This is a genomic window from Wolbachia endosymbiont of Litomosoides brasiliensis (assembly GCF_013366805.1).
In the GTDB taxonomy this organism is placed as follows: Bacteria; Pseudomonadota; Alphaproteobacteria; order Rickettsiales; family Anaplasmataceae; genus Wolbachia.
Genome location: NZ_WQMO01000005.1, coordinates 1 through 57,503 on the forward strand (window position 1 = coordinate 1; position 57,503 = coordinate 57,503).

Annotated in this window: 48 protein-coding genes and 8 pseudogenes; 30 read left to right on the top strand and 26 right to left on the bottom strand. The window is 34.6% G+C overall.

The annotated features are described in order from the left end of the window. Positions 1–858: 858 nt before the first annotated feature. Both GO684_RS05520 and GO684_RS01610 read right to left on the bottom strand, forming a co-directional pair. Positions 859–987, bottom strand: coding sequence for a hypothetical protein (locus tag GO684_RS05520; RefSeq protein WP_255419641.1), 129 nt, complete (start codon positions 985–987; stop codon positions 859–861). Between the two features lie 62 nt (positions 988–1,049). Beyond that, complete coding sequence (locus tag GO684_RS01610) at positions 1,050–1,694, bottom strand: alpha/beta hydrolase (protein ID WP_175938418.1); 645 nt, start codon at positions 1,692–1,694, stop codon at positions 1,050–1,052. 148 nt (positions 1,695–1,842) lie between these two features. Here GO684_RS01610 and GO684_RS01615 point away from each other — a divergent pair, with 148 nt between their 5' ends. Both GO684_RS01615 and GO684_RS01620 read left to right on the top strand, forming a co-directional pair. After that, positions 1,843–2,148, top strand: coding sequence for an NADH dehydrogenase ubiquinone Fe-S protein 4 (locus tag GO684_RS01615; RefSeq protein WP_175938342.1), 306 nt, complete (start codon positions 1,843–1,845; stop codon positions 2,146–2,148). A 390-nt stretch (positions 2,149–2,538) separates the two neighbouring features. After that, positions 2,539–2,691 (top strand): hypothetical protein, encoded by a 153-nt coding sequence (locus GO684_RS01620; RefSeq protein WP_175938344.1) that lies wholly within the window; start codon positions 2,539–2,541, stop codon positions 2,689–2,691. 554 nt (positions 2,692–3,245) lie between these two features. On the opposite strand, the gene GO684_RS01625 is transcribed toward GO684_RS01620, so the two are convergent. From GO684_RS01625 to GO684_RS01635, 3 genes are read right to left on the bottom strand one after another with little or no spacing between them, the layout of a single operon-like run. Beyond that, positions 3,246–3,860, bottom strand: a complete 615-nt coding sequence (locus tag GO684_RS01625; protein WP_175938347.1) for an SCO family protein — start codon at positions 3,858–3,860, stop codon at positions 3,246–3,248. A gap of 48 nt (positions 3,861–3,908) precedes the next feature. Further along, entirely contained in the window at positions 3,909–4,604 is a 696-nt protein-coding gene (gene dnaQ, locus GO684_RS01630; RefSeq protein ID WP_175938348.1) for a DNA polymerase III subunit epsilon, read from the bottom strand. 11 nt (positions 4,605–4,615) lie between these two features. Continuing rightward, positions 4,616–5,272 carry a Tim44/TimA family putative adaptor protein gene (locus GO684_RS01635; protein WP_175938350.1) on the bottom strand — a complete coding sequence of 219 codons (657 nt, stop codon included), beginning with the start codon at positions 5,270–5,272 and terminating at the stop codon, positions 4,616–4,618. A 164-nt stretch (positions 5,273–5,436) separates the two neighbouring features. Here GO684_RS01635 and secB point away from each other — a divergent pair, with 164 nt between their 5' ends. The 3 genes from secB (at position 5,437) to putA (ending at position 11,982) form a co-directional block, all read left to right on the top strand. Then, positions 5,437–5,940 (top strand): protein-export chaperone SecB, encoded by a 504-nt coding sequence (gene secB / locus GO684_RS01640; protein ID WP_175938352.1) that lies wholly within the window; start codon positions 5,437–5,439, stop codon positions 5,938–5,940. 157 nt (positions 5,941–6,097) lie between these two features. Then, positions 6,098–8,701, top strand: coding sequence for an aconitate hydratase AcnA (acnA, locus tag GO684_RS01645; RefSeq protein WP_175938354.1), 2,604 nt, complete (start codon positions 6,098–6,100; stop codon positions 8,699–8,701). A 140-nt stretch (positions 8,702–8,841) separates the two neighbouring features. After that, a complete protein-coding gene (gene putA / locus GO684_RS01650; RefSeq protein ID WP_175938356.1) occupies positions 8,842–11,982 on the top strand; it encodes a bifunctional proline dehydrogenase/L-glutamate gamma-semialdehyde dehydrogenase PutA in 3,141 nt (1,046 codons plus the stop codon). 367 nt (positions 11,983–12,349) lie between these two features. Here putA and GO684_RS05970 read toward each other — a convergent pair. Continuing rightward, positions 12,350–13,239, bottom strand: a pseudogene (locus tag GO684_RS05970) (IS630 family transposase). Between the two features lie 936 nt (positions 13,240–14,175). Between GO684_RS05970 and htpG the strand changes: the two are divergent. Further along, positions 14,176–16,074, top strand: coding sequence for a molecular chaperone HtpG (gene htpG / locus GO684_RS01660; RefSeq protein WP_175938360.1), 1,899 nt, complete (start codon positions 14,176–14,178; stop codon positions 16,072–16,074). 668 nt (positions 16,075–16,742) lie between these two features. Continuing rightward, positions 16,743–16,955, top strand: a complete 213-nt coding sequence (locus GO684_RS05975) for a hypothetical protein (protein WP_175938362.1) — start codon at positions 16,743–16,745, stop codon at positions 16,953–16,955. Positions 16,956–17,084: 129 nt separating this feature from the next. On the opposite strand, the pseudogene GO684_RS05980 reads toward GO684_RS05975, so the two are convergent. Further along, positions 17,085–18,017: pseudogene (locus GO684_RS05980) on the bottom strand (IS630 family transposase); the annotation flags it as partial. A gap of 124 nt (positions 18,018–18,141) precedes the next feature. On the opposite strand from GO684_RS05980, the gene GO684_RS01680 reads away from it, so the two are divergent. Together GO684_RS01680 and hemA are read left to right on the top strand one after the other, a co-directional pair. Next, the gene (locus tag GO684_RS01680) at positions 18,142–18,357 is read left to right on the top strand and encodes a TomO hydrophobic C-terminal domain-containing protein (RefSeq protein ID WP_175938368.1); all 216 of its coding nucleotides are present in this window, start codon (positions 18,142–18,144) and stop codon (positions 18,355–18,357) included. Positions 18,358–18,430: 73 nt separating this feature from the next. After that, positions 18,431–19,633, top strand: a complete 1,203-nt coding sequence (gene hemA, locus GO684_RS01685; RefSeq protein ID WP_175938370.1) for a 5-aminolevulinate synthase — start codon at positions 18,431–18,433, stop codon at positions 19,631–19,633. On the opposite strand, the gene GO684_RS01690 is transcribed toward hemA, so the two are convergent. From GO684_RS01690 to GO684_RS01705, 4 genes are all read right to left on the bottom strand, one after another. Further along, complete coding sequence (locus GO684_RS01690; protein ID WP_175938372.1) at positions 19,625–20,323, bottom strand: inositol monophosphatase family protein; 699 nt, start codon at positions 20,321–20,323, stop codon at positions 19,625–19,627. The two genes, hemA and GO684_RS01690, sit on opposite strands and share 9 nt — an antisense overlap. Positions 20,324–20,330: 7 nt before the next feature. Further along, positions 20,331–20,897, bottom strand: coding sequence for an elongation factor P (gene efp / locus GO684_RS01695; protein ID WP_175938374.1), 567 nt, complete (start codon positions 20,895–20,897; stop codon positions 20,331–20,333). Between the two features lie 65 nt (positions 20,898–20,962). Then, positions 20,963–21,469, bottom strand: coding sequence for a ribosome maturation factor RimM (rimM, locus tag GO684_RS01700; protein WP_175938377.1), 507 nt, complete (start codon positions 21,467–21,469; stop codon positions 20,963–20,965). Beyond that, complete coding sequence (locus tag GO684_RS01705) at positions 21,466–22,635, bottom strand: aspartate aminotransferase family protein (protein WP_175938379.1); 1,170 nt, start codon at positions 22,633–22,635, stop codon at positions 21,466–21,468. The genes rimM and GO684_RS01705 overlap by 4 nt, the downstream gene beginning before the upstream one ends. Positions 22,636–22,699: 64 nt before the next feature. Here GO684_RS01705 and GO684_RS01710 point away from each other — a divergent pair, with 64 nt between their 5' ends. From GO684_RS01710 to GO684_RS01725, 4 genes and pseudogenes are all read left to right on the top strand, one after another. Next, the gene (locus GO684_RS01710) at positions 22,700–24,127 is read left to right on the top strand and encodes a sensor histidine kinase (RefSeq protein WP_175938382.1); all 1,428 of its coding nucleotides are present in this window, start codon (positions 22,700–22,702) and stop codon (positions 24,125–24,127) included. Between the two features lie 59 nt (positions 24,128–24,186). Then, positions 24,187–24,660 (top strand): thioredoxin-dependent thiol peroxidase, encoded by a 474-nt coding sequence (bcp, locus tag GO684_RS01715; RefSeq protein WP_175938384.1) that lies wholly within the window; start codon positions 24,187–24,189, stop codon positions 24,658–24,660. 11 nt (positions 24,661–24,671) lie between these two features. Continuing rightward, positions 24,672–25,212: pseudogene (locus tag GO684_RS05735) on the top strand (AAA family ATPase); the annotation flags it as partial. Positions 25,213–25,249: 37 nt separating this feature from the next. Continuing rightward, a complete protein-coding gene (locus tag GO684_RS01725; RefSeq protein ID WP_175938386.1) occupies positions 25,250–25,414 on the top strand; it encodes a hypothetical protein in 165 nt (54 codons plus the stop codon). Between the two features lie 268 nt (positions 25,415–25,682). On the opposite strand, the gene GO684_RS01730 is transcribed toward GO684_RS01725, so the two are convergent. From GO684_RS01730 to GO684_RS01740, 3 genes are all read right to left on the bottom strand, one after another. After that, complete coding sequence (locus GO684_RS01730) at positions 25,683–25,829, bottom strand: hypothetical protein (RefSeq protein ID WP_175938388.1); 147 nt, start codon at positions 25,827–25,829, stop codon at positions 25,683–25,685. Between the two features lie 449 nt (positions 25,830–26,278). Further along, positions 26,279–26,653, bottom strand: a complete 375-nt coding sequence (locus tag GO684_RS01735; RefSeq protein ID WP_369408518.1) for an MlaD family protein — start codon at positions 26,651–26,653, stop codon at positions 26,279–26,281. A gap of 26 nt (positions 26,654–26,679) precedes the next feature. Then, on the bottom strand, positions 26,680–26,994 hold the full coding sequence (locus GO684_RS01740; protein ID WP_175938390.1) for an NADH-ubiquinone oxidoreductase subunit NDUFA12 family protein: 315 nt from the start codon (positions 26,992–26,994) through the stop codon (positions 26,680–26,682). A 64-nt stretch (positions 26,995–27,058) separates the two neighbouring features. Between GO684_RS01740 and GO684_RS01745 the strand changes: the two genes are divergently transcribed. From GO684_RS01745 to GO684_RS01755, 3 genes and pseudogenes are all read left to right on the top strand, one after another. Further along, positions 27,059–28,525 (top strand): proton-conducting transporter transmembrane domain-containing protein, encoded by a 1,467-nt coding sequence (locus tag GO684_RS01745; RefSeq protein ID WP_175938392.1) that lies wholly within the window; start codon positions 27,059–27,061, stop codon positions 28,523–28,525. A 52-nt stretch (positions 28,526–28,577) separates the two neighbouring features. Further along, positions 28,578–29,660 (top strand): rod shape-determining protein RodA, encoded by a 1,083-nt coding sequence (gene rodA / locus GO684_RS01750; RefSeq protein ID WP_175938393.1) that lies wholly within the window; start codon positions 28,578–28,580, stop codon positions 29,658–29,660. Between the two features lie 348 nt (positions 29,661–30,008). Continuing rightward, positions 30,009–30,839: pseudogene (locus GO684_RS01755) on the top strand (IS630 family transposase). A 46-nt stretch (positions 30,840–30,885) separates the two neighbouring features. On the opposite strand, the pseudogene GO684_RS01760 reads toward GO684_RS01755, so the two are convergent. From GO684_RS01760 to GO684_RS01770, 3 genes and pseudogenes are all read right to left on the bottom strand, one after another. Then, positions 30,886–30,993: pseudogene (locus GO684_RS01760) on the bottom strand (PD-(D/E)XK nuclease family transposase); the annotation flags it as partial. A 170-nt stretch (positions 30,994–31,163) separates the two neighbouring features. Next, positions 31,164–31,784 carry a heme ABC exporter ATP-binding protein CcmA gene (ccmA, locus tag GO684_RS01765; RefSeq protein ID WP_175938395.1) on the bottom strand — a complete coding sequence of 207 codons (621 nt, stop codon included), beginning with the start codon at positions 31,782–31,784 and terminating at the stop codon, positions 31,164–31,166. Between the two features lie 3 nt (positions 31,785–31,787). Continuing rightward, on the bottom strand, positions 31,788–32,219 hold the full coding sequence (locus tag GO684_RS01770; RefSeq protein ID WP_175938396.1) for a hypothetical protein: 432 nt from the start codon (positions 32,217–32,219) through the stop codon (positions 31,788–31,790). 200 nt (positions 32,220–32,419) lie between these two features. On the opposite strand from GO684_RS01770, the gene aspS reads away from it, so the two are divergent. The 10 genes and pseudogenes from aspS (at position 32,420) to GO684_RS01820 (ending at position 46,422) form a co-directional block, all read left to right on the top strand. Next, positions 32,420–34,222 (top strand): aspartate--tRNA ligase, encoded by a 1,803-nt coding sequence (gene aspS, locus GO684_RS01775; protein ID WP_175938397.1) that lies wholly within the window; start codon positions 32,420–32,422, stop codon positions 34,220–34,222. Between the two features lie 55 nt (positions 34,223–34,277). Then, the gene (locus tag GO684_RS01780; RefSeq protein WP_175938398.1) at positions 34,278–35,540 is read left to right on the top strand and encodes an MFS transporter; all 1,263 of its coding nucleotides are present in this window, start codon (positions 34,278–34,280) and stop codon (positions 35,538–35,540) included. 187 nt (positions 35,541–35,727) lie between these two features. Beyond that, positions 35,728–36,602: pseudogene (locus GO684_RS01785) on the top strand (transposase). Positions 36,603–36,747: 145 nt separating this feature from the next. Further along, positions 36,748–37,974: a cytochrome b gene (locus GO684_RS01790; protein ID WP_175938399.1), complete on the top strand. Its 1,227-nt coding sequence runs from the start codon at positions 36,748–36,750 to the stop codon at positions 37,972–37,974. Continuing rightward, entirely contained in the window at positions 37,974–38,738 is a 765-nt protein-coding gene (locus GO684_RS01795) for a cytochrome c1 (protein WP_175938400.1), read from the top strand. The genes GO684_RS01790 and GO684_RS01795 overlap by 1 nt, the downstream gene beginning before the upstream one ends. A gap of 85 nt (positions 38,739–38,823) precedes the next feature. Beyond that, positions 38,824–40,761, top strand: coding sequence for an excinuclease ABC subunit UvrB (gene uvrB / locus GO684_RS01800; RefSeq protein ID WP_175938401.1), 1,938 nt, complete (start codon positions 38,824–38,826; stop codon positions 40,759–40,761). 121 nt (positions 40,762–40,882) lie between these two features. Further along, positions 40,883–42,163: a hypothetical protein gene (locus GO684_RS01805; protein ID WP_175938402.1), complete on the top strand. Its 1,281-nt coding sequence runs from the start codon at positions 40,883–40,885 to the stop codon at positions 42,161–42,163. Positions 42,164–42,257: 94 nt separating this feature from the next. Next, positions 42,258–42,482, top strand: a complete 225-nt coding sequence (locus tag GO684_RS01810; RefSeq protein WP_175938403.1) for a hypothetical protein — start codon at positions 42,258–42,260, stop codon at positions 42,480–42,482. A 20-nt stretch (positions 42,483–42,502) separates the two neighbouring features. Next, positions 42,503–44,539, top strand: a complete 2,037-nt coding sequence (locus GO684_RS01815) for a hypothetical protein (protein ID WP_175938404.1) — start codon at positions 42,503–42,505, stop codon at positions 44,537–44,539. Positions 44,540–45,483: 944 nt separating this feature from the next. Then, a pseudogene (locus GO684_RS01820) lies at positions 45,484–46,422 on the top strand (transposase). A 9-nt stretch (positions 46,423–46,431) separates the two neighbouring features. On the opposite strand, the gene GO684_RS01825 reads toward GO684_RS01820, so the two are convergent. After that, on the bottom strand, positions 46,432–46,704 hold the full coding sequence (locus tag GO684_RS01825) for a hypothetical protein (protein ID WP_175938421.1): 273 nt from the start codon (positions 46,702–46,704) through the stop codon (positions 46,432–46,434). A 625-nt stretch (positions 46,705–47,329) separates the two neighbouring features. On the opposite strand from GO684_RS01825, the gene GO684_RS01830 reads away from it, so the two are divergent. Then, positions 47,330–47,797, top strand: coding sequence for a hypothetical protein (locus GO684_RS01830; protein WP_175938405.1), 468 nt, complete (start codon positions 47,330–47,332; stop codon positions 47,795–47,797). A 251-nt stretch (positions 47,798–48,048) separates the two neighbouring features. Beyond that, positions 48,049–49,053, top strand: a pseudogene (locus GO684_RS01835) (IS630 family transposase). Positions 49,054–49,178: 125 nt separating this feature from the next. Here GO684_RS01835 and rpoD read toward each other — a convergent pair. The 8 genes from rpoD to GO684_RS01875 form a co-directional block, all read right to left on the bottom strand. After that, on the bottom strand, positions 49,179–51,128 hold the full coding sequence (gene rpoD, locus GO684_RS01840) for an RNA polymerase sigma factor RpoD (RefSeq protein ID WP_175938423.1): 1,950 nt from the start codon (positions 51,126–51,128) through the stop codon (positions 49,179–49,181). A gap of 122 nt (positions 51,129–51,250) precedes the next feature. Further along, positions 51,251–51,577, bottom strand: coding sequence for a cation:proton antiporter subunit C (locus GO684_RS01845; RefSeq protein WP_175938406.1), 327 nt, complete (start codon positions 51,575–51,577; stop codon positions 51,251–51,253). Next, complete coding sequence (locus GO684_RS01850) at positions 51,577–51,993, bottom strand: Na(+)/H(+) antiporter subunit B (RefSeq protein WP_175938407.1); 417 nt, start codon at positions 51,991–51,993, stop codon at positions 51,577–51,579. Before GO684_RS01850 ends, GO684_RS01845 begins: the two co-directional genes overlap by 1 nt. Continuing rightward, complete coding sequence (locus GO684_RS01855; RefSeq protein WP_175938408.1) at positions 51,986–52,513, bottom strand: DUF4040 domain-containing protein; 528 nt, start codon at positions 52,511–52,513, stop codon at positions 51,986–51,988. The genes GO684_RS01850 and GO684_RS01855 overlap by 8 nt, the downstream gene beginning before the upstream one ends. A 1-nt stretch (position 52,514) precedes the next feature. Continuing rightward, positions 52,515–52,802 carry a monovalent cation/H(+) antiporter subunit G gene (mnhG, locus tag GO684_RS01860; protein ID WP_175938409.1) on the bottom strand — a complete coding sequence of 96 codons (288 nt, stop codon included), beginning with the start codon at positions 52,800–52,802 and terminating at the stop codon, positions 52,515–52,517. A gap of 6 nt (positions 52,803–52,808) precedes the next feature. Continuing rightward, entirely contained in the window at positions 52,809–53,051 is a 243-nt protein-coding gene (locus GO684_RS01865; RefSeq protein ID WP_175938410.1) for a monovalent cation/H+ antiporter complex subunit F, read from the bottom strand. A gap of 31 nt (positions 53,052–53,082) precedes the next feature. Next, a complete protein-coding gene (gene rpoZ, locus GO684_RS01870) occupies positions 53,083–53,511 on the bottom strand; it encodes a DNA-directed RNA polymerase subunit omega (protein WP_175938411.1) in 429 nt (142 codons plus the stop codon). A gap of 63 nt (positions 53,512–53,574) precedes the next feature. Further along, the gene (locus tag GO684_RS01875) at positions 53,575–53,874 is read right to left on the bottom strand and encodes a helix-turn-helix domain-containing protein (RefSeq protein ID WP_175938412.1); all 300 of its coding nucleotides are present in this window, start codon (positions 53,872–53,874) and stop codon (positions 53,575–53,577) included. A 731-nt stretch (positions 53,875–54,605) separates the two neighbouring features. On the opposite strand from GO684_RS01875, the gene purE reads away from it, so the two are divergent. Then, positions 54,606–55,109, top strand: a complete 504-nt coding sequence (purE, locus tag GO684_RS01880) for a 5-(carboxyamino)imidazole ribonucleotide mutase (protein ID WP_175938414.1) — start codon at positions 54,606–54,608, stop codon at positions 55,107–55,109. Positions 55,110–55,113: 4 nt separating this feature from the next. Further along, on the top strand, positions 55,114–57,003 hold the full coding sequence (gene mutL / locus GO684_RS01885) for a DNA mismatch repair endonuclease MutL (RefSeq protein ID WP_175938416.1): 1,890 nt from the start codon (positions 55,114–55,116) through the stop codon (positions 57,001–57,003). Positions 57,004–57,503: the final 500 nt, after the last annotated feature.

Genomic DNA, 57,503 nt, shown 5'->3' on the forward strand with positions numbered 1-57,503 from the left:
TTGCACTTTCTCCAGCATTTCTCTTGCTAATTCCACGACTCTTTCATGCAATAATTTTGATTTCAATACCATTTAAACCTCGCTATTTTATTTACTTCAGCATGGCTTCTTTTCCATTACTGTCTATCTGTTCCCTGTGCAATGGGAATTGGTACCACTAACAATGAGAATTAGTACTATTCGTCTACCAACTATAGAAGACGATAAAAGTGTTAAGATGCTGATGGAAGAAAGCCTTTACTCTTCTCAAGAGTTCATTGATTAAAGAACTAAGCTTCCCAACTCCACCTTAATAGTTAGGATAAACTAGAGAAATACCAAGATCTCTTTTATTTTAACATTACTTACTTTTTTCGAGCCCAAATAAAAACTCTATGCATAATCAAACAGGAAAGGAAATCTCTACTAGCTCTAGAGCACTAACATTTAAAAGCTCAGCTGCATATGCTATCACTTCAGATTACGTAGCAGGCAAATCCTCTACACAATTGTATATTTCACCAAGCTTCACATTTTGCATGGAAGAAAACAGGATATTTGATATGTCTGCAACGTGAATACGAGAAAAAAAATGTCCTTCTGTACATTTCTTGCTTTATTAAACTATAAATCAACTAGCACGTTTCTACTAGGGCCTATATTTCAGCTAAGCGAAAAATGTGTATAGGCAACTTACTATTCAGCCACTTTTTTCAGTCCTAAGGCGGCTTCTTGCTTTCTATAGGTTTTATTTCAGATTTTTCTGTAACCCAGAGTTACCAGCATAACCACATAGACACTAGTGCAGGTAAATAGCCTAAGCTACTTGGTATTTTGAAAGTAATGACCATATCTCTCCAGTACACCATTACCATCTGGTTAACGAAAAACTAAAACGCGCGTTACATCTTGAAACGCATCCTTATTTACCTTGTAGTAATTGAAAAAATTGATGTTATGTATGTCTTCATTTCTTGAAGTACTGCTAATTTTCCAACCTAAACTCATTAACTTTTTTTATAGAAACCCAGCTACATACCCACAACTAAAGCAAAATAAGTGCATAGAAACTATTCTTTGAAATTTTTCTTAATAAATTCTACACCTAATTTTATCCCTTCTTCATTAATAACATGTCCCAGTGCACGAATTGGGTGCCCTTCAACATTTATCCCATTTTCCTTCAGGGCTTTTACCGCCAAATCAAGAGAAGAGAAAGGTACTACGTCATCAGTGTCACCGTGGATAATACACATGTTAGGCCTTGATTTGATCTTAGGCGCAACTCTTAAAGGTGAAAGAAACCTACCAGAATATGCAATAACTGATGCACAACACTGAGAGCGGGTAAGAGCTGCATGTATTGCAAGCATTGCTCCTTGAGAAAATCCAACTAAAGAAAGTTGTGTATCTTTCAAACTAAACTCTTTTAACTTCTTGTCAATAAAATGATTTACTATTGATGCAGCACTCTTTACTCCATTGTATAACACTTCCTCACTACAATCTTCCAAGCTAAACCATTGGTAACCTTCGCCTATTTCTCTTTCAGAAGGAGCATTAGGTGCTATAAAACATGAATTGGGTAAAGACTTACTCATAACTTTAGCAAGATGAATGAAGTTATCGCCACTTGAGCCCCAGCCATGCAAACAAATAACCAAATTTTTCTTACTTCCATCTGTGCAAATCTCTGGACCTTTAAGTTCAATCATTTCTTTTCTTTTTGTATTTATACTCCTATTTAACACTAATTTTTTAATTTGTAAAAACTATATTGATGCAATAGAGAAAGGTAAATCGCACTAATCGCTTGCGCAAGGATTTATTTAGAGATATATTTCAATTTACTTAATAAGAACTATGAACGTTGATGATAAAATAATTTTTAGGATTTATAAACCAACAAGAACTGCAACACAGTCTGGTTTGGGTAATACACGTTTTTGGCACCTAAAAATTGAGCCCGAGTCTTACTATATTGAACCTCTGATGGGATGGGTTGGCTCAAAAAACCCAAAAAAACAGATCGTAATAAAGTTTGATACCCTTGAAAAAGCAGTGTTATATGCAAAAAAGTGCAGCGTAAAATATATAATTGAAATGCCAAAAGATGTTAAGAGACGTCCGAAATCTTACGCGAGTAATTTCACAAAACGATGTCAGTAGCTTATAGAAATGCAAAAAACTACTTAACAAACCTTGCCAGTCACTTTACCATAGAGTAAGGAACGAATATACAATAATGGAAAAAATGCTGTAATTGCAGCAAAAAAACACAGTATAACAGCTGTAGCAAAAGTATATTGCATTTCAAAAAGAACAGCACTAACTACATGGACAAAGCACCTAAAATTTGAAAGAAAAGAAAAATTGTTTACTCTCTCTCAACACCGTAGAAAAACCAAATTGAATTAGAGTCAATTTGAATAAGTTGATTATGGATACAAGAAAACCCCAATATTACCATTAAAGAAATGAGAATAAGAATATAGGAAAATTTGGCTTGAATGTTAGCAAGTCTACAGTACCTTGTTATTACGCCAAGACCAATGTATGATGAACAAGATAAAGGTATACAGGAGAAGAGTTAAAAAACTTAATGAGGCACTATTGGTAAGTATCCTAGCCAATAACAAGAGTTATTTTTCTTTGATGAATCAGTTTAATACATTCGAAAGTTGGATACGGGTGGTTTTAGAAGGGCGTTAGAACACAGGTTAAAGTAAAATTAGGTAGGCAAATTTTTTCTCTACAGTGTAGTTAATTATAGAAATGGAGAGAGTTCTAGCTTATTTGTACCGAATGTCAACACTGATTGTATAAATATATTTCTTTGAACAAATGTTACAATATTTAAGAATGCAAGAAGCTTTCCTTATCATGGATTATGCTAATTTACATAAGTCAAAAAATTTAGGTACTTAAAATATCGAGATTGTATACCTACTACCATACTCATCTAAGCTCAATCCTATTGAGAGTTTTAGTTATATATGAAAACAAAACGTTTTACGTAATAAAGTCTGTAATATAATTACTTTACCTAAGAGCGCTTTGTGCAAATTTATTACCTCTCTTTCTCACCCTGCAATTAAACAACTTTGCAATGTCACCTATTTTAGATATTAATAATGAGAATTGGTACTAATAGCTGAATCTACTGATTTTCTTTAAGCTGAAATTACATAACTCAAAAAAGAAGCCACTAGTTGATCTACAAGAATATTTGATTTGCAAGTGGTGATATTCCAGGCGGAAGGAATCTACAATTCATTTATATATTTTTTAATCTCAGCTGCGATTTTATCCGATTGACTTTCATCTGAATTTAGATCAGCTACAAAGTGTGCAACATACTCTCCCCCAGGACCAATTAGGTACATTATTGAAGAATGATTGATTTCCTCTTCTCCACCAACTTTGCTGGTGTATACTTTATAACTTGCAATTACCTCATCTATTTTTTTTCTTTTACCAGTTAACATTTGTATCCTATGGTCAAATTGCTGCTGAAATTCTTTGAGTCTTTCTTTGCTATCGCGTTCAGGGTCAACTGTTATGAAAAATGTTTGTAGCTTGTCATTGATTTTCTTATCTAGTTTTGCAAGTATTTCTGAAATTATCCCAAGATTCATAGGACAAACTTTTTTACATGAAGAAAACCCAAAGAAAATCATCATATACTTATCTTTAAAATCACTACTGTGTATAACCTGTCCATCTTGATTAATTAAAGAAAAATCTCCGCTTATTTTAACTCCTACGTTGTGAGTCACTGCTGGAGCAAATATGCCTTTTTTAGTGAAATAACAATAACCGAGAAAAACTACTGACAATGCTACTAGTACACTAGATAATAACCTTACAAACCTTATCATTAGAACACCTTCCTTGGATAAAATAAGATTATATCTTTATTAGTTAAATTATTCAATAAGTTCTTTCCAAAGTGGATTGTCAATCCTATCTAACAATTTCCTATGCTCATTAATTTCTTCATTACTTGGTGAATGTTCTCTGCAAGTTAAGTTACACGCTTTATGCTGAATGAATGTAGAGTTGTGATCTTGCTTGCACTCATTGTCAAACAGAAAAGTTTGTAGTCCTCCTGTAAGCTCAACATACACCTTTGCAAGCAATTTAGCATCAGTGAGCGCTCCGTGCAACTTTCTATCCTCTAACGATATATCAAAACGCTTACATAATGCACTTAAAGAAGCAGGTGACCCTATAAACTTTTTTCTTGCAAGCGGCAATGTATCTAGCACTCTATCTGAAGAAATTAACCCAGCGTTCAGCTTGCCTAACTCCATGTTAAGGAACTTAACATCAAATTCAGCGTTGTGAATTATTAAAACATCACCAGATATGAAATCAAGAAATTCAAATGCAACATCTGAAAATAAAGGTTTATCTTCCAAAAATTCTTCACTGATGCCGTGAATTTTAAATGAGTGGTAAGGTATATCTCTTTCCGGATTAAGATACTTATGAAATACTTTGCCTGTTAGAATACGGTTAATTAACTCTACACATCCTATTTCGATAATGCGATGACCGGATTCAATGTCAAGGCCAGTTGTTTCAGTATCAAGTACTATTTCGCGTAATTTATTTTCCACGTTAAATAAAGTTAATCATACTTTCCGCTCATTTTATCATCATCCGCTTTTTTATAGTTTATGGAAGTAAGCAACCAGTTTGGGTTTGATGAAGTAACATTCTTTTTAAATTGCCATATATCCTCAACTTTATTGATAGTGGATGTGCTACCTGATATAATATCCCCCTTGTCGTTCTTAACAAAATTAATTTGCTCTGAAAGGAAATATACTACAATAAATACTACGTTTTTTACCAGTTTTATTTCTAAAATCTTTTGTGAAACGATAGAAACAATTATAGACTCATATACCTCTTTGCGTTGTTTAATCTTCCCTGCAAAGCTGTTATATAAGTCTTTGTCTAAGAGAGGCTTTAATTGAGATAAATTCCCTTGGTTGAAATATTTTATTATTAATTCGAAAGCTAAGCTTGAACCTTCTATAAAATGGGAAATAGAGAAATCTTTGTTTTTTTGTAACACCTGCTCGTAAGTAGCTTTTATCGGATCTTTATCATTGCTATCAATATAATCTTCAATATTCTCTACTACATCTTCCCTAACTTGGCTTATATCTAGTACATTAGTCAGTTTTTTTAAGTTGAGGCTTGTTGATCTTCCGAAAGAATTGTATAAACGTGAAAAAACGAATGCAGCTAGTAAAGCATATATTACGAGCTCTATCATAGTAACTCAACTCCTTAGTATATAAAATACTCACATTATTAGTTGTTAATGAAGATGTGCCTATCCTGTACCACTCTATAATTAGATTTGCTATTAACTTGTAAATGCTCTATTGTACAAGAAAGCATTAAATGTTTCAACTTAATTATAAGGAGACGTAAGAAGTGTCACAACAAAAAATGAGAATTCACAGTCAATATATTAAGGATCTATCACTCGAAAACCCAAATTCACCATTTCTTTCTCCAAAAGAAGTCCCTAATATTGACGTAATGGTTAATATCAATTCAGTGAAACTGAAAGGATCTGAAGGCAAAAAAGGAGGAAGCGAAGAAAAATCTTTCCATGAAATTACTTTGCATATAGAAGCTAAAGCAATGGTAAAAGATGAAAACATAAAAGATGGTATTGCTTTTATTTGTGAAACAAAATATTGTGGTATTTTTTCAATAGAAAACTTTGCAGAGTTGAGCACAGAAGAGGTAAATCGAGCCTTATTTATTGGCGGTCCTACTTTTCTTTTCCCTTTCGCACGAGAATTAATTGCAAGAGTTACAAGCAGTGGTGGATTCCCCCCACTTATGTTAGACCCTATAGATTTTGAAGCTATGTATGAACAGCAATATCGACGACAAGAAAACAATGCTAGTAATGAAAATTTCAACTGATACAACACTATTTTTGTCATTCTAGTGTAAGGGTGGTTAATGCTGCACATTTACTATTTTACTGCAACACAGAGAATTTATACAACCATGTACATGACATCGGAATGACATTATTGTGGGAAATGGATACTTTTCATTCAAATAATGGTTATGTAAGATGAGCAACTCTTTAAATTCAAAAACAACTTTAAACATCAGCGGGAAGTCATATAGCTATTTCAGTCTTAACGCTGCTGGTAAATTTTTAGGAATAGACCTGACCAAATTGCCTTGTTCACTTAAAGTATTGCTTGAAAATTTATTGCGCAATGAAGATGGAGTGAATGTAAAGTTAGATGACATAAAAACACTAGCAAGTTGTGTCAAGAAACACGTCAATCACGAAATTAGCTATAAACCAGCAAGGGTATTAATGCAGGATTTTACAGGAGTTCCTGCCATTGTTGATTTAGCTTCAGTGCGTAGTTATGTAAAAAAAAATGGAGGTGATCCAAGTAAGATCAATCCATCTGTACCTGTTGATCTTGTGATAGATCATTCTGTTCAAGTAGATAGTTATGGAAACACTTCCGCATTTAGTAAAAACATTGAACTCGAAATAAAAAGAAATTTGGAGAGATATCAATTTTTAAAGTGGGGAGAATCATCGTTCACAAATTTTAGAGTAGTGCCACCTGGTACAGGAATTTGTCACCAAGTGAACCTCGAATATTTAGCGCAAGTTATATGCAACAAAAGTGGAGTTGCGTATCCTGACACCTTAGTAGGTACAGACAGCCATACTACAATGGTCAATGGTTTATCGGTTCTTGGTTGGGGCGTTGGTGGGATAGAAGCTGAGTCCGTAATGCTTGGGCAACCAATTAGCATGGTGATTCCAGAGGTAGTAGGATTTAAATTAATGGGAAGGCTTTCAGAGGGAGTAACTGCAACTGATCTAGTGCTAACAATTACAAATATCTTAAGAGCAAAGGGCGTTGTTGGTAAGTTTGTAGAATTTTATGGTGATGCTTTAGATTACCTACCCTTGGCAGATAGGGCAACTATAGCTAACATGGCTCCAGAGTATGGTGCAACCTGTGGATTTTTCCCCATCGATCAGAAAACACTAAATTATTTAAGCTTAACAGGAAGACCAGAAGAGTTAATTAAGTTAGTTGAAGCCTATGCAAAAGAGCAAGGACTGTGGCGCAGCAGCGAAGAATTAGCTTTTTTCAACATATTGGAGCTTGACTTATCAAGCGTGGAGCCAGTGATAGCTGGTCCCAAGAGACCACAAGACAAGATTTCTCTCTCACAAGTAGCAGAGTCCTTTTCTACATCATTTTCAGTTAATGAATCCAAGAAAAATGATAAGCTTCAAAATGAAAGTGTAGTTATCGCCGCGATAACAAGCTGCACCAATACTTCAAATCCAAGTTTAATGATTGCTGCTGGTCTTATAGCACGTAATGCAATAAAACTTGGAATAAAATCAAAACCTTGGGTTAAAACCTCTCTTGCCCCGGGATCACAAGTTGTAACAGAATATTTAGAAAAATCAGGATTACAGAAAGATCTAAATACTCTAGGCTTTAATTTGGTTGGGTACGGTTGTACAACTTGTATTGGAAATACCGGTCCACTTAATAAAGATATAGAGGATAATATTAAAAACAAAAATTTAACCGTTGCTGCGGTTTTATCTGGTAATCGTAATTTTGAAGGCAGAATCCATCCTTTAGTCAAAGCTAATTACTTAGCATCTCCGCCACTTGTTGTTGTGTACGCACTTGCAGGTACTGTGCGAATTGATCTAACAAAAGATTCTATATGCAAAGACAAAAATGGAAATAATATCTATCTCAAAGATATATGGCCAACAAACAATGAAATTGAGGACTACGTTAAAAGTACTGTAACGCGTGAAATGTTCATACAAAAGTATAAGGATGTTTTTTCTGGTGATGAACATTGGCAAAAGATAAAGTGTGAGAGGAGCGAAACCTATAACTGGGATACGAAAAGCACTTACATACAGAATCCTCCTTATTTTAATGATTTATTAACTGGAAATAATGAAGATAATGTAATTAACATAAAAAATGCACGAATATTAGCAATGTTTGGCGATAGTGTAACCACAGACCACATTTCCCCTGCTGGAAATATTGCTTCAAATAGTCCTGCAGGTATATATTTAAAAAATCTTGGAATCGAACCACAGGATTTCAATTCATATGGGTCTCGTCGTGGTAACCACAACGTGATGATGCGTGGGACCTTTGCTAACACCAGAATAAAAAACGAAATGATTAGCAATGAAGGCGGCTATACAAAACATATCCCTTCTCAAGAGACTATGTCAATTTTTGACGCAGCAATGCGCTACAAGAAAGAAGCTGTTCTATTAGTTGTTATTGCAGGAAAAGAATATGGCACGGGTTCAAGCAGAGATTGGGCAGCAAAGGGCACTTTATTGCTAGGAATTAAAGCTGTGATCGCAGAGAGCTTCGAACGCATACACAGGTCAAACTTGGTTGGCATGGGTGTTCTTCCGCTTATATTTCAAAGCGGAGTAACCAGAAAGATATTTGATAGTAGTGAGACCATAAGCATAAAGGGTAAAATAGTGCCAAGTGGAAATCTAGAATGTATCATAAAAAGAAAAGACAATTCAAAGCAATCAATTCAACTAAAGTGCTGTGTACAAACTGCAACTGAGGTGAAATACTTGATGAGCGGTGGGGTGTTAAGTTACATACTTGCACAGTCCTCTTAACTTAGTTAAGTTATCACAGTAAATACTAGGCTTTTTTTAGTAGGTTCTGGCTCTTTGTATAAATAATAATTTATTCTACACGAAGTTATGGTATAATTCTAACTTACATATAGTAAAGGGTGTTTTGTAGATAATTACATATGATCAGCTCTATACAAGAACCTAACGAATTAAGAAAACGTTTACAGGGATTTTATCGTACTGATGAAAAAAGCTATGCACGTTATCTTGTAGAAAAAATAGAGCTTTCTGCTGATTCGAAAAATAGGATTTACAATGTTGCAAAACAAGTTGTTGAAAAAATCAAAGGTAGCAAATTAGATATCGTAGATTCCTTTATGCAGCAGTATTCACTTTCCAACGACGAAGGAATAGCGTTAATGTGTCTTGCTGAGTCACTACTTAGAATACCAGATGATTATACAATAGACGAACTAATCAAAGATAAAATTACCAATCAAGAATGGGGTAAACACTTAGGGCGTTCTTCTTCATTGTTTGTTAATGCTTCTACATGGAGCTTAATGATAGGAAGCAGTATATTAAGAGCCAATGGAGAAGATCCGAAATTCTATCACGTAATTTCTAAACTACTCAAAAACTTAGGAGAGCCAATAATTCGCAAAGCAGTGAAGCAAGCAATGCTAATGCTTGGTAAGCACTTTGTTGTTGGAGAAACTATAGAAGAAGCATTAGAAAGCATAAGGTCAGATAGCCATAGCAAATTTTTATGCTCTTTTAGTATACTTGGTGAAACTACTCACACAGCCGAGAATGCAGAAGAATATTTTAATTCATATATGCATGCAATAAAAGCTATAGGTGAATCTACTGACACAAGTGATTGCTTTAAGTCACATGGAATTTCAATCAAGTTGTCTTCATTGCATCCGCGTTATGAATTCTGTCAATTCGGTAATATAGCCAAAGAACTGAGAAATAAAGTATTGGAACTCTGTCATGAAGCAAAAAAGTACAATATTTCATTATGTATAGATGCAGAAGAGTCAGAAAGACTTGAGATGTCATTAGTTTTATTTGAGCAATTGCGTCTCGATGAATCACTTTCGCAGTGGGAAGGACTTGGCTTGGCTGTTCAAGCGTATCAAAAACGTGCTTTATCTGTTCTTGACTTTGTTGAGGATGTTGCTATTCGATCAAAGCATAAAATCATGGTAAGGCTTGTGAAAGGAGCATATTGGGACTCAGAAATCAAGCGCACACAAGAGTTAGGGTTAAGTAGTTACCCAGTGTTTACTAGGAAAAGTTATACTGACGTATGCTACCTTGCCTGTGCTCAAAAACTTTTGAGCAAAGCAAGTCACTTTTACCCATGTTTTGGAACTCATAATGCTTATACTTTTGCTACTATAGTAGAGCTCGCTGATAAAAACCATCCTGGATTTGAGTTTCAACGCTTACATGGAATGGGCAAGAATTTATATGGTTATGCAATGTCAGAACTTGCAATAAGTATCAACTGCCGTATATATGCACCTGTTGGTAAACATAGTGATTTATTGCCATACCTTATCAGGCGCCTTCTTGAAAACGGAGCTAATAGCTCACTTGTCAACCAAATAAATGATTCCGATGTTAAAATTGAGGAATTAGTTTCAGATCCATTAGAAAAGGCTAAAAGCTTAGAATACGAACCTCACTCAAGTATTCCATTACCACAAGATATTTTTGGAGAGGAAAGAAAAAATTCCTTAGGAATGGATATTGGCGATTCAGTTACAGTCTCACAATTTGCAAATGATATAAAAGAATTAAGTGGGAAGAAATGGCAGGTTGGACCAATAATCAATGGAGAATCGCTGTTTGATAGTGCTAAATTTACTGAAGTGGTTAACCCAGCACACTTGGAAAACGTAATCGGGGAAGTATCAAATACAATGAGCGATCAGGCTTTAAATGCTCTTGAAGTAGCCCATAGTGCCTTTATTAAATGGCAGAATATTTCAGCAAGAAAGCGTGCTGAGCATCTTGAAAAAGCTGCAGATTTGCTTGAAGAAAAGATGAAAGAATTGATTTACATTCTAATCGTGGAGGCAGGGAAAATTCTATCCGACGCAATAGCAGAAGTAAGAAAAGCAGTAGATTTTTTGCGTTATTATGCAATAATAGCAAAAAATGAACTGAATAATTGGAAAAAGCTGCCAGGCACGACAGGCGAAGATAACTTTATCTTTTTTGAAGGTAGAGGGGTTTTCTTATGCATATCACCATGGAATTTTCCACTTGCTATCTTCATTGGGCAGGTTTCAGCTGCACTTGCAGCAGGTAATGCAGTATTGGCAAAACCAGCAGAGCAAACGCCGATTATTGCCTATGAAGCTGTTAAGGTATTACATGAAGCTGGGATACCAAAAGATGTACTGCATCTTATCCCAGGAGATGGTCAATACCTAGGTAAAACACTAGTGCCAGATAATAGAATCTCTGGTGTAGCTTTTACTGGTTCAACACAAACTGCTCAAATAATTAATAGAATGCTTGCCAGCAGGAGCGGTCCCATTGTGCCATTTATTGCTGAAACTAGTGGATTAAATGCTATGGTTATTGACAGCTCTGCTCTCTTGGGACAAGTGACTATAGATGTTCTACTTTCTGCATTTCGCAGCGCAGGCCAACGTTGTTCTGCGCTTAGGGTGCTATTTATTCAAGAAGATATAGCAGAAAAACAGATAAAAATGATATGTGATGCAGCTCAAGAACTAAAGGTTGGTGATCCAATACAACTTAGCACTGATATTGGTCCAATAATCGACAAAACATCTATTGATGCACTGACTAAATATACAGAGAAAATGTCAGGGGATAGGGATTCAAGCCTTTTATCCAAGGTACCTATGGATACAAATTCTTATAACGGTCATTTCTTTTCTCCATATATTTATGAGATACAAAAAATTTCGCAATTAAAGCAAGAAGTGTTTGGCCCTATTTTGCATATCATACGTTTTAATAAGTTACAATTAAATGAAGTTGTAAGTGATATAAATAACACAGGATATGGGCTCACTTTTTCTTTGCAGAGCCGCATACAAAATCAAATCGATTCAATAAGCAAAAAAATATCAGTTGGAAATGTATACATCAACCGCAATCAAATAGGTGCAGCAGTTGGCGTGCAACCATTTGGCGGTAGAGGGCTATCCGGTACTGGACCGAAAGCTGGAGGTCCTCATTATTTGCAGCGTTTTTCTACAGAAAAGGTTGTAAGTATAAACACTGCAGCATTTGGCGGTAACACTAAACTTATGTGCTTGGATTGATTCACAGATATCTTTCCTTTTTAGAATAAGATACTAAAAAAAGCAGCATACACTAAGAATGCAAAGATCATTTGACAAACTTCGCCAGCCCCCTTGCCAGGGTAGTACTGGAGCTAATTGTTTGTCTTCTCTATGCAGATTAAACGACAAAAAAACTTAACGTATTTGGCTTCTCATGTTTAATTTTTTACACTATGTGCACCTCATATCTTTTACATTGTTGTCTATATTACCAACTAGCACTGTAAACCGTGCATATTAGGCGCTTAAAAACATTAAAAAAAACGCCAACTAATAAAGTGGTAATAAACAACTAGCTCTGTGTAGTTTCTTTATGTTTTTTTCTATTTATACCAATTCTCATTAATTAGTGAATCAAACAAGTGACATTGCAGAGTTGTTTAATTGTGAAGTGAGAATAGAGAGGTAATAAACTTGCATGAAGCGCCCTCAAGCAAAGTAATTGTATTACAGACTTTTTACGCAAAATGTTCTATTTTATACACAACCAAAGTCTCTCAACAGGAGATTAAACTCTGGTGAGTATAGGCAGGTATATAATCTCGATATTTTTAGGTACTCTTAAATTTTTTGACTTATGCCAACTAGCACAATCCATAACAAGAAAGGGTTCTCGCGTTCTTAAATATCGCAACACTTATTCAAGAAACATATTTATACAACCAGTGTTGATGTTTGGTTGCAAACAAGCTAGAATTCTTTTCATTCTATGATTAACTACACTGTAGAGATACAAATTTTGTCTATCTAATTTCACTTTAACCCATGTTCTAACGCCCTTTTTAAATGACCCGTGTCTAACTTCCGAATGTATGCTAAACCGCGATTTATCAAAGATAAATAACTCTTATTCAGGATACTTACCAATAGCCTCATTAAGTTTTTTTTAAAAACTCTTCCTTTTTGCTTGTTCATACTATAGACCTGCTGATATTCGAGCCAAATTTTTCCTGGACCATTATTCTCACTTCTTTAACGATAACATTAGGGTTTTCTTATATCCATACTTCAACTTATTCAAATTGACTTTGACTCAATCTAGTTTCTCTACAACGTTGAAGTGTAATAAACAATTTTTCTTCTCTTCAAAATTTTAGGTGCTTTATCCATGCAGTTAGTGCCGTTCTTAAAATGCAACATATTTTTGCTGCTGCTATTATATTGTGCTTTTTGCTATAATTATAGCATCTAGTTCTTTTTTGCAACACATGCGTTATTTTGTATTTCCTTCAGCATTTCCTTTGTCAATTCCACAACTTTTTTACCCAATAATTTTAGTTGCAATATTATTTAAACTTTGCTATTTTCCTTACTTCAGTAAGGCTTCTTTTCCATTATTGCCCATCTGCTCCTTGTATAGCGGAATTAGCATATGCACTCTGAAATAAGAGTTATTTTTCTTTGATGAACACAATTCAGCACACACCGATTGTGTGAATACATTGCTTGAACAAATATCACAATTTAAGAACAAGAAAAGCCTTTTTTACAATGGGTTGTGCTAGTTAGCATAAATCAAAAAATTTACAAAGTACATAAAAATATCGAGATTATATACCCACTACCACACTAACCCAAGCCCAACCTTATTGAGAGACTTTGGTTGTATATAAACGAGAATTAGTACAACTCTGCTATTTTCTGCTCAGATTTTTGCAGAGTTTTAAAAGATTTATCGCATTACCTCACTTTTGCTCTACCATTACCTTTGCATACTACCTTGTCTATCTTTTATCACTCCGCTAAACGGATAAGAAATTCACTAGGCGGGAAAATAAGGTAAAAGAAACCCCTTATCAGATAGTATTTTTACCCTCAAGCTTTATAAGCGCATTTCCGCTTATATTTAGGTAAAAACCTAGAAATGTTGTGAAGATATTAAGGGTGCACATAGCGCACAAAATAAAACATAAGACACCAACTATGTGATACCTCACCATTTAATACCTGTACGGATTGAAATAATTGAATGCTTTCATTAATTCTTAAGGGGAGTGGGACATTTGTCAAGTAGTTTCTTCCAACACGCTGCTAAAAGTTTGCTATGTAAGGAAATTCTACAAATTGGGTACCGTAATAATTATAGCTGCATTAATTTTGGTGTACGTGACTTGAAAGATCATAGTTCAATACTTAAATCATTAGGGTAGTAAGCAAATAATGGAGCTTAAAATGCATAACGTAAAAGGAACTGAAAATTTAAAGTTTAATGCTGAAGTAGGGAAAGTACTGAATATAGTAATTCATTCACTCTATACTAATAAAGATATTTTTCTGCGTGAGCTGGTATCAAATGCATCAGATGCATGCGATAAATTGCGCTATGAATCTCAACTAAACCCCAATTTACCAGATTCAAGTAGCGAGTTAAAAATCACTATTAGCTCCAACAAAGATGAGAATGAGCTGTACATAATCGACAATGGAATCGGGATGAACAGGCAGGATTTAATAGATAATCTTGGTACAATTGCAAGCTCTGGTACACAGAAGTTCTTGGATGCGATTAAAAATAGCAAGGATTCAAGTCAAACTTTAGAGCTGATCGGAAAATTTGGTGTCGGTTTTTACTCAAGCTTCATGGTTGCTTCGGAGGTGATAGTTGAATCTCGAAAGGCAGGGGAAGAGGAATCTTGGGTCTGGAGATCTACAGGAGATGGAGAATATTCGGTCAGTAAATTGGATAATCAAATTCCTTGCGGAACGAAAATTACCTTGGTTATACGTCCCGAGGAAAATGAGTTTTTAGACAAGTTTCGCATTGAAAACATTGTTACTACCTATTCGGATCACATAAATTTTCCTGTTGAATTTATAGATGAAGAAGGAAAACGTGAAAAATTAAACAACAAAGCTGCAATTTGGACTAAGCCAAAAAATGACATTACTCAAGAGGAGCACAATGATTTTTTCCGCAGTGTCGCGCATATTGGCGGGGATCCTTGGATGATATTGCATAATAAAAATGAAGGAGCAATAGAATATACAAATTTGCTTTATGTTCCTTCTATTAAACCTTTCGATTTGTTTCACCCAGATAGACGTTGCTCTGTAAAACTATATGTAAATAAGGTATTTATTACTGAAGACAATGTACAAATCATACCACAGTACTTACGTTTTCTGAAAGGTGTTGTCGATTCCCCAGACTTGCCTCTTAATATCAGCAGAGAAACGCTGCAGAATAACCGTGTTGTTGAACAAATTAGAAAATCCCTCACTAAGCGTGTAATATCAGAGCTCAGTAAGAAGGCACAAGAGAATTTAGAAGAATACACGAAATTCTGGATCAATTTTGGTGCGGTATTAAAAGAGGGTCTCTGTGAAGCTATGCCAACTGACGAAAGAGAAGCGCTGCTTTCAATTTGCAGATTTCATAGTACTAATGATGAGAAACTAGTCAGTATTGATGACTACATAAGCAGAATGAAGCCTGAGCAGGAGCATGTCTATTACCTAACTGGAAATAGCCTTGATTCAGTAAAAAATAGTCCACAACTTGAGGGATTTGTCACCAAAGGATTGGAGGTTCTTCTGTTCGTCGATCCAGTAGATGACTTTTGGACTAGTGTAATTTATGAATATAAAGATCAAAAATTTAAGTCTGTAACTCGTGCGGATGTTGACCTGGAAAAATTCTCTCCGGAAAAAAAGGATGAAGAGAATAAGTCAGATGAAGAAAGGGCTGAGAGAAATACAGGTTCTATACTGCAGTATTTCACCAAAGTTCTTGGTAATGCAGTGAAAAGCGTAAAAATTTCTAAAAAATTGACTGATAGTCCTGTGTGTCTAACAGTTGATGAGGGTGCTATGGATCTTAGAATGGAGCGTCTTTTGCGTGAACAAAAGCAGCTAAATTACCGCACGCCAAAGGTGCTTGAGATCAATACTAAGCATCCTGTAATAAAAAGCATAATAAAATATTACACTGAGAGCGGTGAAAATCCAACATTGGAAGATATGGTTCATCTATTGTTCTATCAAGCTTGCATAGTGGAAGGAGAAGAGATGGATGACGCAAGCCTGTTTGCTAAGAAGTTAAACAACTTGCTTGGCAGAGTTATAATTTAGTGCTATACTGAATTAGTCTGGTTTATAGTCAGTGATTAATATGGCTAATCAAACAGACTTTCTTGGTTCAAGCTGGGGGAAATAGATATAAATCAAGGAACAGTTAAAATTAAAGAACATTACCATATATGAACAATCAACCTAATCAAAGCTCTAGCACAGCAACTATGTTAGAATTTCAACTAACACAATCTTTACTCAGTAGAGTAAAGGTAAATGAGGATAATAAAAATGCAAATTCTAGCAAGTAAGCACAACTTGACTCGAACAGAATGAATTTTGTGGTTAAAGGGTATGTTTTCAGATTGTACGGTAAGGATAGTTACTTGCTTCCAAATGAAAGCAAAGATTATCGCCTATTTGCCAAGAGAGTTTTCACAGGAATGTTTAAATATGCTAAAGCGTGAATTCTAATGACCGTACATTGGAGAAATTAATTATTAATTGCAATCAAGCAGGACATGAATTTGCAATGTATAAATAAATTCAGCTTATACTTGCTCATACCTATTCCTACTTTACAAGGAATGGATAGACAATAATGAAAGGGAAGCCATACTGAAGTAAGTAAAATAGTGAGGTTTAAATGGCGTTGAAACCAAAATTACTGGACGAAAAAGTTGTGGAATTGGTAAAAGAAATGCTGAAGAAAGTGCAAAATAATGCATGTGTTACAAAAAAACAAATGCTGCAATTGTAGCAAAAAAGCACAGTATAACAGCCATAGCAAAAATACATTACATTTTAGAACAGCATTGACTACATGGATAAAGCACCTAAAATTTGGAAGAGAAGAAAAATCTTTTGCTCCCCTCAACGTTGTAGACAAAGTTGAAGTATGGATACAAGAAAACCTTAATATTACACTATTAAAGAAATGAGAATAAGAATCTAGGAGAAATCTGGTTTGAACATCAGCAAGTTTACAGTACATCGTAATAGTAAAAAATGAAGTTTTCGTATATTATTGCCAAGGCCAATTCATGTAAACAAGGCAAAGGTAGGCAGAAATTGCAAAGTTGTTTAATTGCAGATGAAAAAGAGAGGTAATAAATTTGCACAAAGCACTATTACGCAAAATGTTTTGTTTTATATATAACTAAAGTCTTTCAATAGAATTGAGCTTAGGTGAGTACGGTGACAAGTATCTAATCTCAATATTTTTAGGTACCTTTAAACCTTTTGACTTATGCCAACTAGCACAATCCATGACAAGAAAGACTTCTCGTGTTCTTAAATATTGCGATATTTGTTCAAGAAATATATTCATACAATTAATGTTGACATTTGGCGTAAATAAGCTAGGACTCTTCCATATTCTTAGGATCAACTGCACTGTAGAGATAAAAATTTTGTCTACCTAATTTTACTTCAATCCGTGCTCTAACGCCTTTTTTAAACCATATGTGTCTAATTTCTAAATGTGTGCAAACTGAGATTTGTCAAAGATGAATAACTCTTATTCAGGACACTCATCAATAGTCTCATTAAGTTTCTTTAAAACTCTTCCTATCCACCTTTATCTTGTTCATTGTGAATTAGTTTTAGTGTAATATGTGAAAACTTCATTTTTTGCATATTACGGCGCATTATAGACTTGTTGACATTTAAGCCAAATTTTTCCTGGATTCTTATTCTCATTTCTTTAATGTTAATATTATGGCTTTCCTGTACCCATACTTCAACTTGTTCAAATTGAACCTGATTTAATCTAGTTTTTCTACAAAGTTAAGGGGAGCAAACAATTTCTCTTCTCTTACGAATTTTAGTAGTGCTGTTTTTGAAATGCAACATATTCTTGCTACGGCCGTTATACCATGCTTTTTCGCTGCAATTACAGCATTTAGTTTTTTTGCAACATATGTGTTATTTCGTACTTCCTTCAGTACTTTTTTTACTGATTCCATGACTTTTCCATCCAATAATTTTAATCTCAACACCATTTAAACTTCACTATTTTATTCATTTTAGTATAGCTTCTCTTCCATTATTGGAAGTTCATTCCTCGTAAAGTGGGAATAGGTATGAGAATAACAAATCTACTTCACAAAACACAAAGAGCAGTAAGTGCATGCTATAGCTGTTTTTACATTAGAAATAGCTGGAACTGCTCTAGGAGTAGCCATTACAGTGCACTTAGAGATTGGCAGTGAGAATATTAGTTGTAGCTTGTTGTATACAATTGCTGTTACAACTATATACTACTGTTGTGAGCCTTCAAGTTCGCTCAAAGAAAGTAAAGCCGATCAACTTGTTAAAGAGAGAGTTGCTGTACAACAGTAAACTAGGGAATAAATATAGTAGTCTACCATTGAATAACTTATTATAATTGTATTAGTTATTAATAGATAAAAACTTGGTAGACTACGAAGAAATATTCTTAAACAAAATCAAGGATATAAAAGAAGAAGGGCGCTATCGTGAATTCACACATTTCGCGTCGTTGCCTGGCAGGCTTCCCTATATTATGGATTGTGAAAGAAGCAGGGAAGTCATCGTTTGGTGCAGTAATAACTATCTGGGGATGTCACAAAATGAGAGTGTTGTCGCTGCTATTCAAAATTCGTCAATTGGTGCAGGAGGAACAAGAAATATATCAGGTACAACAAAAGAAGTTGTCGAACTCGAGCAATCACTAGCTTGTTTGCATAACAAGGAGGCTGCTTTAACTTTTGCTTGTGGTTACCTCGCTAATCAAACCACACTTAGCACTTTATCGTCTGTTATTCCTGATGTAGTAATTTTTTCAGATGAGAAAAACCATTCTTCTATGATAGAGGGCATAAAGTCAGGAAAAAGACCAAAACATATATTTAAGCATAATGATGTTGACCACTTAAAACAGTTGTTAAAGTCTGTAGACAGAAAAATACCAAAAATAATAGCGTTTGAGTCCATATATTCAATGGATGGCGATATAGCACCGCTGAGAGAAATATGTGACCTAGCAGATCAATATAATGCAATTACCTACTTGGACGAGGTACACGCAGTTGGCATGTATGGTCTACACGGTGGTGGAATTGCGGAGAGAGAAGGCCTAATAGATAGAGTAACTGTTATTCAAGGTACATTATCAAAAGCGTTTGGAGTGATGGGTGGGTATATAGCGTCTTCAAAGAGCTTGGTAGATGTAATAAGAAGTTCTGCTCCAGGATTCATCTTCACCACTGCTATGTCCCCTGTTTTAGCAGCAGCAGCAAAGGCAAGCGTTGAGCATCTAAAATCAAGCAACTTTGAAAGAGAAAAGCAAAGACAAGTTGTTGAAAAAGTAAAAAACTCACTGAGCAATGTGGGGATTAATTTTATTCCAACAAAAACTCATATAATTCCAATAATAATTAGCGATCCAGAGTTATCTAAAAGAGCATCAAAATTATTATTTGATGAGCATGGAATATATGTTCAACATATAAATTACCCGACAGTCCCAAAAGGAACTGAGCGTTTTCGTATTACCCCCACACCTTATCATACCGATGAAATGATAGAACATTTAACAGAATCGCTTGTAAAAGTTTTTGTAAAATTGTCTATTTCTGTAGCTTGTTTATGTTAGCTTAATATCTCCAGCAATAATGAATCCATTGTCTTCCGTTAGTCTGCCAGCACTTTCTTGAAGAAGAAGTCTGCCCAGCAAGGCCTTATATTTGTTAACTCCGGAATAAACTATTCCACTGTATCTTCCTGCAGTAAGGTATGTAAAACCTAAAACTATTGAGCCAACAGAGCGTACATTACTGTTGCCTGGCAGTAATTTATCTAACAAATTACCACTTACATCTATTAAACCCCCTTCACGACTTCTCATTCGCATTTTTATATGACGAGATTTAAAGTCTTCAAGAAAAGCTCCTTTCTTTTCTTCTGCCCAAAAAGTTTCTCTAAGAGCAGGAGCATCAACTACAGCTGCCACAACTTTATTTTTGTGAATAAGACAAACTGATACTGCAAAATAAACCATACAACTAGAAAAATTCTCCCTACCCTCTATGGGCATGATAAACCAAGTATAATCCTTCCCCTTCGTTTCTTGATCAGTATCATCCTCAAAGATAAACCTATAGTCTTGTTTGTAATCGTGCAAGCAGTTGTATATAGTTTGCTTGGATCTTGAGTAAGTTTTATTGATAAAGTCTGCTGACTTAACATTGGAAATTTGCAATTCATTAAAATCACGCATAAGCTGCTTAGAAGCACTGCGCACAGAATCAAGCATCACATTAATCCGTGGTGATGAGATAGACATTTTTCCTTTACTCTTTCACTCTTTCATAATAGCTATCATTGGGAGTATATACTACAACTTTATCCTCTTCTTTTATAAATTGAGGAACGTTAACACGCATTCCGTTTTCCAAAATTGCGGGTTTGTAAGAGGAAGTAATAGTCTGCCCTTTAATAAAAGACTCTGTTTCTTTTACAGTCAATCTTACATAATCTGGCACATGTGCAAAGATTATTTTATCTTGGTAAGTTACTACCTTAATTCTCATATTATCCTGTAAATAAATCTTTTTTTTCCCCAATAAGCCCAAATTTACAGTGATCTGCTCGTAATTACTTGGGTGCATAAGATTTACAATATTTCCTTCAGTAAAGAGGTAAATATATTCCTCCTCATCCAAAATTGCCCTTCTGATTGTTGCATTAGAACGGAATCTTTCGTAAAGTTTTGCTCCGGTTTTGATGTTTTTCATTTCAGCTTGTATGTATGCACCACCTTTACCTGGTTGAGTATGCATGATACTTACAACCAAAAATAATCCACCATTATGTTCTAACACTTGACCTGACCTAATGTCATTAGCTCTTTCTACCATAATTACATTTTCAGTTTGATTTTACAATTATAAGTAGCTTTCACATAAATATCAAAGCCTCTTTATTAATCAATAAACTCCGGCATATTGAGCGTAATATACCTTTTTTTTACGTTTACATAAGGAAATATCTCTTTAGTAAGGGATAGCATAATATTCTCTTTTGTACTGATAACTGAAATTTCCAATATGTCTCCTGAACCGAAATTATATATAGATTTTATGTAGCCATACAACTCATCATTTCCCAGCCTTACTTCCATGTTTACAAGGTCACTTTGATAAAATTCATTCTCATCACTTAACTTTGGTAGCTTGTTTCTTTCTATGTATAATTTCTTATTTCTTAAAAGCTCTGCTTCATTACGAGAATTTACTCCACTTATTGTAGCGACTACTAAATTGTCACCTATGACAGACACTGAGCCTATATCATAATTCTCACCATCACTTATTAGTTTACCATACAATGAAATATTTTCAGGTTTCTCAGTAAAGGTTTTGACTTTAACAGCTCCTTTAATTCCGTGAGGAGAAGTAATGACTCCCATGCATACTAAATCTTCGTTCATATTAATTCAGACAAATATTGAGCCAGAATCTCAATGCCCTCATCAATTTCTTTTTTAGTGATAATGAGTGGAGGCAAAATCCTTACAACATTATCTGATGTTACTCCAACAGTAAGCAAGCCACGACGACTTAGCTCGCCTGCAAACTTTTGATTATCCATTTTCACTTTTATTCCAAGCATCAGCCCTTTCCCTCTTACTTCTTCTATCATTGGAAATCTACTCGCCAGGTCTTCTAGTTCATTTTTTAAATACTTACCACTGAGATCCACATTTTCTAGAAAGCCAGGGCTGAGTAATTTGTCAAGTACAGCATTGCCCACTGAAGTTGCAAGTGGATTGCCACCAAAAGTGGAACCATGAATGCCAACTGCCATATATCGTGCAGCCTTTTCAGTTGCAAGACAAACTCCCAGCGGAAAACCACCTCCTATTCCCTTTGCAAGAGCACATATATCAGGTTTCACTCCTACATGTTCGTATGCAAATAACTTTCCTGTTCTGCCAGCGCCACATTGTATACAATCAAAAAATAGCAATATGTCATTTTCATCACACAGCTTTCTTAGTTCTTTCATAAAAGCATCATTCATTACTTTGACGCCACCTTGCCCTTGTATTGGTTCTATTAACATTACTCCTATATCATTAGAAATTGCTTTTTTTACGCTTTCGATATTGGGCTCGATGTTATCACACCAGTCAATATAGGGATTCAGTAACTCAGAAAATTTCCGTTTATCATTTATAGCACAAGTTAAGAAGGTTCTCCCATGAAATGCGCCATGAAACGTTAAAATTCTATAGCGGGTTTTATTGCCTTTTCCATTCTGGTAGACCCTAGCAATCTTCAGCCCGCACTCCACTGCTTCTGATCCAGAATTTGCAAAAAATACAGTATCAGCGAAACTGTTGTTTATTAATTTTTCTGCAAAGTTACCAGCAGCAGGTATATTATAGGTATTTGATACATGCCATAGCCTTTCTCCTTGCAAATTAAGAGCACTAGTTAACTGCGAATTAGTGTGACCTAAGCTACTGACAGCTATCCCAGAATGAAAATCTATGTAGCGCTTACCCTCAATATCATATAAGTAAATACCTCTTCCACAAGAAAAACTTATATCAATATGAGAATAAACTGGCAAGGTAGGAGAAATTGTCATAAAAGTATGGTATGCTAAATTCTAATTAATAACATAAAAGCCGTCATTTCACAATGAGAAGGATATGTATAAGATAAGCAAATTAATACTTTCTGCACTAAGGGAAAACAAATATACAAAAGTTATTGTATTATTCTCATCAATCTTTGTGATTTTATTTAGCGTGATATATTGCAATTATTCGCTAAGGGATGATTTTCTTTCTTCTCATCGCAATTCAAGTATAAGCTTAAAAAGCATACTGGAAAATAGCATAATAAAAAAGTACCATTACCTACTAATAGAAAAACATCACATAAAACACAAAAGCTTTGATTATATAAACCAATTGATAAAACTGCGTGCTGAATTGTTACAGTCAGTTAGCGAAGTGAAGGATCTGAGCTTGATACTATATGATCAAAATAGCAGAATAATATTCAGTAATTTTAATACTCAAGGTCATGATTACGAACAGTTACTTACAAACGACGAAATTGATAAATTACTAAATAATCAAGAGATATTCTACACTATAGGACATACACTAATTTCTATTTTTCCTATACTTCATGAAAATGACACTAAGCCATCTTTTTTTTTGAAGATTATTCAAAACCACAACAACTTTTACGTTATGGTGTACAGCCTGTTTTTAATGTTTTTAGGATTGTTATTAGTAATTTTAATATCAATAATGCTTTACTTACATTTTTTTAATACCCAAACGCTAGCCAAGCAACAAAAAACTAATATTGAATTACAGCAAATGAAAGAAGCATTAGAGCAAGAGAATGCAAATAAGCTAAAGTTTTTTGCAAGCGTCACACATGAGCTGCGCACACCTCTTAACGCTATTATTGGATTTGCGGAATTGATTAAAAATGAAACCTTAGGTTCGATGGATAACTCTCAATACAAGGAGTACGTGAACGATATATATAATGCAGGAACACACTTACTTACTTTAATTAATGATGTGTTAGACTTTTCAAAAGCTGAATCGAGCACTTTAACAGTAGAAAAAGTGAAGTTTAACCTGAACAAGATAATAGATTCATGCTTAAATATGCTGTTACCTAAATTAAAAGAAACCGGAATTAGTTTAAAGAAAGAGGTGCCTAATAAACAATTATTAGTTATCGCAGATCCCAAGAGAATGAAACAAGTTATAATAAATTTACTATCAAATTCAATCAAATTTACTCCCAAGGATGGTTTAATAAGAATGGTAATTAAAGAAAACATAGAAAAAAACTTATTGACCATTGAATTTCATGACAATGGGATAGGAATAATGCAACAAGACATATATAAAGTTATGTCTGTTTTTGGCCAAGCAGATTCAGGATATAGAAACGAAGGCACTGGTATTGGATTACCACTTAGCAAAAAATTAGTAGAATTAATGGGTGGCACTTTCAATATCAAAAGCGAAGCGAAACTTGGCACTACGATAACGTTAAACTTTTTTTATGAAGAGCAAACATGTGAAGATTTGATTGATTTTTAACTAGAATTCTTGTAAACTCTGACTACAACTTATTACAAGTATTATTAACGAAGGGAGACATGAAATTGGTAGCAGGAAATAGTGCACCAGACTTTAGCTTACCAACAGACTCTGGTGAAAATTTATCATTGAGTGATTTTTTTTATAAAAAAAATATCGTTCTTTATTTTTATCCTAAAGACGATACCCCAGGTTGCACGCTAGAGGCAAAAGGCTTTAGAGATAAAATAAATGATTTTTCTTCCCTTGACACAGTAATAATTGGTGTGTCAAGAGATAGCGTTAAGTGCCACGCTAACTTCAAAGCAAAATATTCTCTACCATTTTATTTAGTTTCTGATGAAAATGCCGAAATGTCGGAGAAATATGGTGTTTGGGTAGAAAAAAGTATGTTTGGCAAAAAGTATACGGGAATAGAGCGCACTACTTTCTTAATAGATAAAAAAGATAAAATAGTTAGAATCTGGAAGGACGTAAAAGTTAGTGGGCATATCAATGAGGTTTTAGAGGAAGTAAAGAAAATACAAATTTAAAGAATAGGCTAATGGTTGCCCATTGCTTATAAAAAAGTTGAAATGAAGTAATTTTCGTAACCACTCAAATCTTGAACTGGACTTAGATGACAGCTCAGTCGTGATAACTGGCAAAAATGGTATCGGTAAAACCAATATACTTGAAGCAATTTGTTGCTTGCTAAAAGCAAAAGCCAGTGAGATGCAAAACAGATTCAGTAATGAAGATTGAGCAGTGCACTGTGTTTTTTTAAATGGAGCAGGCCTTAACCCAATCGGTATTGCAAAAAGTTTCAATAAGAAGCTGATACAAGTTGGTGGAAAACGCAATCAAGTTATTCATCTCTGTACAGGATATTCAATGTAATATGGCTAATTTCACAAGTGGATTATATCCTCCTTAATTCTCTAAGTTGATAGGTTAAAATTTTTGGACCATATAGTTTCACTATTTGAAGAAAATCACACTTACTGTTACATAAGATATTAGGAAAGTGAAATGTAAGCAAGTAGACTGTTAAGGGAAAACATTTTAGTGAAAACTAGCTTGCTAGCTTCAAGAATACCATGGCTGTATATAGTTAATATCTTATCCAATCCTTAACTGTTAGTGGGTCAAATAAGCTACTGTATTACAGACTTTATTACGCAAAATGTTCTGTTTTATACACAACTAAAGTCTCTCTCAACAGGATTGAACTCAGGTAAGTACGGTCGCAGGCATATAATCTTGATATTTTTAGGTACCTTTAAATTTTTGACTCATACCAACTAGCACAACTTACGATAAGAAAGGCTTCTTGTGTTCTAAAACATTGTAACTTTTGTTCAAGAAATATACTCATACAATCAGCGTTGACATTCGGTGCAAATAAGCTAGAACTCTTTTCAGTTCTAGAATTAACATGCACTGTAGAGATAAGAATTCTGCCTACCTAATTTTACTTTAACCTGTGTTCTAACGCCCTTTTTAACCACCCTTGTCCAATTCTTGAATGTGTACTAAACCACGATTCATCGAAGATGAACAACTCTTGTTCAGGCTACTTACCAATAGTCTCATTACATGTACTTAGACTGCCAACATTCAAGCCAAATTTTCCCTGGGTTCTTATTCTCATTTTTTTAATGGTAATATTAGGGTTTTCTTGTATCCATACTTCAACTTGTTCAAATTGACTCTGATTCAATCTAATTTTTTTATGACGTTAATGAGGAGTAAACAATTTTTCTTCTCTTCCAAATTCTATGTGCTTTATCCATGCAGTTAGTGCTGTTCTTGAAATGCAACGTACTTTTGCTACTGCTGTTTATGCTGTGCTTTTTTGTTGCAATTATAGCATTTAGTTTTTTTGTAACATATGCGTTATTTCACACTCCCTCAGCACTCCTCTTTAGGTTAAAAGCTTTACACCACTCTTCAAATGGCCCACCCCTATCATGGAAATACTGTATTGGACAGCAATCTTGGCAATCCAAATGCTAAATAATACCAAGCAGTTTTCAGACTGTTTAACCAAAGCAATACACATAGGCACACTGTGGCCTATGTGCAAAGCATACTAATATTTAGCTTGCCATTTTTATTTTGAAAACATACCAAGGATTTTATCTGTTATTCCACGTACATTTATTCAGATTAAGTATATTCTATTTTATCACCATTTGAAATTAATTTGATGCCTGACCCAGGTGATATATTAAAAAACTTACTACCGACAACTTCATTGCTAGTGATCAGGGCTGAGCTATCAATTAGCAACTCCATGTCTTCACTTATGCACATACCAACCCGCTTCACATAGGCAGCTTTATCAAGTGATACACCAGTTATACTTCCAATATCTACACCAAAAATCTTAACACTGTCACTAACTCCTATACCGTTAGCGTTAGAAAGAAAAGCCGTATATTTTATAGCAACTCTTGTAGCTTTTTTTATGCTAGACAGCTCATTGATAACAAAGAAAGCCAGAAGAATAGTGAAGATTAATACAAATAATCTAGCAGTTATTTCAAGTACACTTGACCTTCACATCCTTAGTGATTAGGACTCCATCTTTCATAGTAATTCTTTACTTTTTGGTTTGGGTAATATGCATCCTTTGTACCCGTTAAATTGGGAATGTGCTTTAATTTTCTTTTTTTACTATTAACTGGCACTGCATCATTAGTGTAGTGAAGCCATATATGCCATTCAGGCGGCACTGTTGTGGGTTCAGAGATACCGCTATACATAACCCATCTTTTTCCTTCACTTGATTCATAGTAAGAATTCCCATTTTCATCTTTTCCTACAAATTTACCTTCCTTTCGTGATAGGCGTTTTATTGCATTACAAATTTTAGACAACATAAGGGTGTTAAAACAAAAAGTATTATATATACTAATACTTTAACAGCTTATTAACAACAACTCAATGCAATTACCAATTTTACAAGTTATCATACCAATAATTGCATCGATGCTTTGTTTTCTTACTAGAGAACACAAAGTGTCCTGGTTTATTTCTTTTACTACAACGATAGTCACCCTCTTTATTTCATCGGTACTATTCATAAAAACATACAACGGCGAAACCATAACTTACCACCTTGGAAATTGGGCTCCCCCATACGGAATAGAGTTAAGAATTGATATATTAAATTCCTTAATTCTAACTCTTGTAAACTTTATAGCATTGATAAGTGTGCTCTATAGCTTTTACATTAATGAAAAAGAGATTAGTAAAAATAAAATCACAGGTTTTTACTCCTTGTTCCTATTGTGCTTAAGCGGATTACTCGGGATCTTAGTAACAAACGATATATTCAACCTCTATGTTTTTCTGGAAATTTCATCTCTTTCATCCTACGTGTTAGTTTCAACGGGAAAGGACAAAAAAGCCCTGGTTGCAGCATTTGAATATCTGATTAGTGGAACAATAGGTGTAACGTTTTACTTGTTTGGTATCGGGCTTTTGTATTCTATGACAGGAACGCTCAATATGTCTGACATGGCTGAGAGAATAGTGCCGTTATATGATAACAACATCATAAAACTTGGTACATTGTTTATTTTTGTTGGTCTTTCAACCAAGATGGCACTATTTCCATTAAGCAGATGGTTAGTTAATTCATGCAGCGAGGCACCAAATTTCATCAGCATATTCTTTTCAGGTACAGTGACCAAAGTAATGATATATGTTTTTATCAGAATCTTTTACACTGTCTTCCACCAGAATTTCTTCTTGCTTAAATTACCATTGAGCAATGTGATAATTATTCTTGCACTTTGCGCTATTGTATCTGGGTCAATTTTTGCAATGACTGCAAAAGACATAAGAAGACTATTTGCTCACTCTAGTGTTAGCCAGATTGGTTATATAATTTTAGTGCTGAGCTTAAACTCAAAAACAGGTTTATCTGCAGCAATTCTTCACATAATAAACCACAGTATAATAAAAACATCCTTATTCATGGTTGCAGGATGTATTTCTTATAAATTCGATACGACAAAAATAGAGAACTTATCAGGACTCAAGAAGTCAATGCCTTATACAGCGTTTGCGTTTACTCTACTCAGCCTGGCACTAGTCGGTATACCTTTAACAAATGGTTTTATAAGCAAGTGGTATATAATAAATGTAATTATTGAATCTCATGCACGGATTTCTCTTATAGTTTTTGCTGTCAGTTCTTTCCTTGCACTGATATATATGTGGAGGGTAGTTGAGAAAATGTATTTTGAAGGCAATACAGTGTCACGCACTGGAATGACATCGGGCAGAACCAATGATGTACCATTTCTTATGCTTTTCTGCCCACTATTCATGGCAGCTTTAACGTTAGTAGTTGGAGTATATAGTAATCCAATTCGGCTATTAGTTGAAAAGCTGAGTGTTTAATCTTCATTTTTTTTCATATTTTACTATACTTCAAGGTCACAAGATTTTTGTTGTGGATAGACTAAAGAAAATTCACTGGTTATTAGTCATTAACGTAATAGCTCTGTTTTGCGTCGGCATAGTTGTTCAATATTCCTCTGCTGGAGGAAAGTGGGTGCCATTTGCAATTCACCAGTTAGTAATATTTTTCTTTTTCTTCCTACTAGCTATAGCTATGTCATTCATAGAGCTAGATTTCTATTTGAAGCACGCTTACTTTTTTTTTATTGCAGCAGTGATTTCGCTGCTAGTAGTAAATTTTTTCGGCTTGCACACAATGGGTGTAACAAGGTGGATAAGAATTGGACCAATTAGCTTGCAACCATCAGAATTTGCAAAAGTAAGTTTAATACTTGCTCTTGCTCGTTATTTTGATAAGCAAAGTGTGTATAAAATGATGGAATTCCAAAGACTGCTTAAAGCACTGATAATTATTTTCTTACCCGTATTCTTGGTATTAAAACAACCCAACTTAGGCACAGCTGTGATAATATTACTCATAGGGACATCAATTGTATTTACAGCAATAATAAAAAGAACTCATTTAATAATCTGCGGAACGATTGGCATTCTTGCAATACCAGCTATTTGGCCTTCTTTGCGTTCTTATCACAAACAAAGGATATTATCATTTCTGGATTCATCAGTAGACCCGCTTGGAATAGGTTATAATGCACAGCAATCTCAAATAGCTATTGGTTCAGGGGGTCTATTTGGTAAGAGCTTTGTTAGCGGAAGTCAAACTCAACTTGGATTTTTGCCAGAAAAGCACACAGATTTTGCTTTTGCAGTGCTTGGCGAGGAATGGGGTTTTTTAGGTAGCATGGCTTTGATTGTACTCTATACTACATTACTTGCTATAATATTCTCTATTACCTATAGGTTAAAAGACTATTTTTCTAAGTTAGTATCTATTGGAATTTTTACTTTTTTCGGTGCTCACTTCTTTATAAATATCGGGATGGCAATAGGCCTTTTACCTGTAATAGGAGATCCATTGCCATTCTTATCTTATGGAGGAAGCACAACTGCTGCAAGCTTAATATGTATAGGGTTACTACTCAGTTCTGTAGCTTCTATGAAGAACTTAAACTAAGTTTTAGATTTCATCCGCAGAAAGGCCCATAGTCTGAGATATAATATTAATTGATATACCTGCTTTGAGTAGATTCTACACTGCTTCAATTTTTCCTTCTTCCCTACCCTTTTTCCCATCAATTTTTATACCTTTATCTCTAGCATCATCAAGCTTTTTGTACAAGGATAGCTTTTTCATCACGAATACACTTTAATCTCTCGCTCATAAGCTAAGAATTCTTTTTCTGATACCAATTCTCACTGTATAAGAAATGGATAGACAATAATGGAAAATAAGCTATACTGAATAAGTAAAATAGTGAGGTTTATATGGTGTTAAAATCAACAATTATTGGATGAAAAAGCCATGGAATCAGCAAAAGAAACACTGAAGGAAGTGCAAAATAACGCATATGTGCAAAAAACTAAATGTTGTAATTGCAGCAAAGAAGCATAGTGTAACAGCAGTAGCAAAAATATGTTACATTTCAGAACAGCACTAACTTCTTGAAGAATGGATACAAGGAAATCCTAATATTACTATTAAAGAAATGAGAATAAAAATCCAGGAAAAACTTGGCTTGAATATCAGCAAGTCCACAGTAATATACAAAATACATTAAAGCCAATTCCTAATGAATAAGATAGAGGCAGACAGGAAGAATTTTTAAAAAACTTAATGAAGTTATTGGTAAGTATCTTGAACAAGAGCTATTTTTCTTTGACGAATTATAGCTTGGCACACATTTGAAAATTAGACATGAGTGATTTTAAAAGAGCATTAGAATATAGATTAAAGTAAAATTAGGCAGACAAAATTTATCTCTACAGTGTAGTCAATCCAAGAAAAGGAGAGAGTTCTAGCCTATTTACACCAAATGTTAATACTGATTGTATGAATATATTTCTTGAACAAATGTTCAATATTTAAGAATACGAAAAGCCTTTCTTGTCATGGATTGCACTAGTTGGTATAAGTCAAAAAATTTAAAGGTATCTCAAAATATCGAGACTATATATTTACCATCATATTCACTCGAACTCAATTCCATTGAGAGACTCTTATCGTATATAAAATAGAACATTTTGCGTAATAAAGTCTATAATGCAATTGCTTTGCTTGAGAGTGCCTTGTGCAAATTTATTTACCTCTCTTTCTCACTTTGCAATTAAACAATTCTGCAACGTCACTTATTGATCCGATAACAATGAGATTGGTATCAAAGGCAATCTCAAGCACCCATTATGGTACTTAAAAACTCTATGTCCTTTATTTGACCCTTGCCAGTAAAGTTTGGGACATTATTGAGAAAGTGAATGAGAATATCCTTATTTTTTTCAGTACCAAAGATACATCAAAAGGCTACACCATTTTTCGGGTCAAGAAACTTTAACAAAGCCATAATAAATTAACTAGAGAAGTATTAATAATTATACATTATTTCTTACAAATATTTAATCTTATCTTTAATTTACAACTTTGAGTGGTTACCATTAACTTGATATACATGGCGAGAAGATATCAGCTATAACTATTAAAATTACATAAGTCTATTGTTGTAAAATTACACAATTGCTCTGTAGAGCTGTGTTCTGTAACAATTACTATACCATTTTGCTCAGAGCGTATTGAGATTAAATTTAGCACTAATTCACACGTTGCACTATCAAGATTACAAAACGGTTCATCTACTAACCAAACACCTGCGTTAGAAACTAAGAGGCGAGCAAGTGCAACCCTCTTTTTCCAACCTGTAGAAAGTTCACCATATTCAATATTAAGTACAGACTGTAACTGTAAACAACAAACAGCAGCCATAACCAATTCCTTAGTATTTCGTATTCCTGCCCAGAATTCTATGTTTTGAGCAACAGTTAAGCTATCCCTACAGGCATTTTTATGCCCTATATATACCATAAAAGGTATATAAGATTTTAGGTCATCATATATGTCTTTTCCACAATGTCTTATATTACCTGATACTGGTGGCAATAGTCCAGATAAACTTCTAATTAAGCTAGTTTTACCACTACCATTTGGACCAGTGATTAAGATCTTTGACTTTGGTTCAGCTTTAAAACTAAGATTTTTAAATAACACTTTGTTATTACGAACACAGGATAAATTTTCACATTCGAGCATAAACTATCTGCCCTTCCCTTTATGTTTGCCCTGAATTGAAGCCTGGGCTTTTATAAATAGCTCCCAAAACCCTTTCTTACCACCTTCTCTTTTCACTAATTGTGCTAAACGCTGCATCAATCCACCACTATGCATAACCATTTGCGTCCATTTACCTATTGGCTTCGCAATGTCAACTACTTCTGGGTCCTCTTTATAAATCTGTATATCCTTTTGACCATCACGTAGTATTTCCTGGCGTTTTATTAGTTCTCTTTGCTTATCTTTTTGATACAACTCATTGAATTTTCTGCCTTCTTCCCACTCTTCTTCAAGGACTTTCTTAGGAAACATGATTTTCCTAATCAAATTCCTGTACATTTTTCTAAAAAAGAGAAATATTGCAGCTACAGCAAGCAATGTTACGCTATATATTATGATCTGTGCAAACGACATTTTCCGTGTCTAAATTTATTAAAACACCTTTATTATTATATCACAATTATGGAAATTCCCACACTCTTGTGTGAGCAAAAGACAGCTAAAGCAATGTTCCCCATCTTGCAAATTGCATAAATGTAAGATGAATGGACTTGTATACAGTAAGGTTTATTTCTATACTTCTTAAAGGATTGTGTAACGGAGGACACACTAACATGAACTACTATAAAACTCACACGTGCAATGAATTAAGGAAGAACGACGTAGAGAAAGAAGTTACCCTTTTCGGGTGGATATTCCGTAAACGCGATCACGGAAATCTAATCTTTGTCGACTTAAGAGACTTCTATGGAATTACTCAGCTAGTATTCAATAATAACAAAGATTTTTTTTGCAAGATATCAGATCTAAAACCGGAGAGCGTAATTATTATTACAGGAATAGTCAAAGCTAGAACTGAAGGCACGATAAATAGTTCTATTTCGACAGGAGAGATTGAGGTTATAGTCAACAACTTGCACATCGAGTCAGAAGTTGAGTTTCATCACAATGAAGAAATAGCAAAAGAAGAAAGGAGTATATTAACAAGTATTGCAGGTAATCAGGAACACCCAGAAAATATGAGATTTAAATATCGGTTTCTTGACTTAAGGCGCGAAAAAATCCGTAACAATATCGTTCTGCGCTCACAAATCATTGCAGAGCTACGCAAACTCATGATAGAGCAAGGATTTTTGGAAATTCAAACTCCAATACTTACTGCTTCATCTCCTGAAGGAGCACGTGACTATTTAGTGCCAAGCAGACTAAATCCTGGTAAATTTTATGCATTGCCACAAGCTCCACAAATTTTTAAGCAGATGTTAATGGTCTCAGGATTTGACAAATACTTTCAAGTTGCACCATGTTTTCGCGATGAAGACGCAAGAGCTGACCGTTCCCCAGGAGAGTTTTATCAGCTAGATCTTGAAATGTCTTGTGTAACCCAAGAGGACATATTTCAAGTTGTTGAATCTGCCTTATATAAAGTGTTTGCCAAATTTTCTCACAAATCTGTCGATAAAGATTTTCCACGCATCACTTATAAAGAGGCAATGCTCAAATACGGCTCTGATAAGCCAGATTTGCGTAATCCATTGTTGATTAGCGATATTACAGAAATTTTTCGTGACTCAGAATTCAATATTTTTAAGAGCAACATTGAACGTGGCATGGTAGTGAGAGCTATCCCCGCTCCTAAAACAGCAGAGGAACCTCGTAGTTTTTTTGATAAAAAGATAGAACATGCACAAAAAGAATTTGGTGCTAAAGGTCTTGGATACATAACGTTTAATAAAGATGGCACCGCAAAAGGACCAATTGCTAAATTTCTTGACAACAATATGCTCTCTCACATAAGAGAAGTAACGAACATAAAGCCTGGAGACAGCGTGTTTTTCGCTTCTGACAAAGAAAATGAAGCAGCAATAATTGCAGGAAAAGTACGCACTCTCCTAGGGTTAGAATTAGGTCTTATAGGCAACAATGTTTTCAAGTTCTGTTGGGTTGTTGATTTTCCATACTTTGTGTATAACGATAAAAGTGAAAAAATAGACTTCTTTCATAACCCATTTTCCATGCCGCATGGTGGCTTGAAAGATCTAGAGGAAAAAAATCCACTAGATATCCTTGCTTACCAATATGATCTTATTTGTAATGGAGTAGAACTATCAAGCGGGGCAATTCGCAATAACAAACTAGATATCATGTATAAAGCGTTTGCCATTGCGGGCTATAGCAAAGAAGAAGTCAATACAAGATTTGGCGCGCTCGTGCGTGCATTCAGATTTGGAGTACCGCCTCACGGTGGAATAGCACCAGGAATTGACAGAATAGTTATGTTGCTTGCTGATGTATCAAACATTCGTGAGATAATCTGCTTTCCTATGAATCAGCAGGGTGAAGATGTTCTAATGGGTGCCCCTTCTAAGGTGGATAACAAATACTTACGCGAGTTGTCTTTAAAGGTTGTTGAATGAAAAACTCCACAGCAAAGCATGCCAATCAACAATATATTATAACAAATTAAAAGTCATGAATAATACCCAAAAAGCAATGCTATCAGGTATAATCTGTAATATGATTGTATGGTATGAACTAACCCTATTTGGAGTTTTAACACACATAATAAGCAATGTTTTCTTTCCTTCGGAAAGTGATTATTTAAGCACAATCAAGTTTCTTGGCAGTTTTGCAGTTGGGTTTGGATTTAGGCCACTCGGCGCATTTATTTTTGGCTACATCGGAGATAAGCACGGCAGAAGGAAAGTTTTGTTAGCTTCTGTAATATTAGTTTCGACATCATCTACTGCAATTGCAGTCATACCAGGTTTTAAAGAAATAGGAATACTCTCCCCTATATTGCATCTGCTTTGTAGAATAATACAAGGAACGGCGGCAGGTGGAGAAACAAGCATTAACTCAGCTTTTTTAATAGAACATTCAAGTGATAAAAAAGATCTAGGGTTTTTAGGTAGCATGAAAGCTTTCAGCGGTGCTCTTGGTTCCATAATATGCTTTATAATGATAGCTATTGTTAAAAAATTTACAGGTGAAAATTATGAAATTTGGGGATGGAGGTTGCTCTTCTATTTCTGCTCCATCATGGGTGTAATAGGTTTTTTAACAAGATACATAATGGAAGAAAGCCTAGCGTACAAGACTCATGACCAAAATAAAAGCTTATCTAGTTCTCCATTTTTAGAACTAACCAGGAGCTATAAAAAGGCATTTATGATAGCAATTGGGCTTGGTATTGCCCAAAATGCAATTGTCTACTCAGCAATCATGTTTTACAACATATCTGTAAAAGAACTTATCCTTTCAGGCATTGATACTAAAAATGTAGTAAGGATTACAGTTGAAATTACATTTGGAACGTCTGCAGTGCTGTTCGCAATATTATCCGATAAAGCCGGAAGAAGAAATGTGATGATTCCTATATTAATAGCTTTAGCCTGCGCCGGATTACCAGCGTTTTCTCTATTATCATATGACAATTACTATATTGTGACACTCACTTTTCTATTAATAAGCATACCAATAGGTGCATCCTTTGGAATATATAATTCCCTTGTTTGCGAGTTACTTCCAACGAAAGTTAGGTGCACTGGCTTTAGCTTAGCACATAATATATCCGCAGGGATTTTTGGCGGAGTTTCTCCATCTATATGCATGTGGCTTATAGAGAAAACTAAAACAGAGCTTGCAGCAGGTTTTTACCTTACCATGTGTGCATTGATTAGCTTAATATCTGTATTACAAATTAAAATCGAAGATAAAAAAGTCGATTGGTGAAGCTTCTTTCACATAGCAATATAAATAGATCAGAAATTTTAAATAGCTAAAACTTTTTCTACAGACCTCAGTTCATTTTCTATTGTGATAGCTAATAACTTTTCATGCCAATTCCCACTGTACAAGGAACTAATAGACAATAATGAAAAAGAAGCCATACTGAAGTAGATAAAATAGCGAGATTTAAGTGGCATTAAAATCAAAATTATCGGATGAAAAAATCGTGAAATCTGCAAAAGTAATGCTGAAGAAAGTGTGAACAACGCATATGTTACAAAAAAAACTAGATGCCACAATTGCAGTAAAAAAGCACAGTATAACAGCTATAGCAAAAACATGTTGCATTCTAAGAACAGCATTAACTGCATGGACAAAACACTAAAATCTAAAAGAGAAGAAAATTGTTTGCCCTCCTCAACTTCATAGAAAAACTAGATTGAATCAGAGTTGATTTGAACAAGTTAAAGTATAGATACGAGAAAACCTAATACTATCATTAAAGAGGCGAGAATAAGAATCCAGGGAAAACTTGACCTGAATATCAGCAAATCTGCAGTACGCCGCAATATGCAAAAAATGAAGTTTTTGTATATTACATCAAGATCAATTCACAATGAATAAGGTAAAGGTAGACAGGAAGAGTTAAAAAAAACTTAATAAGACTATTGGTAAGTATCCTGAACAAGAGTTATTCATCTTTGATGAATCGACACATTGGAAAGCTGGACACGGGTGGTTTAAAAAGGGCGTTAGAACACAGTTAAAGTAAAAAGTTAGGTAGATAAAATTTTTATCTCTACAGTGCAGTTAATTCTAGAAGCGGGAGAGTTCTAATTTATTGTACGAATGTTAACACTGATTGTATGAATGTATTTCTTAAATAAATGCCACAATATTTAAAAACATGAAAAGCCTTTTTAGAGACTTTGGTTCTATATAAAACAGAACATTTTGCGTAATAAAGTCCATAGTATAATTGCTTTGCTTGAGAGCGCTTTGTGCAAATTTATTACCTCTCTTTTTCGCTCCACAATTAAACACTTCGCAATTTTACTTATCTGATCTGCTAATAGTGAGAATTGGTATAACTTGCTATGTTATAATTTTTGATGCAGTGGAAGATCTGATTTTCTGATTTAAAGTTTTTATTGTTTATAGAGGATAAGCTGCTACAATAAACGAGTTAAAGGCAGGAAAGCTTTAAGTTATGCAAGATGATAAAAAAACAACGATAGAAGAAGAAAAGGGTGTATTAGGCTGGATAGAGTATAGATTGCCTATATTTTCTTTTCTAAAACATACTGCTTCTTACCAAGTGCCAAAAAACTTAAATTATGCCTGGAACTTCGGTTCTTTAGCTGGCATAGCGCTAATTTTACAAATAATAACTGGTATATTTCTTGCTATGCATTACACTCCACATGTTGATCATGCGTTTAACAGCGTGGAGCGCATAATGCGTGACGTAAACTACGGATGGCTAATACGCTACACTCATGCTGTTGGAGCGTCGCTCTTCTTTATGGTAGTCTACGTTCATATAATGCGCGGGTTGTATTATGGGTCCTATAGAAGTCCACGAGAAATGGTGTGGTTTATAGGTATATTTATATTTTTTGCAATGATGGCAACAGCCTTTATGGGATATGTTCTTCCCTGGGGACAAATGAGTTTTTGGGGCGCAACAGTTATAACCAACTTATTTTCAGCGATACCTTTAGTTGGCAATAAAATAGTTGTATGGTTATGGGGTGGTTTTTCCGTTGATAACCCAACACTTAATCGTTTTTTTGCCATGCATTATTTCTTACCCTTTATTATTATCGCTTTAGCTATGCTACATATTATTGCTCTACATAGGTTTGGTTCTGGTAATCCAAGTGGGGTAGAAGTAAAATCAGGCAAGGATACCATCCCACTTTATCCTTATTATATAGCAAAGGATTGCATAACTTTTTGCCTGTTTTTTATAGTTTTATTTGCATTTGTTTTCTATGCTCCCAATTACCTTGGTCATCCAGATAATTACATAGAGGCTGATTCTATGGTCACCCCAGTTCATATAGTACCAGAATGGTACTTTTTGCCTTTTTATGCAATGTTGCGTTCAATTCCAGATAAGCTTACTGGTGTGCTTACTATGTTCTGGTCTATTTTAGTATGGTTTCTATTGCCTTGGCTTGATAAAGCAAAGGTTAAAAGTGGTGCTTATCGCCCATTATTCAAAAAGTTTTTTTGGGTCTTTACAGTAAATTTTGCATTTCTTGCTTGGCTTGGGGGAAAGGAAGTTAAAGAACCTTACATTACTCTAAGTAGACTTTCTACTCTTTATTACTTTGCATACTTTGTAATAGTTTTACCACTGCTTAGTAAGTATGAGAAGCCAAAGGAACTTCCAAAAACCATAAGTGATTCTGTACCGGAGATGAAATAATGCTGGTTAAGAATATATTAGCTGTGTTTTATGCATTTCTTTTTGCTAATTCTGTGTGTGCAGAAGAATTTGTACCTTTACCAAATAAAAAAATAAACTGGAGCTTTGATGGAGCTACTGGATCCTTTAATAGGGAGTCAATCCAGCGTGGTTATAAAGTATATAAGGAAGTCTGTGCTGCTTGTCACTCAATGAATAGAGTAGCGTTTCGTAATTTGCAGGACATTGGTTTTTCTGAAGAGGATGTAAAACAGATTGCAGCTTCTTACCAAGTTAAAGATGGTCCAAATGATCTGGGTGAAATGTTTGATAGGCCTGGAATACCTTCAGATTATTTTATTGCACCTTTTAATACGAAAGAGGCAGCTATAGCAAGCAATAATGGTGCAGTTCCACCGGACTTATCGCTTATTATTAAAGCAAGGCACGATGGTGCAAATTATGTCTATTCTCTTTTAACAGGCTATCGAAACGGTGAGCAAGATGAGAGCGGTTTATATTTTAATCCATATTTCCCAACAGGTAAGTTAGCTATGGCACCACCACTATCTGAAGGAATAGTAGAATATGATGATACAAGACAAGCTACAGTTGAGAATATGGCGTACGATGTAGTAAATTTTTTACAGTGGGCAGCAGAGCCAGAGCTAGAGCGCCGGCATAAACTTGGATTTAAGGTAGTGGCGTATTTTGTAATCTTAACAGTGTTTGTTGTACTAACCAACAAAAGGACTTGGAGCAAGCTCTATAAAAAGAAAAAGTAGAGTTTTTTAAATGTCCTTTGACGCTCACTTTCATATCTTATTTACTCTAGCAAGATAGTAAATATATTATAAAAATATAGGAATTATGAAATTTCAACTAGTTACGCATTTTCAACCTGCTGGAGATCAACCGCAGGCAATAGATAGCCTAGTTGCAGGACTAAATGATAACAAAAGAGATCAGGTTTTACTTGGAGTTACTGGCTCTGGGAAGACTTTTACTATGGCAAATGTTATTGCAAGGACAAATAGACCTGCTCTCATCATTGCTCATAATAAAACTTTAGCAGCACAGCTTTATGAGGAAATGAAAAGTTTTTTTCCCCATAATGCCGTTGAGTACTTCATTTCTTATTATGACTACTATCAGCCTGAAGCTTATTTGCCACAAACTGACACTTATATTGAAAAAGATTCTGCAATCAATGAAAGAATTGATATGCTGCGTTATTCTGCCATTTGCTCCCTTTTAGAGCGCAGGGACACGATTGTAATTGCAAGTGTTTCCTGCATATATGGTCTTGGTTCACCTGAAAGCTACCTTAGTATGACCATAACTTTAAGTGTTGGAGATAAAATTCATGTAGATGCCTTCCTGAATAATTTAGCTAATCTCCAGTATAAGCGCTCTGATATCAGATTTGAGAGAGGATACTTCAGAGTGTGCGGCGATATTATCAATATATTTCCTGCTTATTACAAAGACAAAGCTTGGCGTTTATCACTAGTTGGCAATAAGATAGAAGAGATTTCTGAGATTAATGCCATAACGGGCAACATTATCAAACACATGGATAAAATCACCATTTTCCCCAATAGCCATCATATTACGTCACGCAAGGCTCTGTTGCGTGCGGTTCAGCTAATTAGAGAAGAGCTGAATGAACGCTTGAATTATTACTACTCGCAAAACAAAATTGTCGAAGCACAACGCCTTGAACAACGTACTAGCTTTGATATCGAAATGATGGTCGCAACAGGAACATGTAAAGGTATTGAAAATTATTCGCGTTATCTCTATGGGATGAAAGCTGGAGAGGCCCCGCCTACATTGTTTGAATATTTACCTGAGAATGTAATTTTATTTGTTGACGAAAGTCATGTTACCGTTCCTCAAATTGGTGCAATGTATAGTGGTAACGAGTCGCGTAAAAAAAAATTGATCGACCATGGCTTCCGGCTCCCTTCCGCTTTCGATAATCGTCCATTAAAGTTCAAGGAGTGGGAGACAGTGCGGCCGCAGACTATTTACATCTCAGCCACTCCAGGAAAGTATGAATTAGCAAGGACGAATAACTTGTTTGTAGAGCAAGTTATTCGTCCAACAGGACTGGCAGATCCAATCTGTATTGTAAAGCCAACGGAGACTCAAGTTTACGATGTGGTTCACGAAGCGCAAGTGACAATAAAGAAAGGACTTTGTGTTCTAATTACTACACTAACCAAAAAAATGGCAGAAAAGCTAGCTGAATATATGAACGAGTTAAATATGAGAGTGAGTTATTTACATTCGGATATTGGTGCGCTAGAGAGAATCGACATTATATGCAAATTAAGATCAAAAGAAATTGATGTCCTAGTTGGTGTTAACTTGCTGCGGGAGGGTCTTGATATTCCAGAGTGTGGTTTGGTTGCAATTTTGGATGCCGATAAAGAAGGATTTTTGCGATCAGAGACTTCGCTCGTTCAAACGATCGGTCGTGCTGCACGTAATGCTGAAGGTAGGGCAATTTTATATGCAGACAAAATTACCGGTTCTATGAATCGTGCATTGAAAGAGACTGAAAGAAGAAGAAAAAAACAAGAGAAATATAGCGCCTTGCATAATATTTTACCCAAGACTATAATAAAACCTATATCAAATACTTTAAAAGAAAAAGTGGTGATGAAGGTAACAACAATTGGTATGAGCAAGGATGATGTAAGCAGTTTGAGAAGGCAGATGTTAGCACATGCCGAGAACTTAGAATTTGAGGAAGCAGCGAAAATCAAGAATATTATTGAAAGGATAAATAATCCGTGACATAATACGCATTTTTTAAAAAATTAGGTGATTTTATTGATTAACTTAGGGTTAATACATATTAAATATTTAGTACTATAAAATCAAATTATTAGGTTTGATAGTAGAAGGGATTGACACTATGAGCGATTTCACTAACAACAGTAATTCAAGCGACAGTTCAATCTTCCAGGGAAAAATCCGTCTAGAAGATTTAAATAAAACTCAGGAAGTAAATAAACTCAAAGGGGTAACGAAGGACCTTTTTAAGAAAATTGAGCTGCAAAAGCAAGAATACAAAGAGTTAGGGGAGAAAGCAGGCAGTGAAATACAAGGAATGTTAACTCCAATAATGCTTGGTGATGACGATCCAACGGATAGTGACATAGTAAAAGATACATTGGCTGAACTTGGGAAGTTTTTCCAATCTTTATTCAGCGAATTCGAAATAGAGGTAGATCCAAAAACCTATGAGATGATTAAGGAAAAGAGGGAGAAGAACTTGCTTCTTTCAATAATAAAATTTTTACATGATAAACTTAAGGAATTAGTCAAGAAAGTCTTCTCTCGCGATTTAAGTTTCGGTGAGAAGATTGATAAAGGGATAAAAGAATTAGAAGAAAAGTTACTAAGTGGTGGCTTGTCCAAAGGAGGGGAAGTAGCAATACTGGAGAGGCTGGAGGTCCTGCGTGAGCTTAAATTAAAACTTCAAATGGCAGTAGCCGGATGGATTGTAGCAATGGTTGCTGAGATCTTTACAGCTGAGCTAGTGGCCGCAGCAGAAGGAACGTGGACAACTAAAGAAGAAAACAAAAAAGTGGAAAAAAAGTCATCAAAAAAAGAAATAGAAGTTTGTAAAGAAATAGAAATAAAAGTAGGTGAAAATGGGAAATTGCGAATCTTGCCAATATCTTTTTTTGTCATGTCAGCGCGTGATCAGTCAAATGGACTAACCATTCTTCCACTCAAGCCAGAAGAGCAAAATCTTTTATGTGAGCCCCTAAAAAATCTTATGCTCTCTGAGCCTAAACATGATATGAATAAAGAAGATCGCAAGGTAGAAGAAAAATCAAAAATAAAAGAAACGAACAAAAAAGAGAGTGGACAAACATCAGAGGTATTGAGAGCCGCATGTTCTTCTACTTCAGAGCGGCTTATAGTGGAGGGGCGAATATTTGTTAGAGTAACAGGTTATTCTAGTGAAAAAGATCAATATAATAATATCGGCAGACAAGGGATGCGAGTGCTAAGGTCAACTGACAAGCAAGATGTGAGAAGTGGTGGCAATTCTGATGTAGAAACAGTGAAACCAATTAATGTAGGTAAAGCTTACAGTAAATTTTTTGCTGGACAGAGAGTTTCACCAGAATCAGAACTTAATTCCATAAGTGTCAAGCTTGACAATGTAGGGAAAAGCCGATAATGAAAAAGATTTGTGAAATATAAAAAAAGTTCTTGCACTTATGATTTATTTGTAATACATAGATTACATAATATATTTATTAATGGAGGAAATTATGGATAAAAAGTCACAAGCAAGTTCTAGTCCACAAGGGGATTCTCGTTTTCATATAGGCACATACGATGCCGCTGCCTGGAGGAGGGATAACTACGGTAAGGGTGGAGGACTAGACATGCATAAAGATCCTAGTAAGTTTGATAGGTGTTATAACTATCCTTATACAGGGATGAGTGACACTAAAGTTGAGAAGGCTCAAAGTAGTTGTCAAAAGGATTCATAATATTTTAGTAAGAGGAAGTTATGGCTGTATATAATTTAAATTATGTTAAGGAGCTGGTTAATGCATTTAACATTAATAATTATGGCTCTAGAACCAACACTAATTTTGTTGTTGAAGGCGACAACATCGTAGTTAAGTTCAGTTGTGATCAGCGCTCTGCAGAGAAGTGCTTATCACAGATGGCAAGAGATTTAGTAAGGGAATATTTTTCCAGTGAAAATTTAGCTCGTCACATTTTTGACCTTGGGTCTTTACCATTCAATTTCGACGGAGGAAAGTGGACATATAGTGAGAAAATGACTAAGCTTACAGTTCCTATAGACTCTGGAGTAATCTTTAATCTTAAAATGCACTTTGTTGAGGAGTTTATAGGTGTTGTAGAAGCGCAAATGATTAGGGAAATTAATAAAGAATTCCCTCATCTTGATAAAAAACATATTGAAGGTACTTTAAACGAAAACATAAAGCAAGCAAAAATGGATGCGTCATCTCATTGTGTAGTATGTCTATCTTTCGATGATCCAGATATACAAGAGCATTTTAAACAGACACTCAAAGCACAAATGAAGGAGTATGGTTATAATTATTTGGATTTCTATCATATTGATGATAATAAGATGTATTTTAAAGATGTTGAAAATGTTGACTTCGTGAGAAGTGTAACAGAGGTTTCTAAAAAGAAGACAGCGTATAATTTTAACGTTCAAGGAGTTGGTAAATTGAAAGTGAAGGCTGAGTGCTACAAAGGTGCTATAGGCGAGCTAATTTTTCGTTTAACTGGAATACCAATTTGCGGGTACTATCGTGATAATTTTATTGATAAAGGAAGAATAAATAATGGAGATAACTTTGCTTTTATACCTATGACAAAAGAGGGTAGTAACTTAAGATATCTAACTTATATGAATGCAGATAAGATTAATGCTAAATTTTCTTACAGCCTTTTAACTGATGTTAGAGGTCAAACTGAAGCCACAAAATTAGGTAAGTTTGGCAATGTGTATGCTTTTTCTGATGGGCAGGTTGCTCTTTTAATTCCTTTAATTGTAGAAAACTCTGTACTCAACAAAGATGGTCAATTAGAGATTAATCCTGATCTTCCTCGACAGTTATACACACCATCACCGCCACGATCTCCATTACTATCGTTATCACCATCGCATGAACCACAACCGCGTTCAATTTTTGAAATTTCAGAAGAATTTCATCCTCAGGAAGAAGTAGAAGCACAACAATCTAAGAATTTTCCAGCTGACTCGGCATACACTAGCGGAAGTATAAAAGAGATTCTTGATGGATTTCTTAATATAGTAGAACTATCTGATTCTATTACTCTTGGTGATGCTTCTTCCGTTACAGGACATATTAGAACTAAGATGGTGACTGATAAAGGATGTGCAGAAGATTTAGGTATTGTGATGCGTGGAAGTCATAATGGTGACAAAGTAATGATTAGTGATAAAATGGCAGAAAATATAGCGCATTCTTTAAGTAGTTTACCTGATGAAGAGAAAAAAAAGTGGGGGTCATTATTATCACTTTTTCTTTCGCCTGAGGGAATAGAGGAAGTATACTCAATACTTTCTTCTCCTGAAAAAAGGGCAGGCTTATCTTTGAAGTTGAGTCTTTCTCCTGAGCAGAGTAGACAGCTAGAACTAATAGGGCATTCACTTCAGCAGCAATATGAACAGCCACAGTCACAAGTGGATCTTTCTGAAATTAGTCATGTTGAGTCACAGCAATCCAGTCGATCAAGGCAGACTATAGGTGCTGCTGCGGTAGATATGAGTGAAAATGTGAAAGGGGTTTGTGGTGAGTTCGTGACCTATAATGATCGACGTTCACCGTTACCTTCTCCTGTATATTCCACAGGTTTACCCAGTGGTAATAGACATGTTCCAGATATGCTAGGGCCCAGTGATAAAACACATCAAGGTGGCAAACGTTGTAAAGAAAGAGTGTCGACACAAGAAACACCTACTAAGGGAAAATATACTGAAGATGTTCAGAAAGGTCGCAAAAAGCAAGCCTCAAAGGGCTGGTGTAGTGTAATGTAAAACATTGGTTCTACCTAACTTCTTTACTTCACTATAACTACTCAATTAGGGTCAGGGAAAAGCCCTGGCCCTTTGGAAAGTAACTTTATAAGCATTAGATTTGAGAACAATTTTCACTAAAAGGGAAAGGGTATGTTATTCAAGTGACTTCTTTTCCTGTCATCCCAGTGTGTGACACTGGCATCCAGTCTTTTATTTCTTGATTCTAACCTAGCTTTTCAAATAGTAATTCGTTATTTGTATTAATAAATTAAATACTTTTAAAATAGCTAAAGCATTGATATTCTTGAATTTTAGCCGAATAGTAGTGAAATTTCTTTTATTAAATTTAGGTATTCGCTGATCGTTCTCATTTAAATGCTAAAACAATAAGCTACTGATATTTTTCTCCAGTTTCAACCACTTGCATGACGCAAGTAAAATACCAATTGCCATTGTTAATAGATCAAAATAGTGACATTGCAGAGCTGTCAATTGCAAAGCGAGAAAAAGAGAGATAATAAATTTGCACAAAGCGCTCTTAAGTAAAGTAATTGTATTGTTGCCTTTATTACGCAAAATGTTCTGTTTTATAACAACCAAAGTCTCTTAATAGGGTTGAGCTCGGTGAGCATGGTGGTAGGTATATAATCTCGATATTTTTAGGTACCTTTAAATTTTTGACTTATTTCAACTAGCACAATCCATAACAAGAAAGGCTTCTCGTATTCTTAAGTATTGAACATCTGTTCAAGAAATATATTCATACAATCAAGCGTCGCATTCGGTGCAAATAAGCTAGAACTCTTTCCATTTTTAGGATTAACTACACTGTAGAGATAAAAATTTTATCTACATAATTTCACTTTAACCTGTGTTCCAATACCAATTACCACTATACAAGGAATGGACAAACAATAATGGAAAAGAAGCCATGCTGAAGTAAGTGAGATAGCAAAGTTTAAATGGCGTTGAAATCAAAATTATTGGATGAAAAAGTCGTGGAATCGGTAAAAGAAATACTGAAGAAAGTGCAAAATAACGCATATGTTGCAAAAAAACTAAATGCTATAATTGCAGCAAAAAAGCACAGTATAACAGCTGTAGCAAAAATATGTTGCATTTCAAGAACAGCGCTAGCTGCATGGATAAAGCACCTAAAATTTTGAAGAAAGAAAAATTGTTTACTCCCCCTTAACGTCGTAGAAAAACTAGATTGAATCAGAGTTAATTTGAACAAGTTAAAGTATGAATATAAGAAAACCCTAATATTACCATTAAAGAAATAAGAATAAGAATCTAGGAAAATTTGGCTTGAATATCAGCAAGTTTACAGTACACTGCAATATGCAAAAAAACGAAGTTTTCATATATTGCGCTAAGATCAATTCACAATGAATAAGATAAAGATAGACAGAAAAAATTTAAAAAAACTTAATGAGATTATCGGTCAATATTCTGAACAAGAGTTATTTTTCTTTAGTGAACCACAGTTTGGCATACAGTAGATAAAATTTTTCTCTCTACAGTGCAGTCATCCTAGAAATAGAAAAAGTTCTAGCTTATTTGTACCGAACGCAATACTTGATTGTATGAATATATTTCTTAAACAAATGTCACAATATTTAAGAATACGAGAAGCCTTTCTTGTTATGGATTGTGCTAGTTGAAATAAGTCAAAAATTTAAAGGTACCTAAAAACATCGAGATTATACACCTACCATCACACTCACCAGAGCTCAACCATATTGAGAGACTTTAATTGTATATAAAACAGAATATTTTGCGTAATAAAGCCTATAATACAATTGTTTTACTTAAGAGCGTTTTGTGCAAATTTATTACCTCTTTCTTCTCACTCTCCAATTAAACAACTCTGCAATGTCACTTATTTGATCTATTAACAATGATGATTAGTATAACGCCCTTTCTAAACAACACGCGTCCAACTTTCGAATGTGTGCCAAACCGTGATTCATCAAAGAGGAATAACTCTTGTTTAGAATACTTACAATAGTCTCATTAACTTTTTTAAAAAATTCTTCCTGTCTACCTTTGTCCTGTTCATTGTGAATTTGGTTTAGCGCAATATACAAAAACTTCATTTTTTGCACATCATGGTATACTGTAGACTTGCTGATATTCAAGCCAAATTTTTCCTGGATTCTTATTTTTACTTCTTTAATGGTGTAATACTAGTTTTTTTTGTGTCCACACTTCAACTTGGTCAAACCGACTCTGATTCAATCTAGTTTTTCTATAACATTGAGGGGAACAAACAATTTTTCCTCTCTTCTAAATCTTAAGTGCTTTATCCATGTAGTTAGTGCCGTTCTTAAAATGAAACATATTTTCGCCATGGCTGTTAGCTTTTTCTTACAACATATAAGTTATTTTGCACTTTCTTCAGTATTTCTTTTACCGATTCCACGACTTTTTCATCCAATAATTTTGATTTCAACGCCATTTAAACTTTGCTATCTCACTTACTTCAGTACGGCTTTCCATTACTACGTATCAGTTCCTTGCATAGTGGGAATATAAGCCTGATAAATCTTATTTTTTAAAACAGAACATCGCCTAACTTATTTTTAACTGAAATTAAAAGATATCGTTTTAATCATGCGATGTTGATTTTATTAAAAATGGAGGTGAGTCCCTTGCCCAGGGACAGAAAATCAATAATCAAAGAGTTGGCCATAATGACGTTTCTCGGTGCAAAGATCTTTATATTTTTTAAACAGTCAATTTAATAATAATTTAAACATTTGGAATGTAAAATCATAATATATTAATTATCTAGAGGTAAAAATGGTAAAAGGAATTTTGCGCAATTGGTTAGGTATAACAGAATTGCAGAAAAGTCAAAAAATAGATGCTGAACAGTTTCAAAGGATATTTAGCGCATTAAAAGAATGGCAAGAAGTTCAAAAGGTCGACACTGAGCAGCTGCAAAGTATGCAGAAGCACTTAAATGGCTTGCAGAAAAAATTCACAAATTTGGAAGAAAAAATTGGAACTCTTACAGAGACAGTGGAAGGACAAGAAAAAATAATGTTGATTTGTTGTCTCGTAACCAGTGTTGTTACATTAGCAGCAATTAGTTTTATTGCATTTTGCATCTACCAGGGAGTTAAAAGTGAAAAGGAAAAACAAAGGAGCTTGTCAGGTACATCAAGCACAGAACTCGATGAACTAAACGTACCAGGCACAAAACTTCATGCAGATATTAGCAGTACTGCAAAATCCCTAAACGGGATGTTAATGACAGTAAACTAAATAACACTCTTCTTAAGAAGGTGTTACAAATTATATAACACCTTCTTACAGGCAAATCTTATCCCAAATTTGATCACGCGAGAGAATTTTAGAAATCTCTGCAATCTGTAATCAGTAAAAAGGCCTTCTCTGGAAGAAAGCGGAAGATCAACACCAGAGCGCTTACCTGATATTAATTTCCACTTTATAAGGAGCGGATAGACAATAATGAAAAGAAGCTGTACTGAAGTAAGTAAAATAGCGAGGTTTAAATGGTGTTGAAATCAAAATTATTGGATGAAAAAGTCGTGAAATCTGCAAAAGTAATGCTGAAGGAAGTGCAAAATAATGCATAATGTTACAAAAAAAACTAAATGCTATAATTGCAGCAAAAAAGCACTGTATAACAGCCGTAGCAAAAATATGTGCATTTCAAGAACAGTACTAACTGCATGGATAAAGCACCTAAAATTTAGAAGAGAAGAAAAATTGTCTGCTTTCCTAATAGCATAGGAAAACTCTCTTGAACCAGAGTTAATTTAAACAAGTCGAAGTATGTATACAAGAAAACCCTAATATTACCATTAAAGAAATGAGAATAAGAATCCAGGAAAAATTTGGCTTGAACTCCAATAAGTCTGCAGTACACCATAATATGTAAAAAATGAAGCTTTCGTATATTATACGCCAAGACTAATTCATAATAAATAAGATAAAGGTAGGCAGGAAGAGTTTTAAAAAAACTTAATGAGACTATTGGTAAGTATTCTGAACAAGAGTTATTTTTCTTTAATGAATCGAGGTTTGACACGCATTTGAAAGTTGGACGTGTATAATTTAAAAAGGACGTTAAAACACAAGCTAAAGTAAAATTAGGTAGATAAAATTTTTATCTTTACAGCACAATCAGTTCTAGAAATAGAGAAAGTTCTAGCTTATTTGCACTTAAATATCAACACTGATTGTATAAATATATTTCCTGGATAAATATCACAATATTTAAAAATATGAAAAGCTTCTTTTGTCATGGGTCGTGCTAGTTGACACACGTCAAAAAATTTAAAGGCACCTAAAAATATTAAGATTATATGCCTACCACCATATTCACCTGAGCTCAATTCTATTGAAAGACTTTGGTTGTATATAAAACAGAACATTTTGCGTAATAAAGTCTATAATACAATGGCTTTGCTTGAGAGCACTTCGTGCAAATTATTACCTCTCTTTCTCATTCCACAATTAAACAACTCTACAACGTCACTTATCTAACCCATTAACAATGAGAACTAGTATAAGATAAATAATGCATCCGTTTAAAATCTTCCATCTATTATTTTCTAGTCCATATATCTACTCTCTACTTTGTGCCAAAGTGATCGTATTATATTATTTAAGCATCTCTCTAAAAAAAACCTCTCAACTTTCTAGCGCGGCATGGATGTTTTAGTTTGCGTAATGCTTTTGACTCGACTTGCCTAATTCTCTCACGTGTTACTTTAAAAATGCATCCTATTTCTTCCAAGGTATGCTCCTTGCAATCTTTACCAAGGCCAAAGCGCATTCTAATAATTCTCTCTTCCTTTGGTGTTAAAGTTGCAAGAAGATTAGTTGTAATACAGCGCAAGTCAGTAAGTATTGCAGCATCTTCTGGCTTTGAAACTCGCTTATCTTCTATACAGTCACCGAAAGTACTACTATCATCTTTTCCTGTTGGAGCGTCAAGACTTACTGGGTCCCTTGCTATTTTCATAACTTTGCGTATTCTTTCCAGCGGCATTCCAAGCTCTACACTTAATTCCTCTAATGTAGGCTCTCTTCCCATTTCGTGAGTCAACTTTCTTAGTGCTCTGTTGATCTTGCCGATAATTTCTACCATGTGAACTGGTATTCTGACTACTTTAGACTGCTCAGGTATTGCTCTAGTAATTGATTGCCTTACCCACCAAGTCCCATAGGTTGAAAATTTGTACCCACGTTTGTAATCAAATTTATCCACAGCCTTCATAAGACCAATATTGCCTTCTTGTATCAAATCAAGCAGAGCAAGACCTCTGTTTGAATATTTTTTAGCTATGGAAACTACTAACCTCAAATTGGCTTTAATCATCTCCTGCTTCGCTTCGGAGACTTCTCGTTCGTGTTTTTGTATTCTTTTGATCAGCTCTTTAAATTCTTGTACATTATCTTCTTGTATATGTTGCTTAATATTGTTCAAGGTGCTAGCTATATGTTCAAAATTGTCGTCTATAAACTTTACAAACTTGTCTTTTAGTTCACCTGTAAAATAAAATTGATTTTCATTGAATTTTAAAGAAATAATTTCTTCTAACTTGTATCTCAAAAGTACGTCAATATAAACTTTGAGAAAGTTCTCTCTATCGATACTGTATTTTTTAGCTCCAGAAATAAGACTAGCCTCCTCAAGCATGATAGACCTATTTATGTTATAAAGTCTTTGTGTAATTTTGGCGACAGCAGTGTCACTTAACTTAATTTGTAACACTATAGACCATATTTTGTCATATAAGTCTTGATATCTTAATCCATTAGATGAATCTCTTCTTAATGTAAATGCTTCATCTGCTAAAGTAATTATCTCATCTAGTGCAACTATGACCTTAGGCAATAAGTCGTTTTCCATTTCAAGAATAGAAACATTTAAATTTGCTGAATTTATATCTTCATTGCTATTTTCTTTCTCATCACTAACTTTTTTACTATCTATCTCGTCATCGTCACAATATTCATCATCTCTAGTGCCTTCAGAAACGTTCTCAGAATCTTCATCATCCTCAACACTTTCTTCACTCTCTTCTTTGGGTATTGTATTAAAATCCGAGTTATAAATTGCATCTAGGTCTATAATTTCTCTCAGCAAGAGAGCTCCACTACTCAAATCATCGCGCCATATTTTTATCATCTTTAGTGTTACTGGTGTTTCAACTATTGCACGCAACATGTTATGTTTTTCAGATTCAATTTTTTTTGCTATCTCAATTTCATCCGTCCTCGATAAAAGCTTTACAGAGCTCATATCTTGTAAATAAACCCTTACCGGATCGTCATTTTGTATTAAGGTTGTGGTGGTATTTGACAGTGTGTCGTCATCATCGAGTTTGCTATCATCACTATTAGAGGGAGCCTCTTCTTCATCTTCGCTATTTTCAAGTATGTTAATTCCTGAGTCTTGCAATAGAGATATAGTATCATCTATAAAGTCAGATGATAAATTTTCGTCCGATAGTTTATTGTTTATGTCATCAAAAGTGATAAAGCCACCCTTTTTAATACTTTTGGTTACAAGATCCCTGATGATTTTTTTCTTACCTTCTGAGTTGTTAATAGTTGACATCATTACCTTTATAGTTTAAAATTTATCTCTCGTTAGTAAATAGGCTTATAACAAGCAAGCCTATAACTTTATTTTTAGCTTGTAGCTACTTGTTACTTCATATAGTTTAAGATATTGTTAACTTACATACGCTCGTCTTGATCAATTACTCCATATTTTTCTTCTATCCTTACTGCTATGGATAATCCAACTGAAAATGTTGCAATTCCGACCACTATGGCAGTAAGCATTAGAACGTGTGGTATAGGATTACTATATAAATGAGAATTTGAAACCAATATAGGAGGTAAGGAGTTTTTTATATATCCAAGAGATATATAAAACAATAGAACTGATGCTTGGAAAACACTTACCCCTATCATTTTCTTAATTAAATTTTTGTCATTTATGATGGTATATAAACCTAGCATCATTAATATAATAATAATTGTATAGTTGTATAAAGTCATTATCTTCTCCTGCGAGCAAAATCTATATATATAGCTAACATGGAGGAATAAACAGTAAGTACTACACCCAACTCCACCAAGAAAATACCTAATTTTTGGCCTGCAACGTTGCTAGCTAACAATATATCATAAGATAAAAAATTTTGGCCAAGCAAAACTGTTGCAATACCCGTTCCCCCATAAATAAAAATGCCTAGCATGCTAGTAAATTTGATTGCAGAGCAAGGTATCGCTTTCAGGGTTGCGGATACACCAAATAGCATTGAGTATAATATTATACCAGAGGCAATGATTATTCCCGCTTGAAAGCCTCCACCTGGGGTGTAGTCACCATGAAATTGTATATATAAAGCAAATAAGATAATAAAAGGTACCATCAAAAATGTTACTGCATTTAATACTGGATCTTTAATCATTTTCTTTTTCTTCTTTTAATACCAACGTTATGCAAAGTGCAGCGGTGAAAATCACTATAGTTTCTCCAAATGTGTCATAGCCACGGAAGGCTGCTAAAACAGCCGTTACTATATTGGGAATGCCAACAGTTTTCTCAGCATTTTCTATATAGTAAGGAGCAACATGTGAGTGAATGGGAGCATTATGGCTGCCAAAATCTGGTAATTGGATCATAAAGTGTGATAAGCACATAGCTAGAAATAACATAAAAAAAAGTATTATAGGGTTGTGAGATAAATTTACTTTATGGTTCTTTATTAAAGAGAGTGCAGCAAATATAAAAACTGTACTAAGCCCTGCACCAACAGAAGCTTCAGTAATTGCAACATCAGGCGCGTTCATAATTAGGTATATAAGTGCAATGAGTGAGCTAAACGCACACATTAGAACACCACTTGTGATTAAATGCTTCGAAAGAACTATAAGAATAGTAACTATAAGTAGCAGTAAAATTAATGTTATATTCAGTATTTCTAACATCTTAACTCCCTTTAATAGCTTTTTTCTTACTTTTGTAATAAGTGCGCGCTAAAATATAACTATTAGTTGAGTTAGCTACCCATATTATAAAAATTAATAGTATTATTTTAACAGTGTTGACTGAAAATTCATTCTGCAAAGTGAGACCAATTAACAATAACATTGCACCGCTAGAGTCTGTAATACCTGCCGCATGTAACCTGGTGTAGAAATCAGTAAATCTAATTACTCCTATGGTTGAAATAGTTACTAAACAAATGCCTAAAAATATGAAAATGGACCCTATCATAAATTATCAAAGCAACATTAACCTCATTAGTGCTATAGTTGATATAAAGCTAATACTAGCATACAATAATGCTATATCAACTAAAAAAAAACTATCCAAAATGATTGACACTGCCGTTATGAGTAAAACTACTTGCGTTGAGAAAATATTGAACGCTAGAACCTTATCATAAAGGCCGCTTGACTTTACCATACGGTACAACATTGCACTCATACAAAGCAGTAATATGTAAATAGCGGCGCGAATCATTTATAGGTTACACAACTTCAATAGGCCTAGCTTATTCTTCATCATCTACTTCATCACCTATGTTATCACTATCCTGGTCACCTATTTCATTTTCTACCCCGTCATCCTGAATATCAGTACTTTCTTGATTTACATCAGCACCTGCGTTAAACTGATCATCAGAAAAATTTAGTAATTTTTCTAGCTTGCTTGTATTACTGCTATAGACATTACTCAGATTTCCTTTCATATACTCTTTGCACCTGTTTACCAAAAGGCTAAACAGCTCATAAGTACCCACCTGCCTTTCTGCTATTTCATATAGAGAAATGATGGCATTTTTATGGCCTTTAAATCTAGCTGCTTGAACGGGATTACTCGCTCCTGTATTTAAATCATGTGTCCTCTGACTTGCTAGTAGAGCTAATTTAAAACGGTTATTTACCTGCTCTGTACATTTTTCTATAACAGATTCAGCCATAAAATATTACCTCAATAAACCTTATATTGTACCACAAAGAAACAAAGTGTCAACTTTGTGCCTCTACTGAGACCTAACCTCATGTTTGACTTCTTCTGCCTCAGTTTTTGCTGCTTGACTCTCTGTTATCGTAATTGTTATTTCATGGTCAAATTTTCTGAGAAACCCTAACAGTCGTTCTAAAGAAAAACCATCTGTTTTGCCATTTTTAATTTGCGATATTTTTGGCTGATCAACACCAAGTCTCTCAGCAGCATGAGCTTGAGTCCAAGTGTTTTTCTCTATAACTTTAGTTATTATACCAAGCAGCTTCTTTTTTATCTCTACACTGCACGAGTTATTGTTTAATGATATTATTTCCATATACACTCACCTATCAAAAGCTTTGTAAAACATTACAACATAAATCTGACATCTCAAAGTATTAATATCATATAGGTTGTACTAAATAATTATATAGTACTAATATATCAAGGCTCTAGATTGATTATGGACTAACATTTTCATTAAGTTTATATCAATTCTAAATATTATTGTATTTAAAAAGATCATTCATAGCAAGAAAAAAATAACTGCAAAGTTTAAGATATAAATTTTGTAGGTTGATTTTGTATAAAGGGGCTTGTATTTCCGTGCTCTAATATATCTGTACAAACATTGTAATTTTAGCCCACTAATACGATATCATTCCAGCGCACAACGCTGGGCACAGTTCGTCATAACCAAATTTATTCACGGTATCTCCAGATTCCGCTAACAAGTAGCTAGATAACAGTAGCCATAAACACTAAGAAACTTACTAAATAGAAATAAAGAGCATAAAGAAACCCTTATTAGAACAGATTTGAGGATAACTAAATGCCTTTAATATAAGGCAGCTGACGAGATTTGTCAAGTAGTTTTTTACATTTCTGTGAGCTACTTAGTCTCTCAAATTACAATGTTCGTGCAGTTATGTACCTCTAATATGGATGTTTATTTGAAGCTTCTATCTATTTTAAAGAGAGGGTTTCATGTCATATATTATGTTCACAGTGCGATTCAAATATTTGTTGCTTTTTAGCTGAAGCATTGTTTAGTTAGTAAGTAAAGTTATGTTGAATATAGTAGAAATGAAAAAAGATGTTGCCGTAATTATGGGAAGTGAATCGGATTATAGTACTATGGTTCATGCTGTTGATATATTAAAAGAATTAGAAATTTCGCATGACGTACTCATAATATCTGCACATAGAACACCAGAAAGGCTTTTCAATTTTGCTAAGTCTGCGCAAGAAAAAGGCTTTAGAGTTATTATAGCTGGTGCAGGAGGAGCAGCTCATTTACCTGGCATGGTTGCATCACTCACTTATTTACCTGTTATCGGTGTTCCTGTGCATAGTAAACAGTTAAATGGGCTGGATAGTCTATTATCTATAGCGCAAATGCCAAAGGGTACACCGGTTGCAACAATGTCTATAGGAGAAAGTGGAGCTTATAATGCAGCAATTGCTGCTGCATCTATACTGTCAATTTCTAACAGTGAAGTTGCTGATAGGTTAAAAAAATGGAGAGAGAAACAGACTAAAGCAGTAAAGGAAAAACCAGTACCACAGTAAATTTATGGCGATAATCCTTTTAGACACCAAAATCATAAATCGTATAGCTGCAGGAGAGGTTATAGAAAGGCCAGCTAGTGTAGTCAAGGAGCTAGTAGAGAATGCAATAGATGCTGAAAGCTCAGAAATAGAGATAAAAATAGAAAGCGGTGGGCGCAATCTTATTACTATCACGGATGATGGAGATGGAATAGAAAAGAGCGATTTAGAGCTTGCTTTTACGCGCCATGCTACTTCAAAACTGAGCGATAGTGAATTAATAGAAATCAAATATCTTGGCTTTAGAGGAGAAGCTCTTCCTTCAATTGCAGCAGTGAGTAGAATTAAGCTGTCATCTAAAGCAAATAGAGCAAATGAAGCGTGGTCTATTTGCTATGAAGGTGGAGAAAAAATAGGTGAACCTATTCCTTACTCTTTATCACAAGGTACACATATTGAGGTCCGTGATTTGTTTTTTGCCACTCCCAATAGACTAAAATTTCTAAAAACTGAAAGGGCAGAAACTCAAAGCATTGTTGACATTGTGAACACCTTAGCAATGACCAATTATAGTATTGGGTTCACTCTCACTTCTAGTAGCAAGAAACTCCTAAAATATGCTAAGCAGACTTCGTTATTTAGTAGACTATGTGAAATAGAAGAAGAATTTCAAGATAATTCCCTAGAAATTAATGAAGAAGAGGATGGCGTAAGACTAACTGGACACATCTGTAAACCAACGGTCAATCGAGGTAAGTCTGACATGATCTATACATTTGTGAATGGGAGGCCAATAAAAGACAATTTACTCGTTGGTGCAATCCGTTGCGTATATCATGACTTTATTCCAAGCGGCAGGTATCCTTTTGCAGCATTACATTTAGAAATACCATACGATCAAATAGACGTGAACGTGCACCCAAACAAATCGGAAGTGAGGTTTCAAAACAAGAAGTTGATATATGAAATAGTGAGGAGAGGGTTAATTAAGGCGTTATCAACGAAAATAGGTACCTCTACAGCAAATGATATTGATAGGCCTGGGTCTCAAGGTATTGGGGAGGAATTGAGTGATTTACCTTTTGATGTTAGTGAAAGTCAAGAGAATAATAAGCATATTAATAATGGAAAAAACAGAGAAACAGAAAGTGAAAGAGAATTGTACAAAAGGAAGCCAAGTCCTTTTGAAAACCAGTTAATGAAAGAATTCAACTCACCAAATATAGGAGAGAAAAGCTTGCCAGAACGATCAGTATTGTTTGATTGTACAGGTGTACAGAAGTCCTCGTTACAAGCGGAAACTGTGGTTCTGAAGAGAGAGCAAATTGATTTGATAGAGAGCCATCCTCTAGGGTTTGCACGCTGTCAGGTCTATAACACTTACATTATTGCTGAGGCTAAAGGCAAACTGATTATAGTTGATCAGCATGCAGCTCATGAAAGGTTAGTGTATGAATGCTTAAAACAAAAGGCAAGTATAAAAAGACAAAAATTACTTCTTTCTGAGGTAGTTGAAATCAAAAACCAAGTTGGAATGGAGATGGTTAAAGTTTATAAGAATAAGCTTTTCGAAATGGGTTTTGACATTGAAATCAAATCAGAAAATAAGGTTATAGTAAAAGAAATCCCTGCAATTTTAGGAGCAATAGATGTAAAAGAGATGCTAATTGACATAGTCGATAGACTGATAGAAGTAGAAGATACGTTGCCAATAGAAGATAAAGTAAACAAAATATTAGCCACCATCGCTTGTTGTAGGTCAATTAGAGCAGGCAGAACAATAAAACTGGAAGAGATGAATGTGTTGCTGAGGCAAATGGAGAAAACGCCATATTCTGGGCAATGCAACCATGGAAGACCAACTTATATAGAGGTGAAACTAAGTGACATAGAAAAATTGTTTAAGCGTAGGTGAAAAGTTGCCACAAATATGGAAATTTTTAGTGCCTTATCATAGCACTAAAGTTAATTACTTATCTTCTATATACAGATTAAACGGCAAAAAGGCTTAACGCATTCGGTGCATCTTATGTCTTTTACATTGTTGCCCATATTACCAACCAGTGCTGCAAATTGCACTTGCTGAGCGCTTAAAAACATTTTAAAAACGCCAACTGATAAAATGATAGTGAACAACTAGCTGAAGGTGGTTTCTTTTGTCTTTTTTTCTGTTTAGTAAATTTCTCAGTATTTATAATTTAGGCCAATTGCAGCTCAAAAGTAACTGATACCAATTCTCATTGTTAGTTGGTTAGATAAGTGACATTGCAGAGTTATCTAATTGCGGAGTGAGAAAGAGAGGTAATAAATTTACACAAAGCGCTCTCAAATAAAGCAATTGTGTTATAGACTTTATTGCGCAAAATGTTCTGTTTTATATATAACTAAAGTCTCTCAAGTTAGGATTGAACTCGG

Coding starts and splice junctions, on each gene's coding strand:
- GO684_RS01635 (WP_175938350.1), bottom strand. CDS start 5,272: ATGATAGAGCTCGTAATATATGCTTTACTAGCTGCATTCGTTTTTTCA.
- htpG (WP_175938360.1), top strand. CDS start 14,176: ATGCATAACGTAAAAGGAACTGAAAATTTAAAGTTTAATGCTGAAGTA.
- GO684_RS01830 (WP_175938405.1), top strand. CDS start 47,330: ATGGTAAAAGGAATTTTGCGCAATTGGTTAGGTATAACAGAATTGCAG.
- GO684_RS01850 (WP_175938407.1), bottom strand. CDS start 51,993: ATGATTAAAGATCCAGTATTAAATGCAGTAACATTTTTGATGGTACCT.
- GO684_RS01710 (WP_175938382.1), top strand. CDS start 22,700: ATGTATAAGATAAGCAAATTAATACTTTCTGCACTAAGGGAAAACAAA.
- efp (WP_175938374.1), bottom strand. CDS start 20,897: ATGGTAGAAAGAGCTAATGACATTAGGTCAGGTCAAGTGTTAGAACAT.
- bcp (WP_175938384.1), top strand. CDS start 24,187: ATGAAATTGGTAGCAGGAAATAGTGCACCAGACTTTAGCTTACCAACA.
- GO684_RS01770 (WP_175938396.1), bottom strand. CDS start 32,219: ATGTCGTTTGCACAGATCATAATATATAGCGTAACATTGCTTGCTGTA.
- rimM (WP_175938377.1), bottom strand. CDS start 21,469: ATGAACGAAGATTTAGTATGCATGGGAGTCATTACTTCTCCTCACGGA.
- GO684_RS01615 (WP_175938342.1), top strand. CDS start 1,843: ATGAACGTTGATGATAAAATAATTTTTAGGATTTATAAACCAACAAGA.
- GO684_RS01780 (WP_175938398.1), top strand. CDS start 34,278: ATGAATAATACCCAAAAAGCAATGCTATCAGGTATAATCTGTAATATG.
- GO684_RS01805 (WP_175938402.1), top strand. CDS start 40,883: ATGAGCGATTTCACTAACAACAGTAATTCAAGCGACAGTTCAATCTTC.
- putA (WP_175938356.1), top strand. CDS start 8,842: ATGATCAGCTCTATACAAGAACCTAACGAATTAAGAAAACGTTTACAG.
- GO684_RS01795 (WP_175938400.1), top strand. CDS start 37,974: ATGCTGGTTAAGAATATATTAGCTGTGTTTTATGCATTTCTTTTTGCT.
- purE (WP_175938414.1), top strand. CDS start 54,606: ATGTTGAATATAGTAGAAATGAAAAAAGATGTTGCCGTAATTATGGGA.
- GO684_RS01625 (WP_175938347.1), bottom strand. CDS start 3,860: ATGATAAGGTTTGTAAGGTTATTATCTAGTGTACTAGTAGCATTGTCA.
- GO684_RS01855 (WP_175938408.1), bottom strand. CDS start 52,513: ATGTTAGAAATACTGAATATAACATTAATTTTACTGCTACTTATAGTT.
- aspS (WP_175938397.1), top strand. CDS start 32,420: ATGAACTACTATAAAACTCACACGTGCAATGAATTAAGGAAGAACGAC.
- GO684_RS01745 (WP_175938392.1), top strand. CDS start 27,059: ATGCAATTACCAATTTTACAAGTTATCATACCAATAATTGCATCGATG.
- GO684_RS01620 (WP_175938344.1), top strand. CDS start 2,539: ATGAACAAGATAAAGGTATACAGGAGAAGAGTTAAAAAACTTAATGAG.
- mutL (WP_175938416.1), top strand. CDS start 55,114: ATGGCGATAATCCTTTTAGACACCAAAATCATAAATCGTATAGCTGCA.
- GO684_RS01690 (WP_175938372.1), bottom strand. CDS start 20,323: ATGTCTATCTCATCACCACGGATTAATGTGATGCTTGATTCTGTGCGC.
- rpoD (WP_175938423.1), bottom strand. CDS start 51,128: ATGTCAACTATTAACAACTCAGAAGGTAAGAAAAAAATCATCAGGGAT.
- uvrB (WP_175938401.1), top strand. CDS start 38,824: ATGAAATTTCAACTAGTTACGCATTTTCAACCTGCTGGAGATCAACCG.
- GO684_RS01845 (WP_175938406.1), bottom strand. CDS start 51,577: ATGACTTTATACAACTATACAATTATTATTATATTAATGATGCTAGGT.
- acnA (WP_175938354.1), top strand. CDS start 6,098: ATGAGCAACTCTTTAAATTCAAAAACAACTTTAAACATCAGCGGGAAG.
- GO684_RS01810 (WP_175938403.1), top strand. CDS start 42,258: ATGGATAAAAAGTCACAAGCAAGTTCTAGTCCACAAGGGGATTCTCGT.
- GO684_RS01740 (WP_175938390.1), bottom strand. CDS start 26,994: ATGTTGTCTAAAATTTGTAATGCAATAAAACGCCTATCACGAAAGGAA.
- GO684_RS01875 (WP_175938412.1), bottom strand. CDS start 53,874: ATGGAAATAATATCATTAAACAATAACTCGTGCAGTGTAGAGATAAAA.
- GO684_RS01610 (WP_175938418.1), bottom strand. CDS start 1,694: ATGATTGAACTTAAAGGTCCAGAGATTTGCACAGATGGAAGTAAGAAA.
- rpoZ (WP_175938411.1), bottom strand. CDS start 53,511: ATGGCTGAATCTGTTATAGAAAAATGTACAGAGCAGGTAAATAACCGT.
- GO684_RS01815 (WP_175938404.1), top strand. CDS start 42,503: ATGGCTGTATATAATTTAAATTATGTTAAGGAGCTGGTTAATGCATTT.
- GO684_RS05520 (WP_255419641.1), bottom strand. CDS start 987: ATGAGTTTAGGTTGGAAAATTAGCAGTACTTCAAGAAATGAAGACATA.
- GO684_RS01865 (WP_175938410.1), bottom strand. CDS start 53,051: ATGATTCGCGCCGCTATTTACATATTACTGCTTTGTATGAGTGCAATG.
- mnhG (WP_175938409.1), bottom strand. CDS start 52,802: ATGATAGGGTCCATTTTCATATTTTTAGGCATTTGTTTAGTAACTATT.
- GO684_RS01705 (WP_175938379.1), bottom strand. CDS start 22,635: ATGACAATTTCTCCTACCTTGCCAGTTTATTCTCATATTGATATAAGT.
- ccmA (WP_175938395.1), bottom strand. CDS start 31,784: ATGCTCGAATGTGAAAATTTATCCTGTGTTCGTAATAACAAAGTGTTA.
- GO684_RS01790 (WP_175938399.1), top strand. CDS start 36,748: ATGCAAGATGATAAAAAAACAACGATAGAAGAAGAAAAGGGTGTATTA.